The 54,543-nt window shown below is 64.1% G+C and carries 61 protein-coding genes and 1 pseudogene (2 of these 62 only partly in view); 42 read left to right on the top strand and 20 right to left on the bottom strand.

Features of this window, described 5'->3' with window-relative positions:
• The 4 genes and pseudogenes from odhB to lpdA all read left to right on the top strand — a co-directional run.
• A protein-coding gene (gene odhB / locus LB524_RS20500; protein ID WP_015315015.1) for a 2-oxoglutarate dehydrogenase complex dihydrolipoyllysine-residue succinyltransferase crosses the window boundary here: on the top strand, window positions 1–981 show its 3' portion. It extends 297 nt beyond the left edge of the window; the window shows 981 of its 1,278 coding nt (coding positions 298–1,278); its start codon lies off the left edge, out of view; the stop codon is at window positions 979–981.
• A gap of 78 nt (window positions 982–1,059) precedes the next feature.
• Window positions 1,060–1,526 (top strand): annotated as a pseudogene (locus LB524_RS20495) (hypothetical protein).
• Window positions 1,523–2,278 carry an SDR family oxidoreductase gene (locus LB524_RS20490; RefSeq protein ID WP_224529645.1) on the top strand — a complete coding sequence of 252 codons (756 nt, stop codon included), beginning with the start codon at window positions 1,523–1,525 and terminating at the stop codon, window positions 2,276–2,278. The pseudogene LB524_RS20495 and the gene LB524_RS20490 overlap by 4 nt, the downstream one beginning before the upstream one ends.
• Window positions 2,279–2,302: 24 nt before the next feature.
• Entirely contained in the window at window positions 2,303–3,709 is a 1,407-nt protein-coding gene (gene lpdA / locus LB524_RS20485) for a dihydrolipoyl dehydrogenase (RefSeq protein WP_224529644.1), read from the top strand.
• Window positions 3,710–4,485: 776 nt separating this feature from the next.
• On the opposite strand, the gene LB524_RS20480 is transcribed toward lpdA, so the two are convergent.
• Together LB524_RS20480 and LB524_RS20475 are read right to left on the bottom strand one after the other, a co-directional pair.
• Window positions 4,486–5,553, bottom strand: coding sequence for a TraB/GumN family protein (locus LB524_RS20480; RefSeq protein ID WP_015315019.1), 1,068 nt, complete (start codon window positions 5,551–5,553; stop codon window positions 4,486–4,488).
• A 327-nt stretch (window positions 5,554–5,880) separates the two neighbouring features.
• A complete protein-coding gene (locus tag LB524_RS20475) occupies window positions 5,881–6,819 on the bottom strand; it encodes a tyrosine recombinase XerC (protein WP_140660454.1) in 939 nt (312 codons plus the stop codon).
• A 115-nt stretch (window positions 6,820–6,934) separates the two neighbouring features.
• Between LB524_RS20475 and rimM the strand changes: the two genes are divergently transcribed.
• Complete coding sequence (gene rimM, locus LB524_RS20470) at window positions 6,935–7,528, top strand: ribosome maturation factor RimM (RefSeq protein ID WP_224529643.1); 594 nt, start codon at window positions 6,935–6,937, stop codon at window positions 7,526–7,528.
• The gene (trmD, locus tag LB524_RS20465; RefSeq protein ID WP_224529642.1) at window positions 7,525–8,223 is read left to right on the top strand and encodes a tRNA (guanosine(37)-N1)-methyltransferase TrmD; all 699 of its coding nucleotides are present in this window, start codon (window positions 7,525–7,527) and stop codon (window positions 8,221–8,223) included. Before rimM ends, trmD begins: the two co-directional genes overlap by 4 nt.
• Here the strand turns inward: trmD and LB524_RS20460 are convergent.
• Window positions 8,205–8,957: a sulfite exporter TauE/SafE family protein gene (locus LB524_RS20460; RefSeq protein WP_140719739.1), complete on the bottom strand. Its 753-nt coding sequence runs from the start codon at window positions 8,955–8,957 to the stop codon at window positions 8,205–8,207. The two genes, trmD and LB524_RS20460, sit on opposite strands and share 19 nt — an antisense overlap.
• Window positions 8,958–9,295: 338 nt before the next feature.
• Here LB524_RS20460 and rplS point away from each other — a divergent pair, with 338 nt between their 5' ends.
• The 7 genes from rplS (at window position 9,296) to leuC (ending at window position 15,134) form a co-directional block, all read left to right on the top strand.
• Window positions 9,296–9,847, top strand: coding sequence for a 50S ribosomal protein L19 (rplS, locus tag LB524_RS20455; RefSeq protein WP_013892267.1), 552 nt, complete (start codon window positions 9,296–9,298; stop codon window positions 9,845–9,847).
• 157 nt (window positions 9,848–10,004) lie between these two features.
• On the top strand, window positions 10,005–10,418 hold the full coding sequence (locus LB524_RS20450) for an organic hydroperoxide resistance protein (RefSeq protein WP_140719741.1): 414 nt from the start codon (window positions 10,005–10,007) through the stop codon (window positions 10,416–10,418).
• Window positions 10,415–10,915 (top strand): MarR family winged helix-turn-helix transcriptional regulator, encoded by a 501-nt coding sequence (locus LB524_RS20445; RefSeq protein ID WP_224529641.1) that lies wholly within the window; start codon window positions 10,415–10,417, stop codon window positions 10,913–10,915. The genes LB524_RS20450 and LB524_RS20445 overlap by 4 nt, the downstream gene beginning before the upstream one ends.
• A gap of 170 nt (window positions 10,916–11,085) precedes the next feature.
• Complete coding sequence (locus LB524_RS20440) at window positions 11,086–11,883, top strand: transporter substrate-binding domain-containing protein (RefSeq protein WP_015315026.1); 798 nt, start codon at window positions 11,086–11,088, stop codon at window positions 11,881–11,883.
• An 87-nt stretch (window positions 11,884–11,970) separates the two neighbouring features.
• Entirely contained in the window at window positions 11,971–12,780 is an 810-nt protein-coding gene (locus tag LB524_RS20435) for an amino acid ABC transporter permease (RefSeq protein ID WP_224529640.1), read from the top strand.
• 53 nt (window positions 12,781–12,833) lie between these two features.
• Window positions 12,834–13,469, top strand: a complete 636-nt coding sequence (locus LB524_RS20430; protein WP_224529637.1) for a class I SAM-dependent DNA methyltransferase — start codon at window positions 12,834–12,836, stop codon at window positions 13,467–13,469.
• Window positions 13,470–13,724: 255 nt separating this feature from the next.
• Complete coding sequence (gene leuC, locus LB524_RS20425; RefSeq protein WP_015315030.1) at window positions 13,725–15,134, top strand: 3-isopropylmalate dehydratase large subunit; 1,410 nt, start codon at window positions 13,725–13,727, stop codon at window positions 15,132–15,134.
• Window positions 15,135–15,173: 39 nt separating this feature from the next.
• Here the strand turns inward: leuC and LB524_RS20420 are convergent, their stop codons facing one another.
• Window positions 15,174–15,491: a hypothetical protein gene (locus tag LB524_RS20420; protein WP_015315031.1), complete on the bottom strand. Its 318-nt coding sequence runs from the start codon at window positions 15,489–15,491 to the stop codon at window positions 15,174–15,176.
• A 149-nt stretch (window positions 15,492–15,640) separates the two neighbouring features.
• On the opposite strand from LB524_RS20420, the gene LB524_RS20415 reads away from it, so the two are divergent.
• Both LB524_RS20415 and LB524_RS20410 read left to right on the top strand, forming a co-directional pair.
• Window positions 15,641–16,837 carry a sensor domain-containing diguanylate cyclase gene (locus LB524_RS20415; protein ID WP_224529635.1) on the top strand — a complete coding sequence of 399 codons (1,197 nt, stop codon included), beginning with the start codon at window positions 15,641–15,643 and terminating at the stop codon, window positions 16,835–16,837.
• Window positions 16,838–16,911: 74 nt separating this feature from the next.
• A complete protein-coding gene (locus tag LB524_RS20410) occupies window positions 16,912–18,129 on the top strand; it encodes a sensor domain-containing diguanylate cyclase (RefSeq protein ID WP_224529633.1) in 1,218 nt (405 codons plus the stop codon).
• Here the strand turns inward: LB524_RS20410 and LB524_RS20405 are convergent.
• A complete protein-coding gene (locus LB524_RS20405) occupies window positions 18,113–18,490 on the bottom strand; it encodes a hypothetical protein (RefSeq protein WP_263484392.1) in 378 nt (125 codons plus the stop codon). The two genes, LB524_RS20410 and LB524_RS20405, sit on opposite strands and share 17 nt — an antisense overlap.
• A gap of 240 nt (window positions 18,491–18,730) precedes the next feature.
• Here LB524_RS20405 and LB524_RS20400 point away from each other — a divergent pair, with 240 nt between their 5' ends.
• The 9 genes from LB524_RS20400 to LB524_RS20360 all read left to right on the top strand — a co-directional run bounded on the left by LB524_RS20400 (window position 18,731) and on the right by LB524_RS20360 (window position 26,150).
• Window positions 18,731–19,156, top strand: coding sequence for a hypothetical protein (locus LB524_RS20400; RefSeq protein WP_224529631.1), 426 nt, complete (start codon window positions 18,731–18,733; stop codon window positions 19,154–19,156).
• Window positions 19,157–19,412: 256 nt separating this feature from the next.
• Complete coding sequence (gene sdhC / locus LB524_RS20395; protein ID WP_140618350.1) at window positions 19,413–19,829, top strand: succinate dehydrogenase, cytochrome b556 subunit; 417 nt, start codon at window positions 19,413–19,415, stop codon at window positions 19,827–19,829.
• A complete protein-coding gene (gene sdhD / locus LB524_RS20390; RefSeq protein ID WP_023771889.1) occupies window positions 19,829–20,224 on the top strand; it encodes a succinate dehydrogenase, hydrophobic membrane anchor protein in 396 nt (131 codons plus the stop codon). The genes sdhC and sdhD overlap by 1 nt, the downstream gene beginning before the upstream one ends.
• A gap of 4 nt (window positions 20,225–20,228) precedes the next feature.
• Window positions 20,229–22,064 (top strand): succinate dehydrogenase flavoprotein subunit, encoded by a 1,836-nt coding sequence (sdhA, locus tag LB524_RS20385; protein ID WP_224529629.1) that lies wholly within the window; start codon window positions 20,229–20,231, stop codon window positions 22,062–22,064.
• A gap of 2 nt (window positions 22,065–22,066) precedes the next feature.
• A complete protein-coding gene (locus tag LB524_RS20380; RefSeq protein ID WP_224529627.1) occupies window positions 22,067–22,501 on the top strand; it encodes a DUF3052 domain-containing protein in 435 nt (144 codons plus the stop codon).
• Window positions 22,501–23,280 (top strand): succinate dehydrogenase iron-sulfur subunit, encoded by a 780-nt coding sequence (locus LB524_RS20375; RefSeq protein ID WP_140618356.1) that lies wholly within the window; start codon window positions 22,501–22,503, stop codon window positions 23,278–23,280. Before LB524_RS20380 ends, LB524_RS20375 begins: the two co-directional genes overlap by 1 nt.
• 49 nt (window positions 23,281–23,329) lie before the next feature.
• On the top strand, window positions 23,330–23,419 hold the full coding sequence (locus LB524_RS20370) for a YceH family protein (protein ID WP_224529624.1): 90 nt from the start codon (window positions 23,330–23,332) through the stop codon (window positions 23,417–23,419).
• A 365-nt stretch (window positions 23,420–23,784) separates the two neighbouring features.
• Window positions 23,785–25,362: a sulfatase-like hydrolase/transferase gene (locus LB524_RS20365; protein ID WP_224529621.1), complete on the top strand. Its 1,578-nt coding sequence runs from the start codon at window positions 23,785–23,787 to the stop codon at window positions 25,360–25,362.
• A 158-nt stretch (window positions 25,363–25,520) separates the two neighbouring features.
• The gene (locus LB524_RS20360; RefSeq protein WP_224529618.1) at window positions 25,521–26,150 is read left to right on the top strand and encodes a YceH family protein; all 630 of its coding nucleotides are present in this window, start codon (window positions 25,521–25,523) and stop codon (window positions 26,148–26,150) included.
• Between the two features lie 157 nt (window positions 26,151–26,307).
• Here the strand turns inward: LB524_RS20360 and LB524_RS20355 are convergent, their stop codons facing one another.
• On the bottom strand, window positions 26,308–26,733 hold the full coding sequence (locus LB524_RS20355; RefSeq protein ID WP_023771884.1) for an OsmC family protein: 426 nt from the start codon (window positions 26,731–26,733) through the stop codon (window positions 26,308–26,310).
• 212 nt (window positions 26,734–26,945) lie between these two features.
• Between LB524_RS20355 and LB524_RS20350 the strand changes: the two genes are divergently transcribed.
• The 3 genes from LB524_RS20350 to LB524_RS20340 all read left to right on the top strand — a co-directional run bounded on the left by LB524_RS20350 (window position 26,946) and on the right by LB524_RS20340 (window position 28,198).
• Window positions 26,946–27,173, top strand: coding sequence for a hypothetical protein (locus LB524_RS20350; RefSeq protein WP_140791388.1), 228 nt, complete (start codon window positions 26,946–26,948; stop codon window positions 27,171–27,173).
• Window positions 27,170–27,526 carry a YciI family protein gene (locus LB524_RS20345; protein WP_224529615.1) on the top strand — a complete coding sequence of 119 codons (357 nt, stop codon included), beginning with the start codon at window positions 27,170–27,172 and terminating at the stop codon, window positions 27,524–27,526. Before LB524_RS20350 ends, LB524_RS20345 begins: the two co-directional genes overlap by 4 nt.
• Window positions 27,527–27,667: 141 nt before the next feature.
• Entirely contained in the window at window positions 27,668–28,198 is a 531-nt protein-coding gene (locus tag LB524_RS20340) for a hypothetical protein (RefSeq protein WP_015315046.1), read from the top strand.
• Window positions 28,199–28,315: 117 nt separating this feature from the next.
• Here the strand turns inward: LB524_RS20340 and LB524_RS20335 are convergent, their stop codons facing one another.
• Window positions 28,316–29,575 (bottom strand): ubiquinone biosynthesis hydroxylase, encoded by a 1,260-nt coding sequence (locus tag LB524_RS20335; protein WP_140618363.1) that lies wholly within the window; start codon window positions 29,573–29,575, stop codon window positions 28,316–28,318.
• 98 nt (window positions 29,576–29,673) lie between these two features.
• On the opposite strand from LB524_RS20335, the gene tesB reads away from it, so the two are divergent.
• The 7 genes from tesB (at window position 29,674) to LB524_RS20300 (ending at window position 37,737) form a co-directional block, all read left to right on the top strand.
• On the top strand, window positions 29,674–30,534 hold the full coding sequence (tesB, locus tag LB524_RS20330; protein ID WP_140791392.1) for an acyl-CoA thioesterase II: 861 nt from the start codon (window positions 29,674–29,676) through the stop codon (window positions 30,532–30,534).
• A gap of 298 nt (window positions 30,535–30,832) precedes the next feature.
• Window positions 30,833–31,171, top strand: coding sequence for a P-II family nitrogen regulator (locus LB524_RS20325; protein ID WP_015315049.1), 339 nt, complete (start codon window positions 30,833–30,835; stop codon window positions 31,169–31,171).
• A gap of 31 nt (window positions 31,172–31,202) precedes the next feature.
• Entirely contained in the window at window positions 31,203–32,546 is a 1,344-nt protein-coding gene (locus LB524_RS20320; protein ID WP_411909927.1) for an ammonium transporter, read from the top strand.
• Between the two features lie 327 nt (window positions 32,547–32,873).
• A complete protein-coding gene (locus tag LB524_RS20315) occupies window positions 32,874–33,152 on the top strand; it encodes a hypothetical protein (RefSeq protein WP_140822797.1) in 279 nt (92 codons plus the stop codon).
• 208 nt (window positions 33,153–33,360) lie between these two features.
• Complete coding sequence (locus LB524_RS20310; RefSeq protein ID WP_224529613.1) at window positions 33,361–36,018, top strand: DNA translocase FtsK; 2,658 nt, start codon at window positions 33,361–33,363, stop codon at window positions 36,016–36,018.
• Window positions 36,019–36,151: 133 nt separating this feature from the next.
• The gene (locus LB524_RS20305) at window positions 36,152–36,832 is read left to right on the top strand and encodes an outer-membrane lipoprotein carrier protein LolA (protein ID WP_140618433.1); all 681 of its coding nucleotides are present in this window, start codon (window positions 36,152–36,154) and stop codon (window positions 36,830–36,832) included.
• Window positions 36,833–36,930: 98 nt separating this feature from the next.
• Window positions 36,931–37,737, top strand: coding sequence for an exodeoxyribonuclease III (locus tag LB524_RS20300; protein ID WP_140660470.1), 807 nt, complete (start codon window positions 36,931–36,933; stop codon window positions 37,735–37,737).
• A 169-nt stretch (window positions 37,738–37,906) separates the two neighbouring features.
• On the opposite strand, the gene LB524_RS20295 is transcribed toward LB524_RS20300, so the two are convergent.
• Both LB524_RS20295 and LB524_RS20290 read right to left on the bottom strand, forming a co-directional pair.
• Window positions 37,907–38,362, bottom strand: a complete 456-nt coding sequence (locus tag LB524_RS20295; protein ID WP_015315055.1) for a Crp/Fnr family transcriptional regulator — start codon at window positions 38,360–38,362, stop codon at window positions 37,907–37,909.
• A gap of 123 nt (window positions 38,363–38,485) precedes the next feature.
• On the bottom strand, window positions 38,486–39,169 hold the full coding sequence (locus LB524_RS20290) for a response regulator transcription factor (protein WP_015315056.1): 684 nt from the start codon (window positions 39,167–39,169) through the stop codon (window positions 38,486–38,488).
• A 144-nt stretch (window positions 39,170–39,313) separates the two neighbouring features.
• Between LB524_RS20290 and LB524_RS20285 the strand changes: the two genes are divergently transcribed.
• On the top strand, window positions 39,314–39,850 hold the full coding sequence (locus LB524_RS20285; RefSeq protein ID WP_181173971.1) for a L,D-transpeptidase: 537 nt from the start codon (window positions 39,314–39,316) through the stop codon (window positions 39,848–39,850).
• A 73-nt stretch (window positions 39,851–39,923) separates the two neighbouring features.
• Here LB524_RS20285 and LB524_RS20280 read toward each other — a convergent pair whose 3' ends face one another.
• Window positions 39,924–40,166, bottom strand: coding sequence for a hypothetical protein (locus LB524_RS20280; protein WP_140618370.1), 243 nt, complete (start codon window positions 40,164–40,166; stop codon window positions 39,924–39,926).
• 166 nt (window positions 40,167–40,332) lie between these two features.
• Here LB524_RS20280 and gcvA point away from each other — a divergent pair, with 166 nt between their 5' ends.
• On the top strand, window positions 40,333–41,265 hold the full coding sequence (gcvA, locus tag LB524_RS20275; RefSeq protein ID WP_015315059.1) for a transcriptional regulator GcvA: 933 nt from the start codon (window positions 40,333–40,335) through the stop codon (window positions 41,263–41,265).
• Between the two features lie 4 nt (window positions 41,266–41,269).
• Here gcvA and LB524_RS20270 read toward each other — a convergent pair whose 3' ends face one another.
• Genes LB524_RS20270 through tsaD form a run of 7 tightly spaced genes read right to left on the bottom strand, consistent with a single transcriptional unit; the run spans window position 41,270 to window position 46,047 of the window.
• Window positions 41,270–42,013: a glycosyltransferase family 25 protein gene (locus LB524_RS20270; protein ID WP_015315060.1), complete on the bottom strand. Its 744-nt coding sequence runs from the start codon at window positions 42,011–42,013 to the stop codon at window positions 41,270–41,272.
• A 13-nt stretch (window positions 42,014–42,026) separates the two neighbouring features.
• Window positions 42,027–42,443, bottom strand: a complete 417-nt coding sequence (locus tag LB524_RS20265) for a DUF1761 domain-containing protein (protein WP_015315061.1) — start codon at window positions 42,441–42,443, stop codon at window positions 42,027–42,029.
• Between the two features lie 21 nt (window positions 42,444–42,464).
• Entirely contained in the window at window positions 42,465–43,190 is a 726-nt protein-coding gene (locus LB524_RS20260; protein WP_174361965.1) for a class I SAM-dependent methyltransferase, read from the bottom strand.
• Window positions 43,145–43,570, bottom strand: coding sequence for an EVE domain-containing protein (locus LB524_RS20255; protein WP_015315063.1), 426 nt, complete (start codon window positions 43,568–43,570; stop codon window positions 43,145–43,147). Before LB524_RS20255 ends, LB524_RS20260 begins: the two co-directional genes overlap by 46 nt.
• A gap of 39 nt (window positions 43,571–43,609) precedes the next feature.
• Window positions 43,610–43,906, bottom strand: a complete 297-nt coding sequence (locus LB524_RS20250; RefSeq protein ID WP_140874593.1) for a YciI-like protein — start codon at window positions 43,904–43,906, stop codon at window positions 43,610–43,612.
• 36 nt (window positions 43,907–43,942) lie between these two features.
• Window positions 43,943–44,965 carry an NAD(P)H-dependent glycerol-3-phosphate dehydrogenase gene (locus LB524_RS20245; protein ID WP_224529612.1) on the bottom strand — a complete coding sequence of 341 codons (1,023 nt, stop codon included), beginning with the start codon at window positions 44,963–44,965 and terminating at the stop codon, window positions 43,943–43,945.
• Window positions 44,962–46,047 (bottom strand): tRNA (adenosine(37)-N6)-threonylcarbamoyltransferase complex transferase subunit TsaD, encoded by a 1,086-nt coding sequence (tsaD, locus tag LB524_RS20240; RefSeq protein WP_224529798.1) that lies wholly within the window; start codon window positions 46,045–46,047, stop codon window positions 44,962–44,964. The genes LB524_RS20245 and tsaD overlap by 4 nt, the downstream gene beginning before the upstream one ends.
• 101 nt (window positions 46,048–46,148) lie before the next feature.
• Between tsaD and hemC the strand changes: the two genes are divergently transcribed.
• The 6 genes from hemC (at window position 46,149) to LB524_RS20210 (ending at window position 52,234) form a co-directional block, all read left to right on the top strand.
• The gene (gene hemC / locus LB524_RS20235; protein WP_224529610.1) at window positions 46,149–47,075 is read left to right on the top strand and encodes a hydroxymethylbilane synthase; all 927 of its coding nucleotides are present in this window, start codon (window positions 46,149–46,151) and stop codon (window positions 47,073–47,075) included.
• Window positions 47,076–47,077: 2 nt separating this feature from the next.
• Complete coding sequence (locus LB524_RS20230; RefSeq protein WP_015315068.1) at window positions 47,078–47,794, top strand: uroporphyrinogen-III synthase; 717 nt, start codon at window positions 47,078–47,080, stop codon at window positions 47,792–47,794.
• A gap of 109 nt (window positions 47,795–47,903) precedes the next feature.
• Complete coding sequence (locus LB524_RS20225) at window positions 47,904–49,382, top strand: COG4223 family protein (protein ID WP_224529608.1); 1,479 nt, start codon at window positions 47,904–47,906, stop codon at window positions 49,380–49,382.
• A gap of 10 nt (window positions 49,383–49,392) precedes the next feature.
• On the top strand, window positions 49,393–50,985 hold the full coding sequence (locus tag LB524_RS20220) for a heme biosynthesis protein HemY (protein ID WP_224529606.1): 1,593 nt from the start codon (window positions 49,393–49,395) through the stop codon (window positions 50,983–50,985).
• A 37-nt stretch (window positions 50,986–51,022) separates the two neighbouring features.
• Window positions 51,023–51,502, top strand: coding sequence for a TerB family tellurite resistance protein (locus tag LB524_RS20215; RefSeq protein WP_015315071.1), 480 nt, complete (start codon window positions 51,023–51,025; stop codon window positions 51,500–51,502).
• 15 nt (window positions 51,503–51,517) lie between these two features.
• Complete coding sequence (locus LB524_RS20210) at window positions 51,518–52,234, top strand: glutamine amidotransferase (RefSeq protein ID WP_140719786.1); 717 nt, start codon at window positions 51,518–51,520, stop codon at window positions 52,232–52,234.
• Between the two features lie 37 nt (window positions 52,235–52,271).
• Here LB524_RS20210 and LB524_RS20205 read toward each other — a convergent pair whose 3' ends face one another.
• The 3 genes from LB524_RS20205 to LB524_RS20195 all read right to left on the bottom strand — a co-directional run.
• Window positions 52,272–52,541, bottom strand: a complete 270-nt coding sequence (locus LB524_RS20205) for a hypothetical protein (protein ID WP_051041236.1) — start codon at window positions 52,539–52,541, stop codon at window positions 52,272–52,274.
• A 15-nt stretch (window positions 52,542–52,556) separates the two neighbouring features.
• Window positions 52,557–53,795, bottom strand: a complete 1,239-nt coding sequence (locus LB524_RS20200) for an MFS transporter (RefSeq protein ID WP_224529604.1) — start codon at window positions 53,793–53,795, stop codon at window positions 52,557–52,559.
• A gap of 158 nt (window positions 53,796–53,953) precedes the next feature.
• Window positions 53,954–54,543 carry the 3' portion of an aminotransferase class I/II-fold pyridoxal phosphate-dependent enzyme gene (locus LB524_RS20195; protein WP_224529602.1) on the bottom strand. 511 nt of this gene lie beyond the right edge of the window, so the window shows 590 of its 1,101 coding nt (coding positions 512–1,101); its start codon lies off the right edge, out of view; its stop codon occupies window positions 53,954–53,956.

Genomic DNA, 54,543 nt, shown 5'->3' with positions numbered 1-54,543 from the left:
GCATCCACCACCAAGCAGGCCGCGGCCGAGACCGCCAAGGTTGCCGGCGATGCCGGACCGGTCGAGCCGCGCACCATGCCGCCGGCGCCGGCGGCGGCAAAATTGATCGCCGAGAACAATCTGTCGGTCGACCAGCTCTCCGGCTCGGGCAAGCGCGGCCAAGTGCTGAAGGGCGACGTGCTGGATGCCATCTCCAAGGGTGCGCCGTCGCAGCCGGCCGAGACGCCAAAGGCAGCGCCGGCACCGATCGCGGTTCGGGCGCCGTCGTCTGGCGACGATGCATCGCGCGAGGAGCGCGTGCGCATGACCAAGCTGCGCCAGACCATCGCGCGCCGCCTGAAGGAGGCGCAGTCGACCGCCGCCATGCTGACCACCTTCAACGAAGTCGACATGTCGGCGGTGATGGCGCTCAGGACCAAGTACAAGGACGTTTTCGAGAAGAAGCACGGCGTGAAGCTCGGCTTCATGGGCTTCTTCACCAAGGCCGTCACCCACGCGCTGAAGGAAATCCCCTCGGTCAATGCCGAGATCGACGGCACCGACATCATCTTCAAGAACTATGCCCATATTGGTGTCGCGGTCGGCACCGAAAAGGGCCTCGTGGTTCCGGTCGTGCGCGATGCCGACCAGATGTCGATCGCCGAGATCGAGAAGGACATCGGCCGGCTGGGCATCGCCGCGCGCGACGGCAAGCTGTCGGTCGCCGACATGCAGGGCGGCACCTTCACCATCTCCAATGGTGGCGTCTACGGGTCGCTGATGTCGACGCCTATCCTCAATGCGCCGCAGTCGGGCATTCTGGGCATGCACAAGATCCAGGACCGGCCGGTCGTGGTCGGCGGCCAGATCGTGATCCGGCCGATGATGTACCTGGCGCTCAGCTACGACCACCGCATCGTCGACGGCAAGGAAGCTGTGACCTTCCTGGTGCGGGTCAAGGAAAGCCTGGAGGATCCGGAACGGCTGGTGCTCGATCTGTGAGGCGGTCGGATGGCGGCTTGCGGCAAAGAGCGGCCAATGATGGCGCGTTTGCTTGGAGCCACCAAACGGGTTGTGCTGATGATCGGTATCGTGATGGCTACCGCAGCCGCCCAAGCCGCCTGCCCGATCGAACTCGCCGTCTATGGGGATAGCCAGAGCGGCACCGAGATCGATTTTACCCCGACCGGCACATCGGCTGTTGTCACCAATACGTTCCGGCTGATCCTCGACAACGATGTGGTGCTGAACGGCATCGTCATGTGGACCACGGATGTTGCGCGGCCGAACGGCGCGCTGATGTACAAGTGCCCGGAAGGCGACGTGACCGGCGAGGAGCTTGCCGCCTGCACGCTGTGGAACGGCGTCATCTACACGTCCGACGACAAGGGCACTGTCGGGCTTTTGCCGGCCGAGGGAGTGGAGGCGCCGAAGACGCTGATCCTGCCCGATCTCGGCCGGTGCTTAGGCAATCCCGGGCGCGTGGCGGTGGAGGATTTTCGAAAGTGCCGTCGGATGTGTTCGCGATGAAGGGATGCCAGGAATGAGCGCGGCGCAAAAAGTGCTGCTGGTCACCGGCGGCAGCCGCGGCATCGGCGCCGCCATCTGTCGGCTGGGGTCGGAGGCGGGCTATCGCGTCGCGGTCAATTACGCCTCCAACAAGGCCGCCGCCGATGCGCTGGTCGCCGAGATCAGGAACGGCGGCGGCGAAGCCGTTGCCGTCAGGGGCGATGTCGGCAAGGAAACCGATATCGTGGCCATGTTCGGCGCCGTCGACCGCGCCTTTGGCCGCCTCGACGCCTTCGTCAACAATGCCGGCATCGTCGACGTCAAGGCGCGTGTCGACGAAATGGATGTCGCGCGGCTGGAACGCATGATGCGCATCAACGTCGTCGGCTCGTTCCTGTGCGCCCGCGAGGCGGTGAAGCGCATGTCGACGCGGCATGGCGGGTCGGGCGGTGCGATCGTCAACATCTCGTCGGCGGCGGCGACGCTGGGCTCGCCGGGCGAATATGTCGACTATGCCGCCTCCAAGGGCGCCATCGACACCTTCACCATCGGTCTTGCCCGCGAGGTGGCGCTGGAAGGCATTCGCGTCAATGCGGTGCGGCCGGGCATCATCGACACCGACATCCACGCCTCCGGTGGCCAGCCGGACCGGATAGAACGGTTCCGCGATCTGCTGCCGATGAAAAGGGCGGGCACGGCGGATGAAGTCGCCGGTGCGGTCCTCTATCTTTTATCCGATGCCGCGTCCTATACGACGGGCGCGATCCTGAATGTCAGCGGCGGCCGCTGAACCCCAAGCAAAAGGGAAACAAACATGGATTATGACGTGGTTATCATCGGCTCGGGACCCGGCGGCTATGTCTGCGCCATCAAGGCGGCACAGCTTGGGCTGAAGGTCGCGGTGGTCGAGAAGAACGCGACCTTCGGCGGCACCTGCCTCAACGTCGGCTGCATCCCGTCCAAGGCGCTGCTTTATGCCTCGGAAATGTTCGCCGAGGCCGGCCATTCCTTCGACACGCTCGGCGTCGAAATTCCGGCACCCAGGCTGAACCTGAAGAAAATGATGGCGCACAAGGACGCGACGGTGTCGTCCAACGTCAATGGCGTCGCCTTCCTGTTCAAGAAGAACAAGATCGATGCCTTCCGCGGCACCGGCAAGGTGGTTGCCGCAGGCAAGGTCTCGGTGACCGGCGAGGATGGCAAGGTCGACGAGATCGAGACCAAGAACATCGTCATCGCCACCGGGTCCGACGTCGCCGGCATTCCCGGCGTCAAGGTCGACTTCGACGAAAAGATCATCGTGTCCTCGACCGGCGCGCTGTCGCTGGAGAAGGTGCCTGGCCATTTGGTGGTGGTGGGCGGCGGTGTCATCGGCCTCGAACTCGGCTCGGTCTGGGCACGGCTTGGCGCCAAGGTCACTGTGGTCGAGTTCCTCGACACCATTTTGGGCGGCATGGACGGCGAGGTGTCGAAACAGTTCCAGCGGCTGCTCTCCAAGCAGGGCTTCGGATTCAAGCTCGGCGCCAAGGTGACCGGCGTCGCCACGGCCAAGAAGGGCGCGACCGTTACCTTCGAGCCGGTCAAGGGGGGTGCTGCCGAAACCATTGAGGCCGATGCCGTGCTGATCTCGACGGGACGCCGCGCCTTTTCGGACAGCCTCGGGCTGAAGGAAGCCGGCGTCGAGGTCGACGAGCGCGGCCGGGTCAAGACCGACGGGCATCTCAGGACCAATGTTCCCGGGATCTACGCCATCGGCGACGTCATCGCCGGTCCGATGCTGGCGCACAAGGCCGAGGACGAGGGCGTGGCGGTGGCCGAGACCATCGCCGGCCAGGCCGGCCATGTGAACTATGACGTCATTCCGAGCGTCGTCTACACCAGTCCGGAGATCGCCTCGGTCGGCAGGACCGAGGAAGAGCTGAAGAAGGCCGGCATCGACTACAAGGTCGGCAAATTCCCCTTCACGGCCAACGGCCGCGCGCGCGCCATGCTGCATACCGACGGTTTCGTGAAGATCCTGGCCGACAAGCAGAGCGACCGCGTGCTCGGCGTCCATATCGTCGGCTTCGGCGCCGGCGAGATGATCCATGAGGCGGCGGTACTGATGGAGTTCGGCGGCTCGTCGGAAGATCTGGCCCGCACCTGCCACGCCCATCCGACGATGTCGGAAGCGGTGAAGGAAGCGGCGCTGGCCACCTTCTTCAAGCCGATCCACATCTAAGGGTGCCCAACGCTTCGTCGTCCTATGGCGGAGCAAGGAGCGAAGCGACGCGGCGTAGATCCCTGGAGCTGCTCCGCAGCCCAAGGGACCCCTGCCGTGACTTCAGAGCGCTCCTGCGATGCGGAATTCTGCTCCGCTGCATTCCTCGGCCGAGGTCGCGGCATGGATCCTCGGGTCAAGCCCGAGGATGACGAACGGGCGGAGTGGCTTGGCGCCAAGGCCCCCCAACGGTCATCACCCAAAACAAAACGGCCCGCCTTTCAGCAGGCCGTTGGTCTTTGATATCGAGCCCCTTACTGGGCCGGCGCTGGTGCCGGGGCGGGCGCTGGTGCCGGGGCGGGCGCTGGTGCGGGAGCCGGCGCTGGCGCTGGTGCCGGGGCGGGCGCAGGAGCAGGTTCGGCTGGCTTGGCCGGTTCGGCGGGCTTCATCGGTTCAGCCGGTGCGGGCGCCGGAGCCGGTGTGCTGGCCGCTGGCGGCTCGGCGGGTGCCGGGTGCTCGCCACCACTTCTTCCGAAAACATAATACGCGACAATCGCCAGGATAACGACGACCAGTGCAATCAACCAAGGGCTGCCGCCACCGCCGCTCGGCCGAGGGGCATTGGTGGTCGAATTGTACGGGTCGTTTGGGTTTGGTGTGTTCGCCATAAATGTGTCCTCCGGGAAAATGAAAAAGGTCAATCAACATCCATCAACGCGCAACCGTTGAATGGGTTTCACGCTAGCGGAGGAAAACGCCGTAAACGCGGCGTTTGCGTGCCTCCGCTGCCATCCGACTCAATTGACGGCGGTGACAGTATAGCCGGCTTTGCGGAAATCCTCGACCAGTCCCTCTGGACCGGGAAGGTGCAGCGCGCCGACCGCCATGAAGGCGTTGCCCTTGGCCAGGATCGGCCCGGCATGATCGACCATTACCTTGTTGCGGCTGGTGATCATGGTTTCCTCGAAGGCGGCGTAGCCCGCGGGGTCGTCCTGCTCCTCGGGCATGGCGGCGCGGAACAGCGGCCAGAACATCCCGGTGTCGCCACGCTGGTAAAGCACGATCATGGTTTCGTTGATATCGTTGACCTTGTCGCCCAGCTTCAGCGTGTCGACCAGACCTTTCATGTGAAACGCGAGCGGCAGCGAGGCCATGGCGCGCAGCTGGCTCTCGGCCGTTTCCAATCCTTCCACCGGCTTGCCGGCCGCCTTGGCGCTCTCGGCCAGCTTGACGTCGAGCACCGGCGCGCCGCCGGACTGGCGGGCGAGTTCGCAAGCCGGAAGCGCCATCATGGCCGACAGCATCCACGGCTTCATTTTTGCGACCGTCGCCGGCGGGATGCCGCGCGCATCGAGCGCGGCGTTCATGGCCGCCGCTTCGTCCGGCGACAGCAGTGACGAAAGCGTCGTGGAGTCGGTGAACATCATCAGGTCCGGCTCCTTCAGCATCGCCGCCATCATCTTCTGCTTGTCGAGCACGTCGGTGGTCTCGATGATGAGGGTGCCGGCAGCATCGAAGGCCTTCTGCGCATAGGCCGGCAGCGTGGTGACGCGCGGATCGGTCATGTGCATGGTGCCGAACAGGTAGGATGGCTGTTCGCCCGGTTTTTCCAGCTTCCACAGCAGTCCCTTGCCGTTCAGCGTGGCAGCCGCCTCGGCCTCGATTTTGCCGTAGGTGGCGGGATTGTTCTTCTGCAAGGCCGACAGCATGTCGGCGCCGGTACAGGTCGGGATTTCCGCGTGCGCCCTGCCGGCGGCGAACAGCAGGACAGCAAGGAAGGATAGGAAAAACAGCACGTTGAGCGCGACAAGCAGTTTCAGCGAGACGGAAGCCGCACGGTCGGCGATGGCAATGACACGTTTCATGGTCCCATTCCTAGGACTGAAAAGCGGCAAAACCGTTAATCGGGGTTATGAAATTGTCCTAACCGCCCATTCTTCGTCATCCACGGGCGGAGCAAGGAGCATAGCGACGCGGCGCAGACCCGAGGATCCATGCCGCGACTTCAGAGCACCGCCCACGTGCAGAATTCAGCTCCGCTGCATTCCACGGCTGATGTCACGGCATGGATCCCAGGGTCTCCGCGACGGAGCTTCGCTCCTGCTTCGCCCTAGGATGACGAAGTTGGGAAGGCTTCGGCCAATCGCGAATGTTTATAATGGGCCACCGATACTGCATGGCTTTACCGACGTTCATGCCCTGGGATGGGCCGATTCGTAGATTTCCAGCAGCCTTGCGGTGTCGACGCCGGTGTAAATCTGCGTCGTCGACAGGCTGGCGTGGCCCAGGAGTTCCTGGATGGTGCGCAGATCGCCGCCTCGGCCGAGCAGATGGGTGGCGAAGGAATGGCGCAAGGCATGTGGAGTCGCCGTGTCCGGCAGGTTGAGCGCCGAACGCAGCTTCGCCATGTCACGCTGGATGATGGCCGGGTTGAGCGGGCCGCCGCGCGCGCCGCGAAACAGCAGACCCTTCGGATCGAGGTGATAGGGGCAGAGCCGGCGGTATTCGGCGATCGCCCTGAGCGCCACCGGCAACACCGGCACCAGCCGTGTCTTGCCGCCCTTGCCGGTGACGCGCAGCACGGTGTCGGCTTCCGACGCCAGATCAGCGGCATTGAGGCCAAGCGCTTCCGAAATGCGCAGGCCCGAGCCGTAGAGCAGCGTCAGCACGGCGGCGTTGCGGGCGGCGATCCAGGGTTCTTCCGCCAGTTGGCCTTCCACCGATACGACATGTTTGGCATCGCTCGCCGTCAAAGGTTTGGGCAGGGATTTGGGTTGTCGCGGCGCGCGCAAGGCCGCCGCACCTGCCGCATTGGCGAGACCGCGCCGCTCGAGGAACCGCAGCAGCGAGCGGATGCCGGCCAAGCCACGGCCAAGCGTGCGGGCGCCGGCGCCGGCATTGCGGCGGGCGGCGAGGAAGCCGCGCAAATCGGCCGGGCGCAGGTCGGCGATATCGGAAATGCCAGGCGGTCCGCCGAGATGGCCGGTGAGGAAGTGCAGGAACTGGCGCGAATCGCGCTCATAGGCTTCCACTGTCTCGGGTGACAGGCGACGTTCACGCGCGAGCATCTTCAGCCAGCTTTCGCGCGCGGCCTGGAGATCGGCCTTTGCCGGTATGAGGAATTCCTGCATCGGGTCTGTTCCGGTTCGCCGTCATTTTCCGGCAGCCGGGTTAGGAAGCGGTGAAGAGCCCGTTATTGAAATGACGGCGAGGCGGCGCTAGAGCAGGGACAAAGGATTTTCGCCCATGAGCAAGCCGCAGAACCCCGTCCAGATGGCCGTAATCGGCGCCGCGCACGGCATCAAGGGCGAACTCAGGGTGAAAACCTTCACCGGCGAGCCAATGGCGCTGGCGGATTATGGGCCGCTCTACGCCAGGGATGGACGAGCCTTCCAGATAACCGACATAAGGCCCGCCAACACCGTTGTCGTGGTGCGCTTTAAGGGCGTCAGCGACCGCAATGCGGCCGAGGCGCTCGCCGGCACGGAGCTGTTCGTCGATCGCTCGATGCTGCCCGACGATGGCGAGGAGGACGAATTCTACCATGCCGACCTGATCGGGCTGGAAATCCGGGATGATACCGGCGCCGCCATCGGCAAGGTGGTCGCGGTGCACAATTTCGGCGGCGGCGACATTCTCGATGTGACGCTTGCCGGGCGCAAGGGCGTGCTGATCCCGTTCACGCAGGCCGCCGTGCCTGCCGTGTCGATCGCCGAGGGCTTTGTCCGCGTCGATCCGGTGGCGGCTGGACTGGTCGAGGACGCGGACGCGCCGCGCGAGGAGGATTTCGACCCGAAGGGCCGGCCGCGAGGACCGCGCGACGCCGGGGGCAACCGGTGAGTTTTGCCGCGTCGGTGCTGACGCTCTATCCCGAGATGTTCCCGGGCGCGCTTGGCTTGTCGCTGGCCGGGCGGGCACTGGAGGCGGGGACATGGTCTCTGGAGGCGATACAGATCCGCGACTTCGCCGCCGACAAGCACCGCACCGTCGACGACACGCCGGCCGGCGGCGGCGCCGGCATGGTGATGCGCGCCGATGTCCTGGCGAAGGCGATCGACCATGCCTCGCCGGAGGGCGATTTGCGTCCGCGCCTGCTGATGAGCCCGCGCGGCAAACCACTGACGCAGGCTCGCGTGCGCGAACTCGCCGCCGGGCCGGGTGCCGTCATCCTGTGCGGCCGCTTCGAAGGCGTCGACCAGCGGGTGATCGATGCACGGGGACTGGAGGAAGTCTCGATCGGCGATTTCATCCTGTCCGGCGGCGAGCCGGCGGCGCTGGTGCTGCTCGACGCCGTGGTGCGGCTGTTGCCCGGGGTGATGGGCAATGCGGTCTCCGGGGAAGAAGAGAGTTTCGAAAACGGCCTGCTCGAACATCCGCACTATACGCGACCGCAGGAATTCGAGGGCCGGGAGATTCCCGAAGTGCTGATCTCCGGCAATCACAAGAAGATCGCCGCCTGGCGCCGCGCGCAGTCGGAGACGCTGACGAAAGAGCGGCGACCCGATCTGTTCGGCGATCAGCCTTTGCTGAAGTAGTAAAAAGCCAGAAACAGGCCGACGGCGATGACGAAGCCGCGCACCACGTTCTGCGGTACGCGCTTGGCGATCCAGACGCCGGCATAGCCGCCGAGCGCGCCGCCCGGGATCATGACGATCGCCTCAGGCCAGGCGACGACGCCGCCCGAGACGAAGACGACGATGGCGACAGCCGCGATGACTACGGCCAGCATGTTCTTCAGCGCGTTCAGGCGGTGGTAGTCGCCGGCCTGGGTCAGGCCGAGGGTGGCCAGCATCATCACGCCCATGCCGGCGCCGAAGAAGCCGCCATAGATGGCGGTGACGAATTGTGCCAGCGAGCCGGCGAGCGAGCCGACGGCCGCTTCGTGTCCGGGTTTCGGCGCCGGCTTCAGCCAGGGCCCGGCGGCAAACAGTGCCGTCGCGCCCAAAAGCAGCCACGGCACCAGGACGCGAAAGGACGGATTGTCGAGCGCCAGCAGGATCAGGGCGCCGGCTAGCGCGCCGACGGCCGAGATCAGGCAGAGCAGCAGCGCGCCGCGCCAGAAGTGCCTGATGTCGGCCCAGTAAGCGAGGGTCGAGGTGATGTAGCCGGGGAACTGCGTCACCGAGGAGGTGGCGTTGGCCACGATCGGGGGGACGCCGACCAGTGTCATGGCGCCGAAGGTGATGAAGGTGCCGCCGCCGGCAACCGCGTTGGCGGCGCCTGACAGAAAGCCCGCCAGGAAGAGCAGGATGGCGTCGAAAACAGACATGGATGGCCGCCGTGAAGAAGTGTGCTATTCTGGCTTAGGAAGCTTGGTGGACAGACGCAACCCGGCACGGCAGGATTAAGATGGTGCCATGCCGGGAGCCATGCCGGCAAAAAATGCATTGGCAAGGCGTGACAAAGCGCCGAAATAGCTGTATGTGCCCGCCCGTACCGGCAAGAACAAATCTGCCGGACCCGTCAACAATGACGGTGTAGTCGCCCCTGCCCGATGTCTGGGAGACAAATGTCTTGGAGACAAAGGACATAGCCGAGCGGTCAATGGAACTGCAAGGCGAGCGTAGGGCGCTCTGACTGTCGGAAGAACAAGAAGTGGATTTTTAGATGGATCTCATCCGTCAGCTCGAGGCCGAACAGGCCGCCAAGATCGAAGCCAAGCGCAAGCTTCCCGAATTCCAGCCCGGCGACACCGTGCGCGTCCAGGTCCGCGTGACCGAAGGCACCCGCACCCGCGTCCAGGCTTACGAGGGCGTCGTCATCGCCCGCGCCGGTTCCGGCTTCCAGGAAAATTTCACCGTCCGCAAGATCTCCTACGGCGAAGGCGTCGAGCGCGTGTTCCCCGTCTACTCGCCGATGGTCGAAGGCGTCGAGATCGTGCGCCGCGGCAAGGTGCGTCGCGCCAAGCTCTATTACCTGCGCGATCGTCGCGGCAAGTCGGCCCGTATTTCGGAAAACACCGGCGTGCGCGCCCGCAAGCTCAATGATGAGGAGCGCGACGCGCTGAACGCCGAGAAGGCGCGCATCGAGGCCGAGAAGGTCGCAGCCGCCCAGGCGCTGGCCGCCGAGACGGCCGCCAAGGAAGCCGCCGAGAAGAAGGCAGCCGCCGAGGCTGAAGCAGCAGCCAAGGCTGCCGCCGAAGCGACCCCGGCCGAATAAGAGTTCGACGAAGGAATTTGAAAAAGGCGGCTTCGGCCGCCTTTTTTCGTTTCACCGAACTGTGAACGGGTTCAGCCTCGGAGATCGGGATCGGCAATTGACGTCCAATCATATTGTGTACTAACTAATCGTGCACAATCTAATTGGAGAATGGAAGATGGCACTCTACACCACACAGGCCCACGTGACGGGCGGTCGCGCCGGCCATGGCGAAACCAGCGATGGCCTGCTCAAGGTCGATCTGGCAATGCCCAAGGAGCTCGGCGGACCAGGTGGCGCGACCAATCCCGAACAGCTTTTCGCCATCGGCTATGCCGCCTGCTTCGAAAGCGCGATCCGCTTCGTGGCGCGCAAGCAGAAGCTGCCGCTCGAAGATGCAGCGGTAGCGGCCACCGTCAGCCTGCTTCCCAATGGCGAAGGCTTCAAGCTCGGCGTCGCGTTGGCAGCGGAGACGAAAGGCCTTGATCAGGCGGCGGCGGAAGCGCTTGTATCGGCGGCGCATCAGATTTGCCCCTATTCGAATGCCATCAGGGGCAATGTCGAGGTGGCGCTTTCGGTACAGGCGGCATGACGACAAAGGTCGAAACGAAAGCCAGAGAAGCCCCGGCGGAGGCCGCCGGGGCGCACCCGGTGCCACGGCTCGATCAACAGCTCTGTTTCGCGCTCTATTCGGCGAGCGGATTGATGACCAAGCTTTACCGGCCGTTGCTCGATCCGCTCGGCCTGACCTATCCGCAATATCTGGTGATGCTGGCGCTGTGGGAACGCGCGCCGAGCACGGTGGGCGACCTTGGCGAAGCGCTCGGCTTGGATTCAGCGACGCTGACGCCGCTGCTCAAGCGAATGGAAGCGGGCGGCCTCGTCACCCGCCGACGCGATGCCGACGACGAGCGCCGGGTGCTGGTCGAGCCGACGGCCAAGGGCCAGGCGCTGCGCGCGAACATGAAGGATGTGCAGGCGGCGCTCGATTGCGGCATGCCGCTGGAGCGGGCCGAGCTCAAAACCCTTCACGGCACGCTCACCCGCCTTGTCGCGGGATTGCGCGAAGCCGCGACCGAGCAAGATTGATCGCGGCAAGGATCGTCCTCAAAAACCGCCTCCCGGAAGCACTGGAATCCACGTCAACGCGCAAGGTCGCGGTGGACCCGTCTTGCAAGGCGCTTGCGGAAAGCTAAAGTCGGCGCCGGATTTCTCTGCCGCGCAAGCATCGCGCGGCCAATCATTTCGGGGAGTGTGTCATGACCAAATCGAAATTGCTGTTGGCCGGCCTGTTGGCCCTGGTCCTGGCGCCCGTTGCCGCCTTCGCGCAGGCGCTGCCCGATCTCGGCGGCAGACAAGTGGTGGTGGTGACCGAGAACGCCTATCCGCCGCTGCAGTTCATCGACGCCAAGACGGGAAAACAGATCGGCTGGGAATATGACGCGATGAACGAGATCGCCAAGCGGCTCAATTTCAAGGTCGAGTACCAGAACACCTCCTGGGATGCGATGATCCAGGCGGTTTCCGACAACCAGTACAACATCGGCATGACCGGCATCACCATCAAGGACGACCGCAAGCAGAAGGTGGATTTCTCCGACCCCTATATGCGCTCGGAACAGTTCATGCTGGTGCGCGGCGATGAAAGCCGCTTCACCGACGCCAAGACCTTCGGCGCCTTCAAGGACGGACTGATCGGCGCACAGGCCGGCACCACGCCTTTCTACACGGCCGTCTACAGTGTGCTCGACGGCAATGAGCAGAACCCGCGCATCAAACTGTTCGAGACGTTTGGCGCCACCGTCCAGGCACTGAAGTCCGGCGACGTCGATGTCGTGCTGACCGACGGCACCGCCGGCAAGGGTTATGTCGATGCTTCGGAGGGCAAGCTGAAGCTGATCGGCGGCCCGCTCGGCACCGAGGATTTCGGCTTCATCTTCCCCAAGGGCTCCGACCTCGTGAAGCCGGTCAACGCGGCGATCGCAGCGCTGAAGGCGGATGGCACCTTCGATGCGCTGAACAAGAAGTGGTTCCTTGATTACAAGATGGGGCAGTGAGCCAATCTTGTTGAGGGCGTGGTCTGATGGGCAGGGATTTGCGTTGGCGCGTCCCTCTCGCAGTTCTTGCGTCGCCGACCTCTGCTAATGGCAGCCCCCACCATTTCCAAACCAGACTTCCCCTGGTGGCTCGCCGTTGCCGGTGTCCTTGCGCTGGCGGCGGCCCTCGCCATCGCCGCCAGCGATCTCTATGCGCAGGTCTTCGCCACTGTCGCCAAGGGCATCGGCATCACCGTCTTCGTCACCGTGATCGCCTTTGTCCTGGCGTCGGTGATCGGCCTCGGCATCGCTTTGATGGGACTGTCGGGTTCGGCCTGGCTGCGGCAGATCGCGCGCTTCTATGTCGAGATCATTCGCGGCGTGCCGATCCTGGTGCTGCTGTTCTGGATAGCCTTTGCCGGCGCGCCGGCCTTCGTCGCGGCCTGGAACGCGCTGACCGCGCCATTGCAGAATGCCGGTATCCTCGGTGAATTGCTGGTGCGTGACGTGTCGTTGCTGTGGCGTGCCATCATGGCGCTGACCATCGGCTATTCGGCCTTCATCTCCGAGGTTTTTCGCGCCGGCATCCAGTCGGTCGAGAAAGGACAGATCGAGGCAGCGAAGGCCTTGGGGCTGAGCCGTGCGCAGCGCTTCCGGCTGGTCGTGTTCCCGCAGGCGATCCGCACCATCCTGCCGCCGCTCGGCAATGATTTCGTCGCCCTGGTCAAGGATTCCTCGCTGGTCTCGGTGCTCGGCGTCGCCGACATCACGCAGATGGGCAAAGTGTATGCCGCCGGCTCGTTCCGCTTCTTCGAGACCTATTCGATAACAGCCTATATCTATCTCATCCTCACCGTCGGCCTGTCGCTGGCGCTCAGGGCGCTGGAGCGGCGTTTGCGCCGCCAGCACGAGGAATAGTTTTTGGGCCGGGACAGCGTTACGCTCGGTGCTTGCCGGAGGAGGAGCTGCCAGTGAACATCGACAAGGCCAATGCGGCGCTGGATTCGGTCTACACGGCCGATACGCCCGAAACGCTGGCGCGGGCCTATGCCGCATGGGCCGCGACCTATGATGGCGAAACCGCCTCGCTCGGGTATCTCCTGCCGTTCCTGATCACCGCCTGGGTTACCCGCCACGTGCCTGCGGGAGAAGGGCCGCTGCTCGACGCCGGCTGCGGCACGGGCCTGTCGGGACCGTCGCTGAAGGCGCTCGGCTACAGCGACATTGCCGGACTCGACCTGTCGGACGACATGCTCAAGATCGCCGGCAGCCGCAGTGCCTACAGCGAGCTGAAGCAGGCAATGCTGGGCGGCCCGCTGCCATGGCCGGACGGGCATTTCCGCGCTTTCTTCTCCACCGGTGTGTTCACCATCAGCCACGCGCCGGCCGCCGGCCTGCACGAACTGGTGCGCATCACGAAAAAGGGCGGCCACGCCATCTTCACGGTGCGCGACCAGGTGTTTGAGAGCGGCGGTTTTCAGGCTGTGTTCGATGAGTTGGAACAGGCAGCGAAATGGCGGGCGGTTGAGGCAAGCCCGTGGTTTCGCTGTTACGCCATCGCCGAGCCCGACGCGCTGGTGAAGACTTTTGTGTTCGAGGTGATGTAAGCCGAGGGAAGAGGTGCCGGCGACACGCCGCAATTGCCGAAAAGCCAAAACATTGCTATCTAGCCCGCCATGGAAAAGCTTTTCAGCGATCCGGCCTACAAGGGGTTCGTGCTGCAGGACAGAAAACGCCTGCCGTCGCGCTTTTCCGCGCGCGTGTCCGGCGCCCTGACCAGCCGACTTCGCTGATCCCTGACGGCCGGCCGCGGGCTTGCGGCATCAGCTCTTTCCCATTCTCATATCGACGGATTTACGCACATGAGCGCACCGCGCACCCTCTACGACAAGATTTTCGACGACCATGTCGTCGACCGCCAGGACGACGGCACCTGCCTGCTCTACATCGACCGCCACCTCGTCCATGAGGTGACCAGTCCGCAGGCCTTCGAAGGCCTGCGCATGAGCGGCCGGAAAGTCCGTCACCCGGAAAAGACGCTGGCCGTGGTCGACCACAACGTCTCGACCTCGCCCGAGCGCAAGTTCGGCATCAAGAACGAGGAAAGCCGCATCCAGGTCGAAGCGCTGGCCAGGAACGCCAGGGATTTCGGCGTCGAATATTATTCCGAGAACGATATCCGCCAGGGCATCGTCCACATCATCGGCCCCGAGCAGGGCTTTACCTTGCCAGGCATGACCATCGTCTGCGGCGACAGCCACACTTCGACGCACGGTGCCTTCGGCGCGCTGGCGCATGGCATCGGCACCTCCGAGGTCGAGCATGTGCTGGCGACGCAAACGCTGATCCAGCGCAAGGCCAAGAACATGCTGGTGCGCGTCGACGGCCAGCTGCCGGAAGGGGTCACCGCCAAGGACATCATCCTTGCCATCATCGGCGAGATCGGCACCGCCGGCGGCACCGGCTATGTCATCGAATATGCCGGCGAGGCGATCCGTGCGCTGTCGATGGAAGGCCGCATGACGATCTGCAACATGTCGATCGAGGGCGGCGCGCGCGCCGGCCTGATCGCGGCCGACGAGACCACCTTCGCCTATGTCAAGGACAAGCCGCGCGCGCCGAAGGGCGCTGCCTGGGACGCGGCACTCGAATACTGGAAGACGCTGCGGACCGACGAAGGCGCGCATTTCGACAAGGTGATCGTGCTCGACGCGGCCAAGCTGCCGCCGATCGTCTCCTGGGGCTCCTCGCCCGAGGATGTCGTCTCCGTGCAGGGCATCGTGCCGAACCCGGAAGACATCACCGACGAGAACAAGCGCACCTCCAAGCTGCGCGCGCTCGACTATATGGGCCTGACGCCGGGGACGAAGATCACCGACATCACGCTCGACCGCGTCTTCATCGGCTCCTGCACCAACGGCCGCATCGAGGATCTGCGCGCCGTCGCCAAGGTGGTCGAAGGCAAGACAGTCAGCCCGCATGTCGACGCCATGATCGTGCCGGGCTCCGGGCTGGTCAAGGAGCAGGCCGAAGCCGAGGGGCTGGACAAGATCTTCCGCGCCGCCGGGTTCGACTGGCGCGAGCCGGGCTGTTCGATGTGCCTGGCCATGAACGACGACCGGCTGAAGCCGCATGAGCGCTGCGCCTCGACCTCGAACCGCAATTTCGAGGGCCGCCAGGGCTTCAAGGGCCGCACCCATCTGGTGTCGCCGGCCATGGCGGCGGCGGCGGCGATTGCCGGCCACTTCGTCGACATTCGCGACTGGAAATAAGCCAGGCTGGAGTTGACCCGAGCCTTTGCGGGGCTCGGGTCAGGCCTTCCTGTCGCGCCGGATGAGTTCATGGAATTCCTCGCGGCGCCCAGGTTCGTCCGCCGCGACCACGAGCGCCAGCTGCTCTTCGTCGAAGAGCTTGAACCACTCGTCCCATTCGACAAGCTCATAGCCGCCGGCGTTGACGGGCCGTTCCGGCTGGTCCTGATCCTGATAGGCGTGCTGGCCGAAGACCAGCCTAAGCATGGGCTGCGTCCCAGCCTCTGGCGATATGTCGACGATTGCGGGAAAGCCGGCACGCCCGGCAGCCCATGAACGGATTGCATCGTGGTCGGTCAATGTGATCGTGTCGGCCATGGCCTGCTCCTGGATTGTGAATTCAGGAACGCTTCCGACAGCACCGGGTTCCCGCAAACATACGGCGCCGACAGCCCAGGCTTAACGGCTTGTTTGGGCTTGCCCTCTAAGGTCTTCCGCGACGTCAACAGAGGGGAAGTCACAGTCCTTTGGACACCGGCCTGTTCATTGCGTTGCTCAACCCGACGATCGCGCTGGCGCTCGGCGCGGCCTTCCTCATGCTGTGGTTCCATCAGCGCCATCGCCCCTATCTGGCGGTGCTGGCGCTCAGCTACTGCGTCTCGGCGCCCGGCTTCCTGTTCCAATATTTCACCTTGCCCATCGGTGTGACGCTGACCAAGCTGGTGTCGAACATCTGCTTCACCATCGCCGCCTGCTGCCTGTCCGGCGCCATCATCGCCCGCTACGGCCGGAAGGTGCCCGGCGTCGGGATCGCCGTGCTGGCGGGCGGCGGCCTTGCGGCATTCGCGTGGTTCCTGTTCGTCACCCCGGATCTCACCTGGCGCATCCTGGCGATGAATTTCGGTTTCGGCGGCGTCAGCCTGCTCGTCGCCGCCGAACTGCGCCCGGTGCGCAACAACGGCCCGACAGAAAAGATCCTGTTCGTGCTGTCGCTGCTGTCCAGCGTCAATTTCTTCGTGCGCACCCTGGCGGTCGTCATCGCGCACGGGCCCTTCGCCGGCTATGACGGCTTCTACGGCTCGTCCTACTGGACGACGGCGCTGCTGTCGCACGCGCTGCTGTCGCTGCTGATCGCGCTTTGCCTCTTCACCGCCGCCGCGCTCGATGTGATGAAGGCGCTGAAGACGGAAACCCACACCGATCCGCTTTCGGGGCTGCTCAACCGCCGGGGTTTCGAGGAGCGCGCCGCCATGCTGCTGCAGCGTTGCGCCATGGCCAAATTCCCGGTGGCGCTGGTGCTGGCCGACCTCGACCATTTCAAGGCGCTCAACGATATGCACGGGCATGCCGCCGGCGACCGCGTGATCGCGGATTTCGCCGGGAAGCTGCGCTCGGCCACGGGAGCGCGAGGTGCCGCGGGGCGCATCGGCGGCGAGGAATTCGCCGTGCTTTTGCCGCTGACCGATCTCGCCGCGGCGCGACTGTTCGCCGAGGCGGTGCGCACACTCTATTCGGCTGGCGGCGTCGACGGGCTTCCCGCCGGCACCAAGGTCACCGCCAGCTTCGGCGTGGCGGCCCGCAGCGGCGACGAGACGCTGGAACCGTTGATGCGACGGGCCGACGAGGCGCTTTACAAGGCCAAGAAAAATGGTCGCGACAGCGTGCGCCTCTCCTACGAGCGACCGGAGACGGTGTTCGTGCCTGAGCCGCTCAGGGCCAGCTGACCGCCGCGTCCGCGCTTCGCGTTAACGTCTTTTTCGCCCGTCGATGTTTAGCTGTCGGCGGGGTTTGAGGATAGATGAGCGGCGCCAACTTCATCCTGTTGATCAATCTGGCGGTTGCCGGCCTGCTGGCGGCATCCTTCATGGCTGTCTCGTTCCATGATGCCGGCCGCGCGCCGGCGCGCTGGATGGCGTCCGCTTATGTCCTGGGCGTGGTCTATTCAGCGATCGAATTCAGCATTCCGGCCTTCAACGATGCGCGGCTTCCTGTGGTTACGGCCTTTGCCGTTTTCCTCGGCGCCACCATTGCCTTCAACGGCGGACTTGCCCGCAAATATGGCGTGGCGCCGCCATGGACGCCGATGCTGTTCTTCCTGGCCGCGACCACCATCGCCGTCTATTTCGTGCAGGATCTGCCGCGCCAGTCGCTCACCCGCATCATGGCCTACCAGCTTCCCTACGCCGCCATGCAGTTCGTTGGCCTTGGCATCGTCTGGGCGTCTAGGCAAAGCCGCGGTCGGCTCGATCTGATCTTGATGGCGGTGCTGGCGGCCAGCGGCCTGCAGTTTGCCTCAAAGCCGTTCATCGCACATGCGCTCGGCGGGTGGGGCGCCAATCCGCAGGCCTATCTGCAAAGCAGTTACGCGCTTGTGTCGCAGTCGCTGGGCACTGTCTTTGGCCTGGCACTGGCGCTGCTGACGCTGGGCATTCTCGTTCGCGATGTGCTTGCCGAAGTGACGTCGAAGTCGGAGGTGGACACGCTGTCGGGCCTGCTCAACCGTGGCGGCTTCACGCGTCATGCGGAGCTGGCCGTACACGACGCCACGCGCCTGGGCGTGCCGGTGGCGATGGTCATTGCCGATCTCGATCATTTCAAGTCCATCAACGACAGCTTCGGCCATGCCTCCGGCGACCGGGTGATCGAGGCCTTTGCCGGCCTGCTGCGAGAAGCGGCCGAGGACCATCACGTGGTTGGCCGCATCGGCGGCGAGGAGTTCGCCGTTATCCTGACAGGCGCCAATCTTGCAGCCGCCCGGCTGTTCGCGGAAGGCACCCGCCACGCGTTCGGCGCATTGCCCATCAGCGGGTTGCCGGCCGACAACCGCTGCACGTCGAGCTTCGGCATTGCCGAGCTCCACGTGAGCGAGGGGTTTTCCGACCTGATGCGGCGCGCGGATGAAGCGCTCTACCTGGCAAAGAATGCCGGGCGCGACTGCGTGCGTGTCTCCACCGGGCCGGCCGATGGGCTGGCCGTGTTCAAAATCGGCCAGGCCCGCATCAACGGCAGGGGCTGAGCTCAGGCATTTCGCCGTCGGACAGGCCGTACATATAGGAGCGGCCCTTGACGAACACCGGCGGGCGATAGCAGTCGCCTTCGCCCGATATGTCGTCGGATTCGTTCTGGTAGATCACCTTGGGCTGGCCGGCGCTGGTGTAGTCGGACAATTGCCTGGCCAGCTTGCCTTCGCCGACGATGATGCGCTTGTAGCCGGCTGCGCTGTCGATGACGAGATTGCCGAACGAATCGGCGTAGACGCGGTCATGATGGCGCAAGCCGGCTTCGGCCGGCGCGGCCACCGTGACGGCAAGCGCTGCCAGCGTGAGGGCCGCGAGGCTTGTCCGCACTGATTTGGCGAGCACTGATTTAGAACGCATGTCGCTCTCCCTTTGTCGGCGCGAGAGAGATCGCGCCCCGATCTGGTCCGAATCGGAAATTAACCCTTTCTTAACCTTTGTTAAGGGGAGGAGCGGTCCAACGGCCGTTTCTTAATGAACATGGTTAATTTCGCGGTCGCCGCCGACGTCCCAATGGATCGACATGGCCGGTCTAATCCGGGGTGAACTTGATCTTGGCGCGCCGCGTGGCTAGCGTGCCCGGCCATGAGGGGGCAGCACATGATGTTTGACCGAACGCTTCGGATGTCGTTCGCTATTCCGCTGCTTCTCGCGGCCGGCGCCTGTGTGCCGGAGGACGGCGCGCCCAAGGCCGCCAACACAGCGATACCCGTGGTGGCGCCTGCTGCTCCCGTCCAGCCACAGTCCGCGCGACCATCGACCAAGATCACCACCGACCTCACCGCCCCGCGCTTCACCACGGGCACGGCCACCTACAGATGCGGCAATGGCGGCATGATCACCATTCAGAATCTCGGCACGTTGCTGCGCGTGGTCGGCCAGGAAGGCGCCACCGAGGAGTTCGCGGCGTCACCGGCAAACCAGAGCAGCCGCTACCAGGCGGTCACGCATGACGCAATCGTGATCGACGGACGCGAGGCGCTGGTGATGAAGAAGGGATCGACGCCGCAGACCTGCACCCGGTGAGCCAAATCTCGACACGGCCGCGCCCCTGGCGAGACATGCTGCACTGCAGCGATATCAAGCCGGCGTCGGCCGTTCGCCCGCTAATCGATTGAAGCCGCATCCGGGCTTTTAGTCAGACTAAATTACGTTTTCGAAACGGTTTTCTGGCTTTGACGCGGTGCAAAAAGAGCATTAGAAACCGGCTGTCCGAAGTCGCAACCGGAAGCGGCATTGCCGCATTTCCACCTGAGGCGGCAGACGCCGAACTGGGGCAGCCATGAGCAAATCACCAGCCACCCAAGCCAGACGCGAAAGGCCGCTTTCGCCGCACCTGAGCGTGTACCGGCCGCCGATCACCATGACGATGTCGATTATCCATCGCATCACCGGGGGCGCGCTTTACTTCGGCACGCTGCTGGTTGCCGTCTGGCTGATGGCGGCGGCATCCTCGCAGCCGGCTTTCGATTGGGTGAACTGGGCCTTCGGCACCTGGCTCGGGCGGCTGATCCTGTTCGGCTATACCTGGGCGCTGATGCATCACATGCTGGGCGGTGTCCGCCATCTGATCTGGGACACCGGCGCCGGGCTGGAAAAACACACGGCCTCGAAGATCGCCTGGGCGACGCTTGCCGGCTCGGTTCTGCTCACGCTGCTGATCTGGGTCGCCGGCACCATGGCGCGGGGAGCCTTGTGATGAGTGCGAAGAACACCGACATGCGTACCCCGCTGGCCAGGGTGCGCGGCCTGGGCTCTGCCCGCGAAGGCACCGGGCATTTCTGGCGCCAGCGATTGACGGCGATCGCCAACATCCCGCTGATCCTGTTTTTCACCGGGTTCCTGATCGCGCTCAACGGCGCCGGCTATGCACAGGTGCGGGCGGCGCTCGCCAACCCGTTCGTGGCGCTGGTGATGGCCCTGGTGCTCATCTCGCCGCTCTATCATATGCGTATCGGCATGCAGGTGATCATCGAGGACTATGTGCATGGCGAAGGCATGAAGCTGGCGCTGATCGCCCTCAACACATTCTTCACCATAGCAGTCGGCGTCGCTTCGCTGTTCGCCCTGCTGAAACTGGCATTCGGAGGCTGAAGTCTTGGCCCAGGACACGAAATCAGCCAACGCGGCAGGCTACACCTTTGTCGATCACAAGTTCGACGTGGTCGTCGTCGGCGCCGGCGGCGCCGGGCTGCGCGCCACGCTTGGCATGGCTGAACAGGGCCTGCGCACCGCCTGCATCACCAAGGTGTTCCCGACCCGCTCGCACACGGTTGCCGCACAAGGCGGCATCGCCGCGTCGCTGTCCAACATGGGCCCGGATTCCTGGCAGTGGCACATGTACGACACCGTCAAGGGCTCGGACTGGCTGGGCGACGTCGACGCCATGGAATATCTGGTGCGCGAAGCCCCGGCCGCCGTTTACGAACTCGAACATTACGGCGTGCCGTTCTCGCGCACCGAAGAGGGCAAGATCTACCAGCGGCCGTTCGGCGGCCACATGATGAACTATGGCGACGGGCCGCCGGTGCAGCGCACCTGTGCGGCCGCCGACCGCACCGGCCATGCCATCCTGCACACGCTCTACGGCCAGTCGCTGAAGAACAACGCGCAGTTCTTCATCGAGTATTTCGCGCTCGATCTGATCATGGAGCCGGACGGCACCTGCACCGGCGTCGTGGCGTGGAATCTGGACGACGGCACCATCCACCGCTTCTCGGCCAAGATGGTGGTGCTGGCGACCGGCGGCTACGGGCGCGCCTATTTTTCGGCGACCTCGGCGCACACCTGCACCGGCGACGGTGGCGGCATGGCGGCGCGGGCGGGGTTCCCGTTGCAGGACATGGAGTTCGTGCAGTTTCACCCGACCGGAATCTATGGCGCCGGCTGCCTGATTACCGAGGGCGCGCGCGGCGAGGGCGGCTATCTCGTCAACTCCGAGGGCGAACGCTTCATGGAGCGCTACGCACCGTCGGCCAAGGACCTCGCCTCGCGCGATGTCGTCTCGCGCTGCATGACGCTGGAAATTCGCGAGGGCCGCGGCGTCGGCAAGGCCAAGGACCACATCTTCCTGCACCTCGATCATCTCGATCCGGCGGTCTTGCACGAAAGGCTTCCAGGCATTTCGGAGTCGGCGAAAATCTTCGCCGGCGTCGACCTGACCAAGGAGCCGATCCCGGTGCTGCCGACGGTGCACTACAATATGGGCGGCGTGCCGACCAATTATTGGGGCGAGGTGCTCAATCCAACCGCGGACAACCCCGACCGGGTCTCGCCCGGCCTGATGGCGGTCGGCGAGGCCGGTTGCGCTTCCGTGCACGGCGCCAACCGGCTTGGCTCGAACTCGCTGATCGACCTTGTGGTGTTCGGCCGCGCCGCGGCGATCCGCGCCGGCCAGGTCATCGACCGCAAGGCGGCGATCCCGTCGCCCAACCAGGCTTCGGTCGACAAGATCATGGATCGCTTCGACCGGCTCCGCCACGCCAACGGCTCGACGCCGACGGCTGTCCTTCGTGAAAAGATGCAAAAGGCGATGCAGGAAGACGCTGCGGTGTTCCGCACGCAGGAATCGCTCGAAAATGGCTGCAAGCGCATTTCGGAAATCTGGACCGAGCTCAAGGATGTCAAAGTCTTCGACCGCTCGATGATCTGGAACTCGGACCTGGTCGAGACGCTGGAACTGGAAAACCTGATGGCCAACGCCATCACCACCGTCTACGGCGCCGAGGCGCGCAAGGAGAGCCGTGGCGCGCATGCCCGGGAAGATTTTTCCGCCCGCGACGACGCCAACTGGCGCAAGCATACGCTCGCCCATCTCAGCGAGGACGGCGTGGTGACGCTGACCTATCGGCCGGTGCATACCGAGCCGCTTTTGGCCGAAAAGGACGGCGGCATCAGTCTGGCCAAGATAGCGCCGAAGGCCAGGGTGTACTGAGGATGGCGACGGCGGCGGGATATTCCGGTACGCCCCTGCCGGCCAAGCTCGGCCTGAAGGATGGGATGATTGCCGCCTTCATCGCGCTGCCGCCGGAACTCGCGGACCTCGCCGAGGCCGTCGATTTCGCCGAGGTCGACCGGCTGGCCGAATGGTCCGACATTTCGGGCGTGGTGTTGAAATACGACGCCGTCCACGCCTTCACCAGACAGCGCGCCGAGATCGAGGATCGCCTCGGCGCACTCGAGGCGGCGATCAGGCGCGACGGCATGGTTTGGGTCTCCTGGCCAAAGAAGGCCTCGAAAGTGGCCACCGACGTCACCGAGGGCGTTGTCCGTGCTGAAGCGCTCAAGCTCGACCTTGTCGACGTCAAGGTCGCCGCCGTGAACGAAATCTGGTCCGGGCTGAAGCTCGTCATCCGAAAGGACCTGAGGTAATGGTCGAACTCACGCTCCCAAAGAACTCGAAGGTCCAGCAGGGCAAGACCTGGCCGAAGCCGGAGGGTGCCACCAATCTCAGGGAATACCGCATCTATCGCTGGTCGCCGGACGACGACGAGAACCCGCGCATGGACACCTACTTCGTCGATATGGACGATTGCGGGCCGATGGTGCTCGACGCGCTGCTGTGGATCAAGAACAAGATCGACCCGACGCTGACCTTGCGCCGCTCCTGCCGCGAAGGCATTTGCGGTTCCTGCGCCATGAACATCGACGGCTCGAACACGCTCGCCTGCACCAAGGGCTGCGACGACATATCGGGCGCGATCAAGATCTACCCGCTGCCGCATATGCCCGTGATCAAGGATCTGGTGCCCGATCTTACCAATTTCTACGCCCAGCACGCCTCCATCGAGCCATGGCTGAAGACGGTGTCGCCAACGCCGGCCAAGGAATGGCTGCAGAGCCACGAGGACCGCGAAAAGCTCGACGGGCTTTACGAGTGCATATTGTGCGCCTGCTGCTCGACCTCGTGCCCGAGCTACTGGTGGAACGGCGACCGCTATCTCGGCCCGGCGACGCTGCTGCAGGCCTACCGCTGGCTGATCGACAGCCGCGACGAGGCCAAGGGGGAACGGCTCGACAATCTCGAAGACCCGTTCCGGCTCTATCGCTGCCACACCATCATGAACTGCGCGCAGACCTGCCCGAAGGGGCTCAATCCCGCGAAGGCGATCGCCGAGATCAAGAAGATGATGGTGGAGAGAAGGGTTTAGGTTCGGCGGAGGATCGCCTCATCGGTTATGATCCTTCGCGCGCCCTCTGATGTTCAACGATGGGCATGCCGCCGCCAACCAGAAGCCGGCGCGTGAGCCGGTGATGGCGCTGTCGACTTTGCACAAGCCGGCCGGCTGATCGAGAATCGGTACTCGCCTGAAATACGCGGCGGCATCCTCACCAACAATGCGCTGAGATCAAGGATCCCCTCAGCGTCGTCGAAGCGGCTACCAGGCGCCACGGCATGGCCTGGATATGTGACGCGCCCATCATTGCTATCATGCACGTTGCTCGCCCAAAGCCGAGGTGATTATTGGGGTGACTTACATTAGAGGCGCCTTATTAGCAAACTGTCATCTATACACTATGACGCGGCATTATCTTAGTATAGCGTTAAGCGGTTCTCGATAGATACTTCGGAAGTCGTCGCTCGAGTACAGAGTATGAGTGGATTTCCTGCGGTTCGTTACTGGCCAATAGGACCGTTGGTTAGCGCCGCGACGGTGGGATCGCTCACCTGGCTCACCTCGCTGGTCTATTTTCAGGAGAAGAGGCTGATCCTGGTCGTCGGCCTAGTGGCTTTGATCGCGCTTGTGTTGCTGGATCGCCTCCAGGGGGCAAGGACGGATCAGCCAAGAAGCGGGTGGTTCAGAGCCTATTTATCGCTCGTTCCGTGCTTTTTCTTCCTTGTCTATGTCTACCTCGAAAATGTTTTCGGTTATTTCGATTGGGCCGCGATGTTCATGCATCTCGACGCCGGAGTTCTCACCCCCAGTGTCGTTCTTGAGTATTTGATGAATACTGGAAGCACGATCCTGATCATTGCCGCCGGTCTTTTCGGTCTTGGCGCACTGAAGGCGCGCGGCACGCTGACAAGAGGATTAGACGTTGCCTTGATGGCATTCTTCCTGGCGGCAAACCCGATGCTGACACGTCCGATCGCGGCAGCGATCCATCCCAACCCGCTGCATGATTTCCTGTCCAAGCAGTTCGTCGATGTCACCTCTTTGACAAAGCCGGCTGAAACAGCGTCGGCGACCGCCGCGCCAAAGAACCTCATTCATATTTTCATTGAGAGCGCCGAGCGCACCTACATGAACGAGGCGGAGTTCGGCGACGTCATGGGTCCGCTGCTCGAATTCGACAGGCGTGGCGTTTCGGCGACCAACATGGTGCAACTTGCCTATACCAACAACTCCATCTCAGGGATGGTCGCTGCGAACTGTGGAACGCCGCTGCTGATATCGTTCTTCACGACGCGCCAGTATCTGGAGGAGAATTCGCAATTCCTGCCAGGACTGACCTGCCTGGGCGATGTCCTGAAGGCGCGGGGCTATCAGCAGAACTTTATTACCGGTTGGCCGCTCAACTTCACCGGTCAGGGCACGTTCTATTCCACCCATGGCTACTCATCGCTTTTTGGGGGATCCGAAGTGGTGGCCATCGCGGGGCGCGGCAATGCTTTTGGCGCCGACGACGCCGAAGTTCTGGATATGAGCTTCGGCGTCTTGCGGCGCGCGCAGCGGGACGGCAAACCGTTCTCGCTCACGATCGCCGTCAGCGGCGGGCATGCGATGGACGGCTACCTGACCGACAAATGCATCGGCAAGACGGGACTTCCTCCGCAGACCCCCAACATTCTCCATGCCGTGAAATGCACGAACATGCTCATCGCGGACTTCGTTCACAAAGCCGAAGCCGCGGGTCTGATGAGGAACACTGTTCTGGCCTTGCAAAGCGACCACCTCAGCGCGCCGAGCACGGTGACGGATCGCTTGAACAATTATGAACGCTGCAACTTCTTCTCGCTGTCGGGCGATGGCATTCCTTCCAAAACCTATACCGGGCTTGCGGGCACGATTGACATATTTCCCACCATTCTTGACGCGCTGGGGGTGCCGCTCTCGAATGGCCAGGCTGCCCTTGGCGTTTCGCTGCTTGGGGATCGACCGACGCTGAGCCGGGCACTTGGACAGGACCAGTTCGATGACGCTATCTATGCCGAGGATGTGCTCGTCAGGTCATTCTGGCAGTTGAAACCGACACGGACCGCCGTGGCGTCTGAGGCTGAGTCGCGTTAATGCGCGCCTGCGTTTGTTCGCTGCTAGATAGCGCCTACCTGGCCGAGGCCTCAACCCGATCAAGGCGATCGCCGAGATCAAGAGTTCTGCTCTGTCGCGCTTCTCGGATGTCTGTCAAAATCATGCTGTCCAAGAATCGGTAGAAGATAACCAATCCAATGAGCGAAGACCTTCCCATCCTCTCTCCCGCCGAAGCCCGCGTGCTCGGCTGCTTGATCGAGAAGAAGGAGCTGACGCCGGACGTCTATCCGCTGACGCTCAACGCGGCACTTGCCGCGGCCAACCAGAAGACGGCGCGCGAGCCTGTCATGGCGCTGGAGCAGACAGAGGTGCACAGGGCGCTGAAGCTGCTTGAGCAGAAGGGACTTGTGCGGCAGATGTTCGGTTCGCGCGTCGAGCGCTACGAGCATCAGATGGCGCAGCGTTTCTCACTGACCACGCCGCAGACCGCGTTGCTCGGTCTGCTCTTGCTGCGCGGACCGCAGACGGCACATGAACTCCTGGCGCGAGCTGAGCGCATGGCGCGGTTTTCATCGATCGAAGACCTGCGCGGCGAACTCGACATGCTGATCGGCCGCCGGCCGCCATTGGTCCAGGAAATCCCACGCGGGCCGGGCCAGCGCGAGGACCGCTACGTGCATCTGCTCGCCGGTCCAGTGGATGTTGCCGCTCTCTCGGCTCAGCGCAGTGCGCCGGCCGCGCCTGCCTCCGATCTGGAAGCGAGGTTGGAGGCGCTGGAGCAGGAAGTCGCGGCCCTTCGCGCCCGGCTTGATACGCTGGGGGGTTGAGGCCACCAATCCGAGACGTCGGCGGGACGGCGCCCCCCTCTGTTCTGCCGGGCATCTCCCCACGAGGGGAACATTGGATGCTGCGACCGCTTTCGCCAATCTCCGATGCAGAAACGCCGGCCCTGGAGCCGGCGTTTGTCACTTCAGGCCAAGCCCTTCAGCCAAGCCTGGCGTCGAGCGAAACCTTGATCGCGCCGAGCGCTTGAGAGACCGGGCATTCGGCCTTGGCCTTCTCGGCCAATTCCTTGAACTTCGCCGCATCGATGCCGGGCACCTTGCCGACCAGGGTGATGGCGCTGCCGGTGATGCCGGTGCCGGGAACCAGCGTGACCACGGCCTTGGCGTCGAGTTCTTGCGCCGGCGTGCCGTTTTCGGCGAGGAAATGCGACAGCTGCATGGCGTAGCAGCCGGCATGGGCGGCCGCGATCAGTTCTTCCGGATTGGTGCCGGATTTGCCGCTTTCGTCCTCGAAGCGCGCCTTGAACGAATAGGGCGTACCCTTCAGGGTCCCGCTCTGCGTGTCGAGCGTGCCCTTGCCCTCTTTCAAATTGCCTTTCCAGACGGCGTTTGCGGTGCGGTCCATGAAGTCCTCCTGGGTTGTCGTGAACTTGTCCTGGGTGAGCCAGCGTCCGGCCAACTATAGCGCGGACGTCGCCGAAGACCACTGCGCTGTTTGGACCACGGCACGATGACGGCCTTTTCCGCCGAAAAAATACCCACGCAAAAATGTCGGCTTCCATCCGGGCCGGCCGTCCTGCGGGAGGCCACGGGATTTGTGGCCGGATGGAGGTTGACATGGACAATCTGTTTTTCGCGCTGTGGAAGAGGCCAGGCCGCGGGCCTGGGCGACAGGAGGACTTCTGGCTGGATCCGCCGGCGTCCGGCCTCGGCAGACTGCTGGCGGCGCTTGCCATCATCACGGTCGCGGCATGCCTTCTCGACCATGCGTCAACGGCCGCGGGCAAGGCTGACATGGCTGTCGCCGCAGCCTATGGTTTTTCAAAAGAAGGGAGCTCGAAATGAAATATGTCTGCCTGGTCTATGGTGAGGAAAAAGAGCTCCATGCCATGACCGCCGAGGGTGCCGCCAAGCTCGATGCCGACTCGCTGGCCTATGACAGGTCATTGGATCAACAAGGCAAGCTGATCATCGCGCAGGCACTGCAATCGGTGAAGACGTCGAAGACCGTACGGCGGCGCAAGGGCAAGCAGCTGATCACCGACGGCCCGTTCGCGGAAACGAAGGAGCAGTTGCTCGGTTTCGTCATGATCGAAGCGAAGGATCTCGACGAGGCGCTGGACATCGCCAGCGAGATTCCGCTGGCCGAAATGGGTACGATCGAAGTGCGCGCGATCTACAACGTGCCGGGGTCATAATTCCCTGTCATGCGTTGCGCTCCCTTATAAACCTGGGCGTTCGGTTGAGCGAAGGTCCTGCCTTGCCGGGACTCAATTCTTGCGTGTTGAAGCAAGCCACGAGTTCTCCTATCGTCGCCCAAGACTTTGGGGGATTTGGACATGCCTTTCCTGATTGCTGTCCTTGGCGTGCTCGGAGCGGCGGCATTGTGGTGGTACCGGATGAAGGCGATGAACGACGCCGCGCGCGAGGTCGCCGAAGTCGTCGGGCGCGTTCAAGGCAACATCCGGCGCAAGAAGCTGCGCAAGCAGGCCGCGCTTTCGCCGCTGACGGCGATCGATGATCCGGTGGTGGCGGCAGCGACGCTGATCACCGCGATCGTTTCGGAAGACGGCCCTGTTCTGCCGCGGCGCGAGGCCGTCATTCGCGAGGTGATTTCGCAGATCGCAGCCGGGCCGAAGAAGACCGACGAGGCGGTTGTCTATGCCAAGTGGGCCGCGACGCAGATAGACGACACCACCATCGTCATCGACAAGCTGGCGCCCTTCCTGCGCGAACGCCTCGACCCGAACGAACGGGACGATCTCTTGCAAATGCTGAACCGGGTGGCTCAGGGCGGAGAGCAGAGCCTGAAGATACCCGACCAGCGCATGCTGCGGCTGCGCCAGAAGCTTGGTTTTGAAGTGAACTGAGATCGCCGGCCTCGGCGATTGGCGCGAAACTCCCGCTGCATCCTCATCCCGTGGCGGAGCAAGGAGCGATGCGACGCGGCGCAGCCCACAGGCCGCGACGTCAAGTCAGCGAGACGATCAGATCGCCTCGCCCTTCAGCAGGCGCGGCGTGCCCGCGGATAGTCCCGATGCCTGGCGGATGAAGAACTCCTTCAGCCGCGGCATACGCTCGACGAGACCGAGGCCGATGTCGCGGACGGTGCGCAGCGGGGTGATGTCGTTGGAAAACAGCCGGTTCAGCACATCGGTCGTGATGCCCATCTGCACCGTGTCGAAACGGCGCCATTGCTGATAGCGTTCCAGCACGTCGAGCGCGCCGATGTCCTGGCCGAGCCGGTCGGCCTCGACGATCACCTCGGCAAGGGCGGCCACATCCTTGAAGCCGAGATTGAGCCCCTGGCCGGCGATCGGATGGATGCCGTGGGCGGCATCGCCGGCAAGCGCGATGCGCGGTGCCACGAAGGCGCGCGCGATGGTGAGACCAAGCGGCCAGGCGCGCGGCTTGTCGGCGACGCGGATTTCTCCAAGTTTCAGCCCAAAACGTTGTTCAAGTTCGTGTTCGAAGACGAGATCGTCGCCTTCGACGAGCGTTTTCGCATCTTCCGCCCGTTCGACCCAGACGATCGAAGAGCGGTTGGTGCCGTCCTCGTCGGGTATCAGCGGCAGCGTGGCGAACGGGCCGGCGGGCAGGAAATGCTCTTCGGCGCGGCCGTTGTGCGGGCGTTCATGGGCCACGGTGCAGACGATGCCGGACTGACCGTATTCCCACTTGACCGTCTTGATGCCGGCCATGTCGCGCAGTTTCGAATTGACACCATCGGCGGCAACCAGCAACCGCGCCGCCAACGTGGCGCCGTCCGCCAGATGCACTGACATGCCGGCTCCATTGGTCTCAAAACCTTGCACCGCCACGCCTTCGATGATGTCGATGCCGAGCTGTTCGGCTTTGGCCCGCAAGGCGCCGTTCAACGCCCTGTTGGCGACCATATGCGCGAAAGGCTCACCCGGCGCCACCTCGCCGCCGAAGGTCAGGAAGACCGGGCGCACCGGATCGGCGCTGCGTGAATCGGTGATGATCATCTCAGTGATCGCCTGCGCCTTCGGCGCGATCTCGGCCCAGACGCCGAGCTGGTCGAGCATGCGGCAGGCCGCCGCGGCGATGGCGGAAGCGCGGCCATCCCTTTGCCAGGAACCGGCAGGCGCCGCGTCGACCAGCGCCACGGCGAGGCCCGGGCGAGCCTGTTTCAGCGAGACCGCGGCGGCCAGGCCGACATAGCCGGCACCCGCGACGAGAACATCGATCCCGGATCTGGCCTTGGCGTCCGCCTTGCGTTCCATTGTCTTGGCTCCTTGCGCGCCTACGGGGCTTGCGCCCTTGACGGCTCGTCCTTCCTGTCGGAAACCGCCATAGCAATTTTGCGGCGAGGTCACAAAACATGACGGCGGCGATCGACGAGCTTCTGCGCATTCTCGACCTCGAGAAGCTGGAACACAATCTGTATCGTGGTCGCAGCCCCCAGGTGGAGTGGCAGCGCGTGTTCGGCGGCCAGACCATCGCGCAGGCGCTGGTGGCGGCGCAGCGAACGGTGGAGCCCGAACGTTTCGTGCATTCGCTGCATGGCTATTTCATGCGCCCGGGCGACATCAAGGTGCCGATCATCTACGAGGTCGATCGCATCCGCGACGGCGGTTCCTTCACCACGCGGAGGGTGCTGGCAATCCAGCACGGACAGGCGATCTTTTCGCTGGAAGCCTCGTTCCAGGTCGACGAGAAGGGGCTCGAGCACCAGTTCGCGCTACCTGACGACGTGCCGCCGCCGGAAGGGCTGAAGACGCAGCGCCAGCTGCTCGAAACGGCCGACCGGGTACCGGAGGCGGTTCGCCGTTTCTGGGCGCGCGAGCGGCCGCTGGAGTTGCGGCCGGTCAACCTCCAGCACTATGAAAGCCGCGACAAGCTGCCGCCCCGGCAGAACGTCTGGATCCGCCTTGCCGGGCCGGTTCCCGACGACCGCGGGCTGCAGTCGGTGCTGCTCGCCTACCTCTCCGACATGACGCTGCTCGACACCTCGACCTTCGCCCATGGGCGCGGCCTGTTCGATCCCGACATCCAGGCCGCCAGCCTCGACCATTCGATGTGGTTCCATCGGCCGCATTCGCTCGACGGCTGGCTGCTTTATGCGCAGGACAGCCCCTCGAGTTCGGGATCGCGCGGTTTCAGCCGCGGCACGCTCTATGCCCGTGACGGCACGCTGATCGCCTCGATGGCACAGGAAGGGTTGATCCGGCTCAAGCGTTGAGCATTCGCGAGTCTTGTTTGAGCAAGATTCTTTGCGAAAGCCGATTCCATTTTTCCTGATCATGCTCAAAGCCGGCAAATTAGGCAATTTCACAAAATTGCTTAAATTTTGAGCACGCGGCGTGCCGCACATGCATACAGCAATTGGCGGCGGGCGCTCCATTCCCTTTGTTTCCAATAGTTTAACGCCCTGCTTCGGCACTTGGCACGGAGCTTGAATCCTTGGGGGCACTCTCCGGCTCTTTGGGATCGGTGAAGTCGTGCAAACGCGGGGCACCGCAACAGCAAAGGGTGAACCTATGAAAATCGTGATGGCAATCATCAAGCCGTTCAAGCTGGACGAGGTACGCGAAGCGCTTACCGCCGTCGGCATCCAGGGCCTGACCGTCACCGAAGTCAAAGGCTACGGGCGTCAGAAGGGGCATACGGAAATCTATCGGGGGGCGGAATACGCGGTCTCTTTCCTGCCGAAGATCAAGATCGAGGTCGCGGTCGCGGCCGACATGGTCGACAAGGCCGTCGAAGCCATCACCGCCGCGGCCAAGACCGGCCAGATCGGCGACGGCAAGATCTTCGTTTTCGGCATCGACCAGGCGGTGCGCATCCGCACCGGCGAAACAGACAGCGACGCGCTCTGAGCGGCGAACACGTATTCCAATGGAGAGTTCAATGAATATTCCTTCCACCTTGAAGACGACGGGACGGGCGGCCCTTCTGGGCACGCTCGCTCTCGCAGCGCTGGGCAGCGTCGCCGCCTTCGCGCAGGAAGCCGCACCCGCTGCCGCTGCCGCGGCACCTGCCCCGGTGCTCGATACCGGCAACACCGCCTGGATGCTGACCTCCACGGCGCTGGTGCTGATGATGACCATCCCGGGCCTGGCGCTGTTCTACGGCGGCATGGTGCGCAAGAAGAACGTGCTCGCCACCGTCATGCAGAGCTTCGCCATCACCTGCCTGGTGACGGTGCTATGGTTCATGTTCGGCTATTCGCTGGCCTTTTCCGACGGCGGCGGCATGAATGCCTATCTCGGAGGCACCTCGAAATTCTTCCACCACGGCATCACCACCGCCAGCCTGTGGCTGCCGGGTGTGGCCAACATCCCTGAATTCGTCTTCTCGATGTTTCAGATGACCTTCGCCATCATCACGCCGGCGCTGATTGCCGGCGCCTTCGCCGAACGCTTCAAGTTCTCGGCACTGCTGATCTTCATGGCACTGTGGCTGCTGATCGTCTATGTGCCGATCGCGCATTGGGTCTGGGGTGGCGGCTTCCTCGGTACGGCTGGCGTGCTCGACTTCGCCGGCGGCACGGTCGTTCACATCAATGCCGGTGTCGCGGGCCTCGTCTGTGCACTGGTTCTCGGCAAGCGCGAAGGCTATGGCACCACCAACATGGCGCCGCACAACCTCGTCTATTCGGTCATCGGCGCATCGCTGCTGTGGGTCGGCTGGTTCGGCTTCAACGCCGGTTCGGAACTGGCGGCCGACGGCCTTGCCGGTGCCGCCATGCTCAACACCCAGGTTGCCACCGCCGCCGCGGCACTGGCCTGGATGTTCGCCGAATGGATCATCGCCAAGAAGCCTTCCGTGCTCGGCATCATCTCGGGCGCCGTCGCGGGCCTCGTCGCGGTGACGCCGGCTTCCGGTTTCGTCAACCCGACCGGCGCCTTCATCGTCGGCATCGTCGCCGGCGTCGTCTGCTACCTCTCGGCGGTCAAGGTGAAGCACATGTTCGGCTATGACGACTCGCTCGATGCCTTCGGCGTGCATGGCGTCGGCGGCGTGGTCGGCGCCCTGCTGACCGGCGTGCTTGCTGACCCGGCGATCAACAGCCTCTCGTCGGGCGCTTCTCTCGGCAAGCAGATCTACGGTGTCGCCGTCACCATTGTCTGGACGGCGGTTGCCACCTTCGTCATCCTCTACGTCGTCAAGGCGCTGGTCGGCCTGCGTCCGACGACCCAGGAAGAAGTCGAAGGCCTCGACATCTCCCAGCATGGCGAAGTGGTGCCGTAAGGCATCCTTGCCAACGGGCCGGCGGAACCCTCCTCCCGCCGGCCCCATGTTTGCCGCGCAATTCCGGAGGGAAAACCGCGAATCCCTTCTGCTGGAATTGCTTTGAAAGGATCCCGTCGTGATGCTCCCGCAAGGAGGTCACGCCTTGAGGCCCGGATCGCTCCGGGCCTCTTTTTTTGCAAATTCGTTCTCGCTTCGTCCAAGTCCGCGCAATCACGTCCGCGTGAAGAAGCTTTCCAAGGAAACATCGACCACTCTGTCTCCGAACTCAGGAGGCGATCGTCGTTCTGACGCTCGTGTTTTTTGAAACCGGGAAGGAATTTTCTCATGAACCTCAAGAATATCTGCCTGGGGGCACTCGCACTTTCCATGGTCGGTGGCTTTGCATTTGCCGGCGCACTGGACGAGCCCGACAACATGGCGCCGTTCTTCACCGATTCCAGCATGAAAACCATGAAGCCGATGGAGGAATTCAAGGCAGCTTTCATGGCCATGCCGAAGGAGAAGCAGGACGCCATGATGAAGGAATGCCAGGACGCGGCGATGAGCAAGCCGCACGCCGAGTTCTGCGCCAATGTGAAGATGCTCGGCGGCGCCAGCAAGTAGCACGCTGCCCAGCCCAACGAATGGATGGCGGGCCAGGGCGCCCGCCATTTTTCTTATGGTGCGGTCACTGGTAGATGTCGGTGCCAAAAGGACGGCCCCCACGGTCTTATAGTTAATGCGCCCTTAACCTTCCCACGCCTAATCTGGCATCCGAATCTGCCGGAGTGCGTCATGCGCTGCGGCCAGGCAATCACTGACGGGGAAGAGCATGCGTTCAGGGGCTTCAGCACCGCTCGCGCTGACCGATACGGGGCACGGCATCCAGGCATTCGCGCGGCGCCAGGTCGGCCGTCTGGTCGGCACCGGCCTGTTCGCGTTCACGGCCTTCGCCGTCGCCAGCCTCGCAACCTGGAACGTCGCCGATCCAAGCTTCTCGCATGCCACCGCCAACATCGTCACCAACGCCATGGGCTATGCCGGCGCGGTGTTCTCCGACCTCGCCATGCAGTTCTTCGGCCTTGCCGCGGTCGCCGCGCTGGTTCCGGCAGTGATCTGGGGATACCTCCTGTTTTCGGCGCGCGGCGTCGACCGGCTGCCCAGGCGCGGGCTGTTCTGGTTCGGTTTCGCGCTGCTCGCCGCCGCCATCGCCGGCTGCATCGTTCCGCCCAAGACCTGGCCGCTGCCCACCGGCCTCGGCGGCGTCTTCGGCGACATGGTGCTAAAGATCCCCGGTGTCCTCATCGGCGGCTATCCAACCGGGCTGGTGGCCAGCGTGCTCGCCTTAGTGCTGGCTGCGCCCGCGCTCTGGCTGTTCGCCCATGGCGCGGCGCTGCTCGGGCGCAAGAACGGCTTCGCCGTGATGGAAGAACCGGCCGCCGCGGATCCGCGCGAGGACGAGCTTCTGTTCGACAATGACGAGGACGACGGCGACGAGGGTATACTGGCGCTCGGCGCAATCACCCATTGGTGGCTTTCTTTCCGCGCGTGGATGCATCGCCGCGCGGTGCGCCGCAGGCAGGAGCGCGACGAGTTCGAACCGGAGATGGAGCCGCGCGCCAGCGCCTGGCGCCGCGCCGCCGAACGCGTCGAGTCGGCCGAGTACGCCGAGCAGCGCATGAGCCATGACGGCCGCGCCCGTGTCGAACCGGAATTCTTCGCCGCCATGGTCAACGACCGCAGCGTCTCCGTCGACCCGGACGACGACGATGTCTTCAGCCGCGACGACGCGGATATGGATTTCGATGACGAGTCCGTCGCGCAGCGGCGTGCTCCCACGGCCAAGGTCCAGCAGTTCCGTTCCGATGCCGCCACCCGGGTGGAGGCGCCGGCGGCGCGACCCGTGCCGGGCGCCCGCGTCCAGCGCGAGGCGCAAACCTCGCTGATCGGCTCCGACACGTTCGAAATGCCGTCGCTGCATTTCCTGTCCGAACCGAAGAATGTCGCGCGCGACCCAAGTCTTTCCAAGGACGCGCTGGAACAGAACGCGCGCCTGCTCGAAGGCGTGCTGGAGGATTTCGGCGTCAAGGGCGAGATCATTGCCGTTCGCCCGGGTCCGGTCGTCACCCTTTACGAACTCGAACCCGCACCGGGCATCAAGTCGTCGCGCGTCATCGGCCTTTCCGACGACATCGCCCGTTCGATGAGCGCGATCGCCTGCCGCGTCGCCGTGGTGCCGGGCCGCAACGCCATCGGCATCGAACTGCCCAACGCCAAGCGCGAAACGGTTTACCTCCGCGAGATCATGGCCAGCCGCGACTTCGAGACGACCAAGGCCAAGCTGGCGCTGGCGCTGGGCAAGACCATCAATGGCGAAGCCGTCATCGTCGACATCGCCAAGATGCCGCACGTGCTGGTCGCCGGCACCACCGGTTCGGGCAAGTCGGTCGCCATCAACACCATGATCCTGTCGCTGCTCTACCGCCTCACCCCGCAGGAGTGCCGGCTGATCATGATCGATCCGAAAATGCTCGAACTCTCCGTCTATGACGGCATTCCGCACCTGCTGACGCCCGTGGTCACCGACCCGAAGAAGGCGGTGGTGGCGCTGAAATGGACCGTGCGCGAGATGGAGGACCGCTACCGCAAGATGTCCAAGGTCGGCGTGCGCAACATCGACGGCTTCAACGCACGCGTGCAGCAGGCCGAGAAGAAGGGCGAAAAGATCTCGCGCACTGTGCAGACCGGCTTCGACCGCCAGACAGGCGAGGCGATCTACGAGACCGAGAATCTCGATCTCGAGCCGATGCCCTATATCGTCGTCATCATCGACGAAATGGCCGACCTGATGATGGTCGCCGGCAAGGACATCGAAGGCGCGGTGCAGCGCCTGGCGCAGATGGCGCGCGCGGCCGGCATCCACGTCATCATGGCCACGCAACGTCCGTCGGTCGACGTCATCACCGGCACCATCAAGGCCAACTTCCCGACCCGCATCTCCTTCCAGGTGACGTCCAAGATCGACAGCCGCACCATTCTGGGCGAGCAGGGCGCCGAGCAGCTGCTCGGCATGGGCGACATGCTCTACATGGCCGGCGGCGGCCGCATCCAGCGCGTGCACGGGCCGTTCGTCTCCGATGACGAGGTCGAGAAGATCGTCGGGCACCTGAAGCTGCAGGGCGTGCCGGAATATCTCGACGCCATCACCGAGGACGACGGCGAGGACGCCGACGAGCCGTCCGGCAAGGCCGGTTCGGGCGGCGGTGGCGGTGGCAATTTCGAGGATTCCGACGATCCTTATGATCAGGCGGTTTCGGTGGTGCTGCGCGACGGCAAGGCCTCGACCAGCTACATCCAGCGGCGTCTGGGCATCGGCTATAACAGAGCCGCCTCGATTATCGAGAAGATGGAAAAGGAAGGCATTGTCGGCCCGGCCAACCATGCCGGAAAACGCGAAATCCTGGTGCCGACAGAAGACGACAAGTTCTGACAGTGCAGAGTCCGCGGCAACTTTGAACCTTCTGGCGCGTTCACCGACTGAGCAGCGATCGGCTCGCCAAACTTCAGCCCAACTGGGGGTTCACGACAGCGGCCAAATCAGGAACCGGACGAGAGTGACCGATATGAAAAACGATCTTTCAGCGCTCAGCGATTTTGCCCCGACACGCCGCCAGTTGGTTGGCCTCGGCCTGGTCTTAGCGGGTGCCGCCGCACTTAACGTGGTGCCCGGATTCGAGTTGCTGGCCTCAGCGCAGGCGGCTGTGCCCGCGGCGGCACAGAAGATCGCCGACCATTTCTCGGCGGTCAAATCGATGAGCGGCGAATTCGTCCAGTTCGGCCCCAAGGGCGAGCAGACCGGCGGAAAATTCTTCCTGGAACGGCCGGGCAAGATCCGCTTCAACTATGACGGGTCTTCGAATTTCCGGGTGATTTCCGACGGCAGATCGGTTGCCATACTCAACAAGAAACTGAACACGTCGGACCTTTATCCGCTGTCGAAGACGCCGCTGAAACTGCTGCTCGACGACCGTATCGACCTCTCCGGCAACCGCGTCAAGAGCGTCAAGGAAGAAGACGACCTCACTACCATCCAGCTTTCCGACAAGTCGGTTTTCGGCAATGCGCGGATCACCATGATGTTCGACCCGAAAACCTATGATCTGCGGCAGTGGACGATCACCGACGCGCAAGGCAAGGACACGACGGTGATGATCTTCAACACCAAGGAAGGCGTCAGCTTCGCGCCCGACACGTTCGCCATCGACTATACGGCCAATCGCGAGCTGAACACCAAGACGCGGTAGGCCCGCCGATATAGCCAGGCCCGTTAGCGGAGCGGGCTGGCTTGTTTTTGCGGCGCGCGGCTGGCAGTAGAATGGCGATCTCTTGCCGGACCCTCCGCATGCCCTTTTCGATCGCCACCTGGAACATCAACTCCGTGCGCCTGCGCATGCCGATCGTCGAACGCCTGCTCGATGAGTACGCGCCCGATGTGCTCTGCCTGCAGGAAACCAAGGTCCCGGACGAGCTCTTTCCCGAAAAAGCCTTTCGCAAGGTCGGCTATCCCTACATCGCATTTCATGGCCAGAAGGGCTATCACGGCGTGGCGACGGTGGCGCGGCGGCCGATCGAGGTGGTCGAAAAGCGCCGCTTTTGCGACATCGAGGACAGCCGGCACCTGTCGGTGACGGTACAGGCCGGCGGCAAGACCATCCTGGTGCACAATTTCTACGTGCCCGCAGGTGGCGACGAGCCGGATCCCGAGATCAACAGGAAGTTCAGGCACAAGCTCGATTTCGTCGCCGAGATGAACGCCATCCGGGCCGAGCATGGCGAGGTATCGGCGTCGGTGCTGGTCGGGGACCTCAATATCGCGCCGCTGGAGCATGATGTCTGGTCGCACAAGCAACTGCTCAACGTGGTCAGCCACACGCCGGTCGAGGCCGAAAACTTCGAGGCGATGCGGCGCGCCGGCGGCTGGGTCGACCTGATGCGGCACAACGTGCCACCGGAACAGAAGCTCTATACCTGGTGGAGTTATCGCGCGCAGGATTGGGAGGCGTCCAATCGCGGCCGGCGGCTCGACCATGTCTGGTCGTCGCCAAACCTGCTGCCCAGTTTTGCCGGCTATGAGATCCTTAGAGCCGCCCGTGGCTGGGACCGGCCGTCGGACCATGTGCCAGTGATTGCCCGGTTCGCCCTGGATTAAGTTTATGATATTCAGGTGAAGCCGGCCTGCAAACGGCGGCTTCCTGCGCTTCCCAGTTCTACTACGTCGCAGTAGAACTGTGCTCACGTACTTTAGTACGCTTCTCGGAGTCCGCCGTTTTCGCCTCGGCCTGACCTGAATCTCGACACCTGCGGCGTCAAATGCCAGGTCAACCCGAAAATCGTGGCGCCAATTCCTCGATGCGGCGGATCATGTCGTGGAATTCCTCGGAGATGCGCTGATGCAGCTTCACCGCCAATTCCGGGTATTCCTCCAGGATGCGCCGGAACATCTTGCGGCTCAGCCTTATCACTTCCGAGTCGATTTCGGCCGAGGCGCTGGTCAGCCGGTTGGTATCGGCGATCAGCGCCAGCTCGCTGAGCATCGTGCCTGGGCCGACCTTGCCGATCGGGATGCGCTCGCCATCCTGCTCGCGATAGAGCACGATACGCCCGCTGACCACGACATAAGCCGAGTCGGCCACATCGTCCTCGCGATAAAGCTTGTGGTCGGCCTGCACCAAAGTGGTCTCGGCACCGAAGGCGAGCAGGCGCAACTGTTCCTGCGTGAAGCCCTCGAAAAGCCTCACGGCGGACAGGATGCGGATGTCGTCATCCAGCGCCATCTAGCTGTGTCCCCGAACGGTCAGTCCAATCCCTCCTCTGCGGTACGGTCCCAGAATCCCCCTCCAACAGGATCGTACCCGAAAGCGGCCCCGCCCGAACCGCTCATTTGAATGGTGAAATGTTTAAGGAACCAGCTTGTAGCCGCCGCTTTCTGTCACAAGAATTTCAGCATTGGAAGGATCACGCTCGATCTTCTGGCGCAGACGGTAGACATGGGTTTCCAGAGTATGCGTGGTGACGCCGGAATTGTATCCCCACACTTCCTCCAGCAGCACGTCGCGGGTCACCACCTTCTGGTCGGCGCGATAGAGATACTTGATGATCGAGGCTTCCTTTTCCGTCAGCCGCACCTTGCCGCCGCGCTGATCGATGAGCAGTTTCTGGCTGGGCTTGAAGGTGTAGGGGCCGACCGAGAAGGTCGCGTCCTCGCTCTGCTCATGCTGGCGCAGTTGCGCCCGGATACGGGCAAGCAGCACCGCGAAGCGGAACGGCTTGGTCACATAGTCGTTGGCGCCGGCCTCGAGACCCAGAATCGTGTCCGAATCGGTATCGTGGCCGGTCAGCATGATGATGGGCGCCTTGTAGCCGCCCTTGCGCAGGATCTTCACCGCCTCCCGGCCGTCCATGTCGGGCAGACCGACATCCATGATGAGCAGGTCGATGAGCCCGCCGCGCGCAGCGGTGACGCCTTTTGCCGCAGTCGCTTCCTGCAGCACATCGAATTCCTCGTAGAGGGACAGTTGCTCGACCAGTGTGCCGCGCAGGTCGTCATCGTCATCGACGATCAGGATGGTACGTGAGGTCATGGATCAATCCGTTGTTTTGAAAAGTGAATTCAGTTGACCGCTGCGTATTTATGCGGAAGCTGGCCGGCACAATAGCCGATCACAGTGATTTGTTCCGTGGCACGATCATACAAGAAAAAACGCGATCGCAATGCAGCCGGCGCAATTTTGGCAAAAGGGCTGCGCGTGCTGACCGTGCGGGCTCGCCCCGGCCATCCAAGCCAGGGCCTGCTGCAGGCCGGCAAAACGGTGTTTGCGTGCGCGCTGGGGCGTGGCGGCATCTCGGCCGGCAAACGCGAAGGCGACGGCGCCACGCCGCTCGCTTCGATGCGCATACTGGCGGGCTATTTCCGGGGAGATCAGTTTGCCGCCGGGCGCAGAACGCGGCTGGCGATGGCGCCGATCGGGCCGGACCTCGGCTGGTGCGAAGTGCCTGACGACCGCAACTATAACAGGCCGGTCAAGATTCCCTACGGCGCCAGCCACGAACGCATGCGGCGCGACGACCGGCTCTATGACGCCTGCCTGGTGCTCGACTGGAACATCGCGCCGCGCCGGCGCGGGCGCGGCAGCGCCATCTTCTTCCATCTGGCGCGTCCCGGCTTCACGCCGACGGAAGGTTGCGTGGCGGTGACCGCGCGCACGATGGCGCGGCTTTTGCCGCTGCTGTCGGACCGGACAGTGGTAAGGGTGGTGAGATAGGGGGATAGGGAATAGGGAAGTCTTCAGCGGCAGCAGACACGCTCAAGCTGCATCATCCTACTCCCCTGCTCGCTTATCCCTTCCTGTTCCGCTGCCAGCCGATGTCGAGAAGGCCCAACCGGCCTGTCTCGCGGTCCATGGCCCGGGCGATGTCCCTGCGGCCGGCCCCGATATCGCGCAACTGGCGATCGGAGAGGTCCTCGACGTTCTGGTGAGGAAGGTTGACGGCGACCCTGGCCTGCCGCAGCCAGGTACGGGCAGCCGACAGCCAGTCTGGCCGGGCGATGTATGCAGGGCGAAGAGCGATGTGAGACATGAGGTGATCCGTATTCCCCGGAGATCAAATCCGGTTTGATGGTGTCTTTGATGCTGCAATCATGCCGTATTGAAAAACCAACGGGAAACGAGTAGTTCTTGTCTGATCATCAAGTTTTATTTGAGGATTAAGGCTCCATGAGCCGCTTCGATCAGGCCGCACGCTGATGGCAGCGCTCTTGCCGGGAACGCGGGCGCTCAGGACGCTGGAGGCGGCGGCCCGGCACCTCAATTTCACCCGCGCCGCCGACGAGCTCGGCCTGACGCCTGCCGCCGTCAGCCACCAGATCAAGGAAATCGAGGATCAGCTCGGCATCGTGCTGTTCACCCGCACCAGCCGCACCATCCGGCTGACGGAGGCGGGCACGGTGCTTTACGAGGCGGCGACCGACACGCTCGACCTGCTTGGCCGCGCCGTGATGCGGGCGCGCAAGATGGCGCGCGGCACCGAATTCCTGAAGGTGACGCTGGATGCGCAGTTCGCGGCGAAATGGCTGATGCGGCGCGTCGAGAATTTCCGCCAGCAGCGGCCGGGCATCGAACTCAGGTTCGACATCGCCTATGGCTTGCGCGATTTCGATCTCGACGACGTCGATGTCGGCATCCGCTTCGGCGCCGGCAAATATCCGGGGCTCAGCGCACACCGCCTGTTCGACAACATCATCATTCCGGTGTGCAGTCCGGGCCTCCTGACATCGGGGCCGCCCCTGCGCGAGCCGCGCGACCTGTTCAACCACACGCTTGCCCATATCGAATGGGCCCGCCAGGGCGTGACATGGCCGAACTGGCGCATGTGGATGGCGGCGGCCGGCATCAACGATTTCGACGACAGCCGCACCGTGGTCTTCGGCACATCGACGGATGCGGTGCAGGCAGCGCTCGACGGCAATGCCGTCGCGCTCGCCGATTTCGCCATGGTGGCAAACGACCTGTCCGAGGGCCGGCTGGTGCGGCCCTTTGAGCTCAGCATCAGGGTTGCGCCGGAATACGCTTATTTCCTGGTTTATCCCCAGGCCATGGCCGACGATCCCCGCATTGTCGCCTTCCGCGAATGGATCCTAGAGGAAGTTTCCAGGACGCGGACAGCGGACAAGGTGTAGTCCCTCAGGACCGGGCGTTGTGGCCGAAGATCATGCGTCGGTATTTCTTCACGTTCCATTTCAGCTTCTTGTAGAGCAGCGGCTGCATCTTGCCGGCGACGGAAGTCTGGAACGCACCGTTTTCGCTGCCTTGCTCGACGATTGGCCGCTCGAACCACAGCATCTCAACGCCCAGCTTTTCGTCCATCTGTTCGATCTGGTGGTCGATCACGGTGTAGATCTTGTGTTGATCGATCCAGGCACAACGGGCTTCGGCGACCGAACGGGTGATGAGATAGGAATCCGCGCACCTGGCATGCAGTGCCGGGTAGAGCCTCTGGCCCCTGCGCAATTTCCAGCTCGGCGTGTAGTAGTTGCTGCCGTTGCCGAAATAGATGACGGCCTTGCGCATCGGGCTGCCGAGTTCGGCCAGCCCTTGCCGGAATTTGGCGACGAAGTCGCGCGCGAGGAAGACGTCATCCTCGAAGACCAGGCAATAGGGCAGGTCGGTTTCGAGGAAGTCGCGCCAGATGCCGACATGCTTCAGCGCCAGCGAGACCTGCGCCGGGTGGACAAAATCGGGAGCGACCAATTCAGCACGGATTTCCGGGGTGATATCCGCCCTGTCCCAGTCGGTGTAGAAGGTGACCGGCACGCCGCGCCGGTCGAACTCGCGCACGATGTGCCGGCGCCGGTCGTCGTAGCCCTGCTTGACGTGACAGATCCTGGTGAACACCAGGTCGCGGGGAAATCCGGACTTATCCGCCATCGTCAACGCACCGTCAGCTTGCAGCGGCGCCGAACCAGCCGATCACCGCGCCGATGATCAACAGCACGCCAAGCCAGTGACCTCCGTCAATGACAGTCAGGTCCCAGCCGAAATTCTCGTAGCGATGGTTGACCGACAGCGTCGTGGCGACAAAACCCAGCCAAAGCACGAAACCGAAGATCAGTCCGGCCAGCCAGGTCGGCTCACCACCCGTCATCGCGCCGACGACCAGGGCCATGATGTAGGCCATCAGCAGTTCGGCGATGAAGGAGATGACGAAGGGCAGAGGCGATTTCTTCATCGTCGCCGGATCGAGCCTGGCGGCCTTCAGCCAGGGCTTGCTCAACGCCATGTACCAGGCGGCGCCGAACAGCCAGGCCACGACGGCGGCGGCGATCACCGCCAGCCAATTCACCGCTGAAAAATCCATGCGTTCCCCTCCTGTGCGGTTTTATGGAAACGCCTGTTCGGCGATGGCGTCAAGCAGTCGCCATACCGTGGTGCGTTTGACTTCGGCATCCTCCAGCGCCCTTGTCACCGGCACCTGATAGACGGCAAGCGGCTCCAGCCCCGATCGCGGCAGATAGGACCGGCCGGGATCGCCGACCAGAATGTCGGCGCCACGCCGTTTGAGCGTCGAAAACCACGGCATCAGCCGGTCGGCGAAGGGTTTGTCGTAGAAGACGTCGCCTGCCAGGACCACGTCCCAGCCCGCATCGGTGCCCACACAGTCCGTGCCGAGGAACGCGATGCCGACGCCGTTGGCCTCGCTGTTGAGGCGGATCGCGGTGGCGCAGAACGGGTCGATGTCGGCGGCGGTTACCTCGGCAGCGCCCGCCTTGACGGCGGCGATGGCGACGAGTCCGGAGCCCGAAGCGAAATCGAGCACGCGCTTGCCTCGGACCATATCGGGATTGTCGATGACATAGCGGGCGAGGCCCTGGCCGCCCGCCCAGGCAAACGCCCAAAAGGGCGGCGGCAGGCCGATCTCGACAAGTTCGTCCTCTGTTCGCTGCCAGAGATCATGCGCTTCGTCGGCGAGGTGAAGGCGAATTTCTGGCACATGCGGCGGCGCCATCAGCGCCGTGTTGTCGAGAATGAATTGCTTGGCGCTATCGGGTGTAAGTGCCGTCACGGCGCAGGCATCAGGCCGCCCATGCGGCAGACTTCCTTCCATTCGGCCGGGGTCACCGGCTGCACGGAAAGCCGTCCGAGCCGCACCAGCGCCATCTCGGCCAGTTTCGGATTGGCTTTGACTTCTTCCAGCGTCGGCGGGTTCGGCATGTCCCTGACGGCGCGGATGTCGACACACTCCCAGCGCGGATCATCCGACGTGGTGTCGGGATGGGCCAGCGCGCAGACCTCGGCAATGCCGACCACGTTCAGGCCGTCGTTGGAATGGTAGAAGAAGCCGAGATCGCCGACCTGCATGGCCTTCATGTTGTTGCGGGCGGCGTAGTTGCGCACGCCGTCCCATTGGGTGCCGGCCTTGCCCTTGGCCTTCAACGCCTCGAAGGAGAAAACCGAGGGTTCGGATTTGAACAGCCAGTAGTTCATTTTCTCTCCTCCTTGCGGCCCAGTCGCGGGCGCCGCGAATTAACTAGCCGCCGGCTTGTTGAACGTCCAGTTCCACTGGCGGATTTCGACGCTTTCGAACAGGCCGGCCTTGGCGTAGGGGTCGGCGGCCGACAGAGCCTGCGCGCTGGGCAGATCGGGGGCCTCGACCACCACGAGGCTGCCATTGGGCTTGCCGTCGGCGTCGAGGAACGGACCGGCAAAGGCCAATTTCTTGTCGCCGTTCAGCCCTTCGAGAAAGGCGACATGCTCGGGCCGCGTGTCGAGGCGCACCTGCAGGCCTCCGGGCTTGTCCTTGCAGATCAGAGCAAACAGCATGGTCTTTCTCCTGGGTGGTTGGATCAGAGTGTGGGATCAATCGTTGGTTTCGGTCTTCAGCGGCCGGGTCATCAGCGCCGTCACGGCCTGCCCGATGGTGATGGTGCCATCCAGTATGGCGGCGACCGCGGCGATGATCGGCGCATCGATTTCGCGCTCGGCGGCGATGCGGGCGGCGATCGCCGCGGTCGGCACGCCCTCGGCCAGCGGCAATCCGGAAAGTGCCTTGCCCTGTCCGAGCGCCAGCCCATAGGCGAAATTGCGCGACTGCGCCGACGAGCAGGTAAGCAGCAGGTCGCCAAGCCCGGAAAGCCCCATCAGGGTCTCGGGCCTGGCGCCGAAGGCGGCACCGATGCGGCGCAGTTCGACAAAGCCGCGCGTCACCATGGCCGCCTGTGCGCTGGCGCCGAGCCCGGCCCCGGTGACAGCGCCGGCGGCGATGGCGAAGACGTTCTTCAAGGCGCCGCCGATCTCGACGCCGATCAAGTCGTCGCTCGAATAGCAGCGCAGGTTTTCAGCCGAAAATCGGGCGGCAAGGTTGGCGGCAAGCGCCTCGTCGCCGGCGGCCACCACCACCGCCGTCGGCAGGCCGCGGGCGACATCGCTGGCAAAGCTCGGCCCTGACAGCGCTGCGACCGGGTTTGGCGGCAAGATTTCCGCAGCGATTGCCGACAGCAAGGCGCCGGTGTCGCGCTCGATGCCCTTGGCGCAGAGCACGAGCGGAATGCCGGCCGGCATATGATCCCTGGCGGCGGCCAGCGTGGCCCGCAACGCCTGAGCCGGCGTCACCGTCAGCACGCAATCGGCCCCAGTGAGGGCTGCCTCCATGTCGCTCGTCGCCTTGATGCCGGGCGCGATGGCGATGCCCGGGAGATAGCGTGGGTTCTCGCCCCGGCCGATCGCAGCCACGGTTTCAGGGTCACGCGCGAACAGCCGCACCGTATGGCCGGCGCGCAGCATGGCCAGCGCCAGCGCCGTGCCCCAGGCGCCGCCGCCGAGCACGGCGACATGCCAGCCGCTTTTGTCCGGACCCTCGCTGTTCGTGGCTCGATCGGTCATGCTTTGGCTCCGCGACGGCCGGAGCCGACCATTGGCGCCGAGACGCTGTCCAGCGGCCAGCGCGAGCGCGGCACGAAATCGAAGCCGTTCTCCTGCGCCATGCCTTCTCGCAGACGTTCGATACCGGCCCAGGCGATCATCGCCGCGTTGTCGGTGCAAAGCTTCAGGGGTGGCGCGACGAAGCTGAAACCGGCGTCGGTGCAAAGCCGCTCCAGCGTTGTCTTGACCGTGCGGTTGGCGGCGACGCCGCCGGCGACGACCAGCGCCGGGTTTTTGGTGCCAGGGAATGTTTCGCGAAAGCGTTCCAGCGAGCGAGAAACACGGTCGGCGAGCGCATCGGCGACGGCCGCCTGGAACGAGGCGCAGATGTCGGCGACATCCTGGTCGCTCAAGGGCTCGATCGCGGTCGCCGCCTGGCGCACCGCGGTCTTCAGGCCGGAGAAGGAGAAATCGGGCTGTGCCGAGCCTTTCATCGGCCGTGGGAAGGCAAAACGCGATGCATTGCCTGACAGCGCTGCCTTCTCGACATTGGGACCGCCGGGATAGGGCAGGCCGAGCATTTTGGCGGTCTTGTCGAAGGCTTCGCCGAGCGCGTCATCGATGGTGGTGGCCCAGCGCTGGTAGTCGCCAACGCCGCGCACGGCCAAAATCTGCGTATGGCCGCCGGAGACCAGCAGCAAGAGATAAGGGAATTCGAGCCCGTCGGTCAGCCGCGCCGTCAAGGCGTGGCCTTCGAGGTGATTGACGGCGATCAGCGGCTTGCCGGCCGCCGCGGCGATCGCCTTGGCCGTCATCAACCCGACGATCAGTCCGCCGACGAGGCCTGGTCCGGCGGTCGCGGCGATCGCATCGAGCTCGGCCAGCGCCATGCCCGCATCGGCGAGTGCGGCCTCGATAATGCCGTCCAGTGCCTCGACGTGGGCGCGCGCGGCGATCTCCGGCACGACGCCGCCGAAGGCGGCATGTTCCTCGATCTGGGAGAGCACGATGTTGGACAGGATTTTCGGCGCGGCATCGCCCTCCAGCGCCACGACGCTGGCGGCGGTCTCATCGCAACTCGTCTCAATGCCCAGAACGCGGATCAATTCGTCGCTCTCTCCAGAGATTGTATGTCAGGGCGTTCCTCGTTAGGAGAGTGCCCGGAAACGCAAAGCCAGCCGGGGGTTATCACGGACCGCGCGCCATGCAAACAATCTTGAAAATCGGAACACGCGGCAGCCCGCTGGCATTGGCGCAGGCGCATGAAACACAGGCGCGGCTGATGGCCGCGCACCGCATGCCGGCGGAGGCGTTCGAGGTTGTCGTCATCTCGACCAGCGGCGACCGCATCCAGGACCGGCCGCTGTCGGAGGCTGGCGGCAAAGGCCTGTTCACCAAGGAAATCGAGGAAGCCCTGCTCGCCGGCGCGATCGACATCGCCGTGCATTCGTCGAAGGACATGCCGACGCAATTGCCGCCCGGCCTGGAACTCTCCGCCTTCCTGCCGCGCGAGGATGCGCGCGATGCCTTTGTGGGCAGGGCGGCGAAGACGATCGCGGAACTGCCGCAAGGGGCGAAAGTCGGCTCCTCGTCGCTGCGGCGGCAGGCGTTGATCCGCCGCATGCGGCCGGACCTCGACGTGGTGATGTTCCGCGGCAATGTGCAGACGCGGCTGCGCAAGCTGGACGAAGGGGTCGCGAGCGGCACCATCCTTGCCTATGCCGGCCTGAAGCGGCTGGGCCTGGAAGATGTTGCCACCGATTTGATGCCGCTGGACAGCTTCCCGCCGGCACCAGGCCAGGGTGCGATCGGCATCGAGACACGGATCGGCGACCGCGATGTCGAGAAGATGCTGGTGGCGATCCACGATGTGGCGACCGGGCAGGCACTCGCCTGCGAGCGCGCTTTCCTGGCGGCGCTCGATGGCTCCTGCCGCACGCCTATTGCCGGCTATGCCGCGATCGAGGCCGGAAAGCTCTCTTTCGCCGGGCTGATCATCTCGCCCGACGGCACGCAGTCGCACGCGGTCGAGCTACAAGGGCCGGCACAGGACGCCGCCCGCATCGGTGATGAAGCGGCGCGGACGGCGCGTGCCAAGGCCGGCGAAAAGTTCTTCCACGGCTGGCTCTGAAGATGCTCCGCGTGCTGGTCACCAGACCGGAGCCGGGTGCGTCGCGCACCGCGCGAAAGCTGGAGGAGATGGGTTTTGAGCCTCTTCTTCTGCCCTTGACGGAGACGATGGCGTTGCCGGTCGATGCCAAGGCGATTCCGGAAGACGTGGCAGTCGTCGCCATCACCAGCGCTAATGCGGTGCGCCACGCCCCCAGAGATCTGATTGCGGTGCTGTCCAATCTGCCTTGTCATGCTGTCGGCAGGAGGACCGCGGAGGCCGCGCGCAAAGCCGGCTTTCTCTCGGTCAACGAGGGGCCCGGCGATGCCGAGGCGCTGGCCGACGGCATGGCAATCGCGTTTTCCGGCAAAACAATCGTCTATCTCTGCGGGCGCGTGCGATTTCCCGCCTTCGAGCAGAAGCTGGAAGCAGCTCACGCCCAGGTCCATGCCGTCGAGACTTATGACACGCTTGCGGTGAGCTATTCGGACGAAGCGATCCTTCCTCTGATATCCGGTCAATCCGTCGATGCGGTGCTGCTCTATTCGGCCATGGCCGCTGCCGAAATGCAGACACTGGCCAGGCGACTTACCTTGCAGCAGGCCTTTGAAAAGACCCGTTTTTTTGCTCTTTCCGCGCGCATTGCCGCCGCTTTCGGCGACGGCACCGGCAAAGCAATGCACGTTGCCGCGCGGCCCGACGAGGAGGCGCTGCTGGCACTTTTGCGGGCACGGCCCTGACCCGCGTCATCACACCGCCCCTTTTCACCGCTTGGTGATGTGCTAGACCCTTTCTGAACCATCACGCGCCGCCAGGCGTTGAGACGAAGCGAATTTGCGGAGCCCCTGCATGGTCAAGACGCCGAAGATGCGACACTCGAAAGGCCGCCGCGAGCCGGTGACCATCGATCTCGATCCGGGCGCCGTCTCACGCATCGTCGACGAGGATGTCGCCAAGAATACCGCCCAGACCGATGAGGCGAAGGCCGAGGAAGCGGCGAACGCCTCGCGGCCAGAGCCGCCGGACGAGCCGGTACATGCCGATCAGGCGGATCTCGAACCTTGGGAGCATGGCGATGCAGCCGCCGGGCAGCCTGGCACCCACGCGCCACCGCAAGCCGAGGCCAAATCCACTGAGCCGGAAATGCTTTATCCCGGTTCGGATACACCCCCCAACCGCGCCAAGGCTTCCGACTACAATTTCGAGGATGCAACCGCCAAAACCGCCGAGACCAAGGTGGCTTCCGGTAAAACCGACGCAAGGAGCGAACCGATGGCCACGCAGCCGAAGCGGGGCGGCCTCAACGGCATCGCCGCCGGTATCATCGGTGGTGTCATCGCCCTGGTCGGCGCCGGTGGCCTGCAATTTGCCGGCCTGCTCGGTGCGCCGGGTGCCGCTCCCGGTGTCTCGCTCGACGGCGTCAATGGCGAGATCGCCTCGTTGAAAAGCGAAATCGCGGATATGAGGGAAGCCGGCGGCAGCGGCGGTGCATCGGCCAAGGTCGACGGCCTGTCGTCGGCGCTGAATCAGGTCAAGAGCGATGTCGCGGCGCTGAAATCGGCGGTCGAACAGGGTGGCGCGGGCGACAATGCCGGGCTTGCCGCAGTGGGCGACAAAGTCAAACAGATCGAAACCACGGTGGCGGCCCTCGGCAAAGCCGGCAGCGCGGCGCCTGTCGATCTCGGACCGCTCAACGAAAAGCTGGCGGGTCTCGATGCGCTGGTGAAGTCGACGGGCGAGGCGGCGAAGGCACAGGAAGGCCGTCTCTCCGCGCTGGAGCAGTCGGTGTCGCAGCTTTCCGGCAAGGTCGATGCGCAGGCGTCGCAGCCAAAGATCGCACTCGCCATCGCTGCCTCGGCGCTGAAGGCGGCGCTCGATCGCGGCGCGCCGTTTTCGGCCGAACTCGATACGCTGGCCGCGATTTCGCCTGATGCGCCCGAACTCGCGACCTTGCGGCCCTATGCGGAAAAGGGCGTGCCGACCCGTACCGAGATCGCATCGCAGATGGATGCCGCCGCCAATGCCATGGTCGCCGCCGCGACGCCGGTCGATCAGAATGCCGGCTTCCTTCAGAACCTGATGTCGAGCGCTGAATCGCTGGTCAAGGTCCGGCCGATCGGTGCCGTCGAAGGCCCCGGCGCACCGGAAACCGTGGCGCGCATGGAGGTTGCGGTCACGCAGGGCGACTATGCCAAGGCACTCAGCGAATATGACACGCTGCCGGAAGCCGCGAAGGCCGCGGGCGCCGACTTTGCCGGCAAACTGAAGGCGCGCATCGAGGTCGAAACCCAGGTCGACGCGCTGATCTCTGGCGCGATGAAGACATGAGGGCAACACGATGATCCGCCTGCTCGCCTTCCTCATCGTCGTCTTCGCGCTCGGGCTGGGCTTTGCCTGGCTGGCCGATCGGCCGGGCGACATGGTCGTCACCTTCAATGGTTATCAGTACCAGGTGAGCCTCATGGTGGCGGCGGTTGCCGTTGTCGCTGTCGTCGCCGCGGTGATGATTGTCTGGTGGCTCATCAAGTCGCTGTGGAACAGTCCCTACACCATCTCGCGCTATTTTCGCGTGCGCCGCCGCGACCGTGGCTATCAGGCGCTGTCGACCGGCATGATCGCCGCCGGCGCCGGCGACGGGGCGCTGGCCCGCAAGAAGACCAAGGAAGCGGCCAAGCTGATCCGCTCCGACCAGGAGCCGCTGATCCATCTGCTCGAGGCACAGGCATCGCTGCTCGAAGGCGACCATGAAGGCGCGCGCCAAAAATTCGAGAGCATGCTCGACGATCCCGAAATGCGGCTGCTTGGCCTGCGTGGGCTTTACCTGGAAGCCGAACGACTGGGTGACCGCAACGCCGCCCGGCACTATGCCGGCCGTGCCGCCGCAGTGGCGCCGCAATTGGCCTGGGCGGCCGAATCGACGCTGGAGGAAATGACCGCGCGCGGCGACTGGGATGGCGCGCTGAAACTGGTCGACGCGCAGAAGTCGACGCGGCAGATCGAGCGTGACGCCGCCAACCGCCGCCGCGCGGTGCTGTTGACTGCCAAGGCGCAGTCGCTTGCGGACAGCGATCCCGCGGCTGCCAGGACAGCGGCGATCGAGGCCAACAGATTGCAGCCGGATTTTGCCCCCGCCGCCGTTGCCGCCGCCGCGGCGCTGTTCAGGCAGAACGACGTGCGCAAGGGTTCGAAGATCCTCGAAGCGGCATGGAAGGCCGAGCCGCATCCCGAGATTGCCGAGCTCTACACCCATGCGAGGCCGGGTGACGCCGTGCTCGATCGGCTCAACCGGGCAAAGAAGCTGCAGGAGATGAAGAAGAACCACGCTGAATCGTCAATGACGGTGGCGCGTGCCGCGCTCGACGCGCAGGATTTTTCAACCGCCCGCCGCGAGGCAGAGGCCGCGATCCGGATGGACCGACGCGAGGGCGCCTATCTGCTGCTCGCCGACATCGAGGAGGCCGAGACCGGTGATCAGGGCAAGGTGCGGCAGCTGCTGTCCAAGGCGGTGCGAGCCCCGCGCGATCCGGCCTGGGTCGCCGACGGCGTCGTCTCCGAGCGCTGGGCGCCGGTCTCGCCGGTCACCGGCCGGCTCGACGCCTTCGAATGGCGCGCGCCGATGGAGCGGCTTGGCCAGCTGATCGACAGCCACGATGAGCCGGACGCCCCGGCAGTGGCCATCGAGGCGCCGGGCAGGCCGGAAAGGCCGGTCGAGGTGATCGATCACGCCGCACCGGGCGACGAGGCGACGGGCAAAGACGCCGAAAGCCGCGAGGATCACGTCACCCCGGTCACGGCCGCCGCCTTTGCCGCGGTGCCCGCCGACGCCGAGGCCGTCGAGCCGGCGGAAGAACTGGCGCGGCTGCCGGATGATCCAGGCGTCGATCCGGACGACGAGGCGGAAAAGTCGCCCCGCCGTTTCCGGCTGTTTTGATTTTGGGCAGGCCGTTGGGCCGTTTGGGAATGAATTGATGTTCGAGCGCGTTCTGTCGTTTCTCAGGGATTTGCCGGCCGGCTCCGGCAGCCATGCCAGCACGGACGATCCGCGCGTCGCGGCCTCGGCGCTGCTCTATCACGTGATGAATGCCGACGGCGTGCGCCAGGATGTCGAATGGGAGCGGTTCAAGGCGGTGCTGGCGCAAAGCTATTCGATCAGCGGCGCCGAACTCGAAGCACTCGCCGCCGCCGGCGAGCGGGCCGACAACGAGGCAATCGACCTCTACGCCTTCACCAGCGTGCTCAAGCGCCACCTCGACGCGGAGGGGCGCAAGGCGTTCATCGGCCTGATGTGGGAGATCGTTTATGCCGATGGCGAGCTGCATGAGCTGGAGGACAACACGGTGTGGCGTGTCGCCGAGCTGATCGGCGTCGAACGCCACGACCGCGTCGAGGCGCGCCGCAAGGCGGCGGCGCACGCGCCGGGCGCCACTGGAACATCCTCGGACGAATAGGATTTTCGCCGTCCCATGCCGCGCCAGACGAGGTCGAAACCAAAAGTCCTGATCGTGCTGCATCAGGAGAATTCGAGCCCCGGACGCGTCGGCCACATGCTGCTCGAAGAGGGCTTCGATCTCGACATCCGCCGCCCGCCGCTCGGCGACGCCTTGCCGGAAACGCTGGATGGCCACGCCGGCACGGTCGTCTTCGGCGGTCCGATGAGCGCCAATGACGAGGACGAGTTCGTCCGTCGCGAGACCAACTGGCTGCAGATTCCACTCAGGGAGAACCGGCCACTGCTCGGCATCTGTCTTGGGGCGCAGATGCTGGCCAATCATCTCGGCGGCAAGGTCGAGGGCCATGGCGAAGGGCTGGTCGAGATCGGCTGGTATCCGCTGAAAGCGACCGAGGCCGGCAAGAAACTGATGCACTGGCCAGAGATGGTCTACCAGTTCCATCGTGAAGGCTTTTCGCTGCCGAGCGACGCGACGCTGCTGGCCACGAACGAGACCTATCCCAACCAGGCCTTCCGCTATGGCGATAATGCCTGGGGCATCCAGTTCCACGGCGAACTGACCCGAGTGATGATGCAGCGCTGGGTGGTGCGCGGCGCCCATCGCTTCGAGCTGCCCGGTGCGCAGCCCGGCCGCGACCATCTCGGCGGCCGCCTGATCTGGGACATGCATTTGAAGCGCTGGCTCGACGAGTTTTTGCGCGCGATTTTTGGTGAGCCAGTGGCGCGTTAGTGCCGGGCCGGTGCTCTGAACCGCCGACGCCTAAAAACTAGTCCGAAAACGTTACGCTCACGCCGCGCTGCCGAAAATAAGCCTGCATCAACTTGCGGCCCGAGCGGTTGCTCTGCGCCAATTTGGCAGGATCGAACACCGCCTGTTTTATCCCCTCTCGCGCCAGCGCTGCCTTGAGCGTCGCGATATGGGCGTCGATGTCGGCATTGTCCGCCCTGAGCGACGCGTAGATATTTTCGGTCGCTTCGGCCACGGTCGGTTCGCTCACTTGTGTTGTCCTTTGGTTGGTTCGGCGGCGGCTTAGCATAGATTCGCTGCCCCGTCAGTTTCGTCCTTTGAGGTGCCTCACCTTGCGCAGCGCCGGGAACAGATAGGCCCACAGGCCGGCAACCGCGACGGCGCCGATGCCGCCGATGACCACCGCCGGAACCGTGCCGATCAGCGCCGCCATGGTGCCGGCGCGAAATTCGCCGACCTCGTTGGAGGCACCGACGAAGACCTGGTTGACGGCGTTGACGCGGCCGCGCACCTCGTCGGGCGTCCACAGCTGGATCAGCGTCTCCCTGATGTAGACACTGAACATGTCGGTGGCTCCGAGCAGGGCAAGTGCCACAATCGAGAGCCAGGTGAGCGTCGACAGGCCGAACAGCACGGTGCAGGCGCCGAACGCCGCCACGAAGCTCAGCATGATCTTGCCGGCACGGTCGCGGATCGGATGGCCCGCAAGCCAGACGGCGACGCAGATGGCGCCGATCCCAGGCGCCGAACGCAGCAGGCCGAGGCCCCAGGGGCCAAGTTGGAGGATGTCACGCGCATAGACCGGCAGCAGCGCCGAGGCGCCGGACAGAAGCACGGCGAAGAGGTCGAGCGAGATGGCGCCAAGCACGATCTTCTCGCTCCAGATGTAGCGGAAGCCGGCAAACAGCGTCTCCATTGTCGGCTTGTCGGTGGCGGTCTGTTGCGCGGGCTTGGGAATGGTGAAGATCAGCAACGCGGCGGCGAGCATCAGGACTGCGGCCGTCGCATAGGCCACTTCCGCCGACACGCCATAGAGCAAGCCGCCGGCGACCGGGCCGACAATCGTCGCGGTCTGCCAGGCGGAGGAGTTCCAGGCGATGGCATTGGCGAAATCGCGCTGCGGCACGAGATTGGCGAACAGGGAGGACGAAGCCGGCCCGTAGAAGGCGCGGGCAATGCCGAACATGACCAGCACGGCGAAGATCGGGAGCGGGGTTGTAAGGCCGCGCAGGGTCAAAAACAGCAGAGCCAGCGCGCAGGCGCCTTCGACCAAGGTCGCCAAGGTCATGATGAGCCGGCGGCCGAAACGGTCGGCGACGACACCTGTAACCAGCACCAGAAGCAGCGACGGCAGGAACTGGACGATGCCGACAATGCCAAGATCGAACGGATCGCGCGTCAGATCATAGACCTGCCAGCCGACGGCCACCGAAACGATCATGGTCGCGAAAGTGGTGAGAAAGCGCGCCGTCCAGTAGCTGAAGAAGGCTCTGTGCCGGAAAGCGGCATAGCGCTGCTCCGGCAAGGTTTGTTCTGGTATCATGAAGTGAGGCCCCGTTGCGGTGGGCATCGGCTCGCGGGGCACTTCCCGAATGGGCGCTGTTCGACCAATGGAACTTGGTAAAGTTCGGGGCGGATATGCTTTAAAATCAGATCCGGATCAAGGGACTTTCGATCCGCACCACCGATAGCACGCGGAAGTTACTGCCGCAGCGCAGCTGAAATCGCGTCCAGCCCGCCTTTCAACTCGGCCTCCCTCGGCCAGCCGAAGCCGACGCGGAAGAAGCGCTTTTCCATTTCGAACCAGTGGCCGGGCCCGACATAGGTGCCGTGATCTTCCAGCAGCCTGACATAGAAGCGATCGAGGTCGAAGCCGGGTTCGACATCGAGGCGCGGGAAACCGACGACACCGCCTTCGGGCCGCACCCAGTCGACCAGCGGCTCGCGGTCGATCCAGGCCTGGACGATGTCCCGGCGCCTGGCCATTTCGGGCAGCAGCTTTGCCAGGAAAGCGTCCCGGCCTTCCAGCATGCCGCGCGCTATGCCTTCGTCGATGACGCTGCCGCAGATGCCGATCTGCTCCTTGGCGGCCAGAAATGTCTCCTGAAGGGCCGCATCCCTGGTGATCAGCCAGCCGATGCGGATGCCGGGAATGCCGAAGGCTTTCGACAGCGACGAGACGCTGATGGCTTTTTTGCTCAGCGAGGCCGCCAAAGGCAGGCGCCTGCCATAGGAGAGATCGCGATAGGTTTCGTCGACCAGCAGATAGCAGCCGCTGGTCTCGGCGAGCG

This window comes from Mesorhizobium sp. ESP6-5, assembly GCF_020164695.1.
Classification (GTDB): domain Bacteria; phylum Pseudomonadota; class Alphaproteobacteria; order Rhizobiales; family Rhizobiaceae; genus Mesorhizobium; species Mesorhizobium australicum.
The sequence above is the reverse complement of the archived record's forward strand: the minus strand, read 5'-3'. Positions and strand labels throughout refer to the sequence as shown.

Bases quoted from the DNA above. Each gene is read 5' to 3' on its own strand.
- LB524_RS20490 (WP_224529645.1), top strand. From the start codon at position 1,523: ATGAGCGCGGCGCAAAAAGTGCTGCTGGTCACCGGCGGCAGCCGCGGC.
- lpdA (WP_224529644.1), top strand. From the start codon at position 2,303: ATGGATTATGACGTGGTTATCATCGGCTCGGGACCCGGCGGCTATGTC.
- LB524_RS20480 (WP_015315019.1), bottom strand. From the start codon at position 5,553: ATGAAACGTGTCATTGCCATCGCCGACCGTGCGGCTTCCGTCTCGCTG.
- LB524_RS20475 (WP_140660454.1), bottom strand. From the start codon at position 6,819: ATGCAGGAATTCCTCATACCGGCAAAGGCCGATCTCCAGGCCGCGCGC.
- rimM (WP_224529643.1), top strand. From the start codon at position 6,935: ATGAGCAAGCCGCAGAACCCCGTCCAGATGGCCGTAATCGGCGCCGCG.
- LB524_RS20460 (WP_140719739.1), bottom strand. From the start codon at position 8,957: ATGTCTGTTTTCGACGCCATCCTGCTCTTCCTGGCGGGCTTTCTGTCA.
- rplS (WP_013892267.1), top strand. From the start codon at position 9,296: ATGGATCTCATCCGTCAGCTCGAGGCCGAACAGGCCGCCAAGATCGAA.
- LB524_RS20450 (WP_140719741.1), top strand. From the start codon at position 10,005: ATGGCACTCTACACCACACAGGCCCACGTGACGGGCGGTCGCGCCGGC.
- LB524_RS20445 (WP_224529641.1), top strand. From the start codon at position 10,415: ATGACGACAAAGGTCGAAACGAAAGCCAGAGAAGCCCCGGCGGAGGCC.
- LB524_RS20440 (WP_015315026.1), top strand. From the start codon at position 11,086: ATGACCAAATCGAAATTGCTGTTGGCCGGCCTGTTGGCCCTGGTCCTG.
- LB524_RS20435 (WP_224529640.1), top strand. From the start codon at position 11,971: ATGGCAGCCCCCACCATTTCCAAACCAGACTTCCCCTGGTGGCTCGCC.
- leuC (WP_015315030.1), top strand. From the start codon at position 13,725: ATGAGCGCACCGCGCACCCTCTACGACAAGATTTTCGACGACCATGTC.
- LB524_RS20420 (WP_015315031.1), bottom strand. From the start codon at position 15,491: ATGGCCGACACGATCACATTGACCGACCACGATGCAATCCGTTCATGG.
- LB524_RS20410 (WP_224529633.1), top strand. From the start codon at position 16,912: ATGAGCGGCGCCAACTTCATCCTGTTGATCAATCTGGCGGTTGCCGGC.
- LB524_RS20405 (WP_263484392.1), bottom strand. From the start codon at position 18,490: ATGCGTTCTAAATCAGTGCTCGCCAAATCAGTGCGGACAAGCCTCGCG.
- LB524_RS20400 (WP_224529631.1), top strand. From the start codon at position 18,731: ATGATGTTTGACCGAACGCTTCGGATGTCGTTCGCTATTCCGCTGCTT.
- sdhC (WP_140618350.1), top strand. From the start codon at position 19,413: ATGAGCAAATCACCAGCCACCCAAGCCAGACGCGAAAGGCCGCTTTCG.
- sdhD (WP_023771889.1), top strand. From the start codon at position 19,829: ATGAGTGCGAAGAACACCGACATGCGTACCCCGCTGGCCAGGGTGCGC.
- LB524_RS20380 (WP_224529627.1), top strand. From the start codon at position 22,067: ATGGCGACGGCGGCGGGATATTCCGGTACGCCCCTGCCGGCCAAGCTC.
- LB524_RS20375 (WP_140618356.1), top strand. From the start codon at position 22,501: ATGGTCGAACTCACGCTCCCAAAGAACTCGAAGGTCCAGCAGGGCAAG.
- LB524_RS20370 (WP_224529624.1), top strand. From the start codon at position 23,330: ATGTTCAACGATGGGCATGCCGCCGCCAACCAGAAGCCGGCGCGTGAG.
- LB524_RS20360 (WP_224529618.1), top strand. From the start codon at position 25,521: ATGAGCGAAGACCTTCCCATCCTCTCTCCCGCCGAAGCCCGCGTGCTC.
- LB524_RS20355 (WP_023771884.1), bottom strand. From the start codon at position 26,733: ATGGACCGCACCGCAAACGCCGTCTGGAAAGGCAATTTGAAAGAGGGC.
- LB524_RS20350 (WP_140791388.1), top strand. From the start codon at position 26,946: ATGGACAATCTGTTTTTCGCGCTGTGGAAGAGGCCAGGCCGCGGGCCT.
- LB524_RS20345 (WP_224529615.1), top strand. From the start codon at position 27,170: ATGAAATATGTCTGCCTGGTCTATGGTGAGGAAAAAGAGCTCCATGCC.
- LB524_RS20340 (WP_015315046.1), top strand. From the start codon at position 27,668: ATGCCTTTCCTGATTGCTGTCCTTGGCGTGCTCGGAGCGGCGGCATTG.
- LB524_RS20335 (WP_140618363.1), bottom strand. From the start codon at position 29,575: ATGGAACGCAAGGCGGACGCCAAGGCCAGATCCGGGATCGATGTTCTC.
- tesB (WP_140791392.1), top strand. From the start codon at position 29,674: ATGACGGCGGCGATCGACGAGCTTCTGCGCATTCTCGACCTCGAGAAG.
- LB524_RS20325 (WP_015315049.1), top strand. From the start codon at position 30,833: ATGAAAATCGTGATGGCAATCATCAAGCCGTTCAAGCTGGACGAGGTA.
- LB524_RS20320 (WP_411909927.1), top strand. From the start codon at position 31,203: ATGAATATTCCTTCCACCTTGAAGACGACGGGACGGGCGGCCCTTCTG.
- LB524_RS20315 (WP_140822797.1), top strand. From the start codon at position 32,874: ATGAACCTCAAGAATATCTGCCTGGGGGCACTCGCACTTTCCATGGTC.
- LB524_RS20310 (WP_224529613.1), top strand. From the start codon at position 33,361: ATGCGTTCAGGGGCTTCAGCACCGCTCGCGCTGACCGATACGGGGCAC.
- LB524_RS20305 (WP_140618433.1), top strand. From the start codon at position 36,152: ATGAAAAACGATCTTTCAGCGCTCAGCGATTTTGCCCCGACACGCCGC.
- LB524_RS20300 (WP_140660470.1), top strand. From the start codon at position 36,931: ATGCCCTTTTCGATCGCCACCTGGAACATCAACTCCGTGCGCCTGCGC.
- LB524_RS20295 (WP_015315055.1), bottom strand. From the start codon at position 38,362: ATGGCGCTGGATGACGACATCCGCATCCTGTCCGCCGTGAGGCTTTTC.
- LB524_RS20290 (WP_015315056.1), bottom strand. From the start codon at position 39,169: ATGACCTCACGTACCATCCTGATCGTCGATGACGATGACGACCTGCGC.
- LB524_RS20280 (WP_140618370.1), bottom strand. From the start codon at position 40,166: ATGTCTCACATCGCTCTTCGCCCTGCATACATCGCCCGGCCAGACTGG.
- gcvA (WP_015315059.1), top strand. From the start codon at position 40,333: ATGGCAGCGCTCTTGCCGGGAACGCGGGCGCTCAGGACGCTGGAGGCG.
- LB524_RS20270 (WP_015315060.1), bottom strand. From the start codon at position 42,013: ATGGCGGATAAGTCCGGATTTCCCCGCGACCTGGTGTTCACCAGGATC.
- LB524_RS20265 (WP_015315061.1), bottom strand. From the start codon at position 42,443: ATGGATTTTTCAGCGGTGAATTGGCTGGCGGTGATCGCCGCCGCCGTC.
- LB524_RS20260 (WP_174361965.1), bottom strand. From the start codon at position 43,190: ATGGAAGGAAGTCTGCCGCATGGGCGGCCTGATGCCTGCGCCGTGACG.
- LB524_RS20255 (WP_015315063.1), bottom strand. From the start codon at position 43,570: ATGAACTACTGGCTGTTCAAATCCGAACCCTCGGTTTTCTCCTTCGAG.
- LB524_RS20250 (WP_140874593.1), bottom strand. From the start codon at position 43,906: ATGCTGTTTGCTCTGATCTGCAAGGACAAGCCCGGAGGCCTGCAGGTG.
- LB524_RS20245 (WP_224529612.1), bottom strand. From the start codon at position 44,965: ATGACCGATCGAGCCACGAACAGCGAGGGTCCGGACAAAAGCGGCTGG.
- hemC (WP_224529610.1), top strand. From the start codon at position 46,149: ATGCAAACAATCTTGAAAATCGGAACACGCGGCAGCCCGCTGGCATTG.
- LB524_RS20230 (WP_015315068.1), top strand. From the start codon at position 47,078: ATGCTCCGCGTGCTGGTCACCAGACCGGAGCCGGGTGCGTCGCGCACC.
- LB524_RS20225 (WP_224529608.1), top strand. From the start codon at position 47,904: ATGGTCAAGACGCCGAAGATGCGACACTCGAAAGGCCGCCGCGAGCCG.
- LB524_RS20220 (WP_224529606.1), top strand. From the start codon at position 49,393: ATGATCCGCCTGCTCGCCTTCCTCATCGTCGTCTTCGCGCTCGGGCTG.
- LB524_RS20215 (WP_015315071.1), top strand. From the start codon at position 51,023: ATGTTCGAGCGCGTTCTGTCGTTTCTCAGGGATTTGCCGGCCGGCTCC.
- LB524_RS20210 (WP_140719786.1), top strand. From the start codon at position 51,518: ATGCCGCGCCAGACGAGGTCGAAACCAAAAGTCCTGATCGTGCTGCAT.
- LB524_RS20205 (WP_051041236.1), bottom strand. From the start codon at position 52,541: ATGCTAAGCCGCCGCCGAACCAACCAAAGGACAACACAAGTGAGCGAA.
- LB524_RS20200 (WP_224529604.1), bottom strand. From the start codon at position 53,795: ATGATACCAGAACAAACCTTGCCGGAGCAGCGCTATGCCGCTTTCCGG.